Here is a 57,671-nt window from a genome sequence, read left to right on the forward strand (position 1 = left end):
CCTGCACTGGTTCCAGGCAGGGCCCGAGGGGGCGATAGTCTCGGAGTTCTCCACCCGCAGCAGGGACGAGACCGATATCTTCACCGATCAGGAGATAAGACGCTCCACCATAGTGCAGGACTAGCGATTTGAGCTAGAATTTCCCATAGAGCTGCTGGAGGTGGGATGTGAAGAGACAGGTGACCCTGCACGACGTCGCCCGAGACGCTGGCGTATCTATGAAGACAGTGTCGCGTGTCGTTAACGGTGAGGAGCACGTCAGCCCAGGGACGAGGGAGAGGGTGTTGGCGTCGGTGAGGAGGTTGGGCTACCGCCCCAACGAGGTAGCGCGCAGTCTCAAGGGTGGCGGTTCGCGCACGCTCGGTCTGCTGATCGCCGACATCTCTAACCCCTTCTACGCCTCCATCGCAAAGGCCGTCGAGGACGAGTCAAGGCAAGCTGGCTAATCGCTGGTGCTGTGTGCTTCCTCTGAGGACGTGGACAGGGAGCGAGAGTACGTCGAGATGCTGTTCCGGCGCCGGCTCGAGGGTCTGCTGCTTGTGCCGGCACCTAACGGACATGACTACCTTCGTCGGGAGATCCAGGCTGGACTGGCGGTTGTGGCGATCGACCGACCGGTGGATGGGCTAGATGTGGACACCGTGCTGGTGGAGAATCGCAGTGGCACGTATGCTGCCCTGCGACACCTGATACTACACGGCCACAAGAGGATTGGCTTCGTGGGAGCTGAGCGTCAGCTCTACACTGTGCGCGAGAGGCTTGCGGGATATGAGCAGGCCCTTCAGGAGTCGGGTCTGGAGCCCATGGTGGAGCTGGATGCTCCGAACGCGCCCAGGGCGGCGGCGGCCACCCGTAGGCTGCTCGATCTCCCGTTACCTCCTACAGTGCTGTTCTGCGTAAATAATTTAGCTACACTTGGGGCGCTGCAGACGCTGCGAACTCTCGGTCTCAGGGTACCGGAAGACGTCGCCCTGGTTGGCTTCGATGACTTCGAGCTGGCTGAGCTCTTGCATCCTACGCTCACCATGGTACGGCAGCCCACTGAGGAGATGGGCAGGTTAGGGGCTCGTATGTTGCTGGAGAGGCTGAGTGGGGAGTATACTGGGGAGCCTCGTAGAGCTGTACTGCCTACGCAGCTGATGTTGAGGGAGTCCTGTGGCTGTGGTCGGAACATCGATTAGGGTTCGGGGCAGTATGCGCTTCTCTGGCTATGCTAGACACAGGTGGGGTGCATTCGATATCCACCTCAGCACCTATGTTAGGTATGCATCATCTAGTACCTTAGAGTCGATATGAATCTCATGACCATGTCTACCTCCCGGTCCAGTGGATCATCGACCATCGCCTGCCCTAGAGTTTGCTAACTGCTGGTCAGGTCGCACTCAAAAAGGCCTCTCATTGGTGTATTGGAGCAATTGCACTTCCAGGTTATCGAACGATCGAGTTGCACGGTAGGTGTTAGCCCTTGGTCTAGGTAATAAGGAGAATGTACTCAAAGGGGTGATGTGCAACTGGTGCCGGACAAGCTCAACGTCCTGGTGGGCCCGTGGTGCTGGCAAGACCGCCTTGCCACTGTAGTACCAACGTCCTGCCAGCAAGCGGTCGACTGGAGTTGCCTCTCATGCTCCAGATATTGTACCCCATCCAGGAGATGTCTTCTCCCCACAACTGCGCGGTAGGGACCTGACCAAGTGCATATCCCGGCTTGGGGACTAAGGGCTAGCAATAGGCTGGAGGACTACAGGATAGGTTGAACTTCAGGGAATGGGAGGGGACTCTGCTGGGGAGCATAGATGGCTGTTCGTGACGCTGCTGATGAGGGTCGATCGGCTGCCTTACCCGTTGGATGAGTTCACTGGCAGTGTGGATCCTACTTACAAACTGCGGATGCTGGGTAAAAAGAAGGCACTCTGGCAACTATGCACACCAAGGTCGCGGCTTGGTCGTGCGATCACTGCCCCCAAGTTACATCTTTGTCGCAAGGTCCACGCTATATCTTACTTGGGTCATGCTGCGAGGATGGACTTATGGCTGCGCATGCCATTCACCACCTGCCCTGTACCGTATCTGGACTACTGTACCGTCTTCGACTCCCTATGCCTCGCAATTCCCGGGCCCCGTACCGGGAGATTTGGCCTATGTTTGCCCCGTAGAGCTAGCGGCGACCTCGCTGGCCTCCGTCGGCGTGGTCTTTATCTCCTCCCCCTCTTCGAGCAGACGCATGCTGAGTGCTAGCGCGACCAGCGCCCCGAACATCGTTGCCGATGCTATCTTGTAGATACCCACCGTGCCTAGTACATCGAGCAGGGCACCACCCACCACTGAGCCCGTGATGCTTCCGAAGCCCATGGATATAGAGGCGAGCATTGCCTGAGCGGTAGCCGCTAGCTCCCTGCCAGCAAGGCGATGAGCCAGCGTGACGGTGGATACCAGGTAGGCGCCGAAGCACAATCCGTGAATGAGCTGGATGCCCAGTACCCAATGTGGCTCCGGTAAGAATCCGTACACTCCCAAGCGAATGGTGTAAGAGGCCACGGCTATCAGCAGTAGCTTGCGAGGCCCCAGCACCCTCAGGAGCAACCCGCTGCCGGCGATAATCGGGAGCTCACTGAGTGCCGAAAGCGAGGATGCCGTGCCCAGCATAGCAGTCGTTCCTCCTATCTCCCTCACGTATATGCCAAAGAAGGAGTACATCGTGCTCATAGCCGTTGCTATCACATAAGTCAGTAATAGGAACACTACCAAGGCTCGTTTGCTTAGTATCCTCTTGAAGCTGCTCCACATTGCGTGCACGGCGTGTTCCCGTAGCCTAGGCAGTCCCCAGGTAGAGGCCATTGTCAGTAACAGAAAGCTGGTGTAGCAGTATATGAAGAGGTGTGACACCTCTACTCCCATGAGATGACCTAAGCTCCAGGTGGTGATGATGTAAGCTATTGATCCCCAGACCCGCATAGCTCCGTAGGATACTCCACTCCTCTCGCTGATCTGTACAGCGTAGGAGTCTAGGAACGAGGGCACCGGGGACACGCAGGCAGCCAACAATGCTACCGACAACAGCGCCATCAGGAAGTTGCCCGCGTGTGCCAGTAGTAGAGCTCCCACAGCCCCTCCTATGAGGAGCCATCTCAGTAACTGTTTGTGTAGGGCGTACTTATCAGCTAGTGCTCCCCAGATCGGGGCCATGAAGGCGGTGCCCACGGAGCTCATTGCTGTCAGTATTCCTATCTGTATGCCCTCTAGCCCCATTTCCCTGTAATAGAGTGATACGAACGGCGTGAAGGCTCCGATTGCAGCAAACCACCACCAATAGCACAGGCGCATCCATACCTGGGGAGATCGTGGATATCTGCTCACTTTGGACAACACTCTACCCTCGGGGAGAAATTACATACACAGTTTATCAGCAAACCTTAGATATCGCCTGCTTTGATGGGCATCTCCCTTAGCTGGAAGAGCTTGTTGGCCGTGGCCAGTGTTAGCCCTACGGGTCCTTCTCCATGCTCCTCGAGCATAGTGGCGATCACCCCTTTCCTTGTGGGCGACAGCAGCTCCACCCTAGTGTTGCCGATGAGGTACACTGCCTTGCGCGCGCCCATGTACTGGACGTGCGATACGGAACTTTCAACTAGGCCAAGGCATCTATGGTACATCTCCATGATTTCCTCTAGGTCTCGAACTACGATGCTGAGGCAGGCGATCCTGTTGGCGCCATTGGGATGATTGCTTGGTGGCTCAAGTGCTAGCCTCTCTTCATCCGACATATCCCATGAGATAACAAAGGGCCAAGGACGTCTCCATGGCGTACCTCCCGGTATCAACAACCTCCAAGAGAGCCTCCTCCCCTCAGGTCTCTGCCTGCTCATACTAAATGGGCCTTCAAACTCCCTTCTCTCCTGTAGGAACCTTTCTGCCACTTCATCTATATCCTCGGTCGCAATGGCCCATCCCACCAGACCTCCATCCCAGCGATCTAGATACTCTAAGAGCGTCCGTCGACCCAAACCAGCCATCTCAGCTTCCTCGCGATCGTACACCGACAGTAACTCTATGTATTCCAGCCCGAAGCGTATTATGGCGTTCTCGGTGCCCCTGCCCTCGTGCCTACCGCCAGGTCGAACATCGAAGCCCATCTGCCTATAACGGTCCATAGCCTTCTCTAATTCTTTTACGGCAACAACTACGTGGTCCAGTCTGGATATCAGCTTGCTGGACATATCCATCCCCTTCCTGATAACAAGATACGTAACCCAGAGTATATCACCAAAGAGGCGTGTGCTATACTCGCTCTATGGACGAGTTTGCTCTGGACCGCATACTGAGGCGGCTAGGATTGGATCCTCGAGATGCAGATCTATCCCCCTTGGGTGGAGGGTCAGGATCCACCACCTTGCTGGTCAGCGCGGCATCTGGCAGGTACGTTCTTAAGTATGCTCATTCGAGCTCTACCCCAGATATCAAGGCTAGGTTTCGGAGGGAGATCGCTTTCTACCGTAAGCTTGCTCCTCTCTTGCCTCTGCCAACCCCAACGCTGTGTGGTTACCTGCAGGGGGATGAAGGACATGCGCTGCTGCTGGAGGCTTATACACCCTCTCTCCCAGCTGCGGCCTGGCCACCAGGTATGTACGTCTGGGCGGCTGAGATACTGGCCAGACTGCATTCCCAAGAGTATCCTCCGTGGTTGGAGCGCAAACCTGCCCCACGTGGGGATCCGTTGGTGTGGTTGCGTGTCGTTCCGGATGATCCGGTGGTGTTGCGTGGTGTACAGTCTGTATCTTATCTTCTGTCTTTAGTTGATTCTTTATCTCATGGGATATGTCATGGGGACTGCCACACCGGCAACTTCCTCATCGACCATGAGGGGAACCTGCTGCTGGCCGACTGGCAAGAGGTTCACCTGGATTCCCCTGCATGGGATCTGGGATTCCTCATAGGACGTGCGGTGGCCGAGGGAGGAATGGTGCCAGAAGAGGACGTATTAGAAACCTACGCCGAAGCTCGGGACATCCCGCTGCGGGCACTAGAGCAGGCGGTATCTGCCGCCGAAGCGTGGATAATCCTAACGCAGTGGCCCTTCTACCTGAGTTGGGATGAGCTCCGCCAGCGCCTATTCGATAGGCTACGAGAGCTGCTGGGCAGGCTGCTCTAATGTGGCGGACCATCTACCAGGCTGTAACATTGAAAAAACTATAAGAGGTGTCCTATGCGACCTTTGATATGGGGAATAGTCGTACTTCTGCTGGTGCTGTGGATAGGAGGTTTTGCACTCAAGCTCCTGGGAGCTACTATTCACATCTTGCTCGTAGCAGCAATCGTTCTAATACTTTGGAACCTGATGATCAGCAGGGCTTAGTTTCCCTGGCGACCGCACTCACATGGTTTCCTGAGGACCTGGGCAATGGCCGCAGGATCAGGAACAGCGCCATAGCCCCCAGCAATAACACCACAGCGTTGGCCCAGAAAGGTGCGGACATGGATACGTGATCGTAAAGCCATCCACCTAACGGGGGACCTATAGACGCGCCCAGACCTGTAATAGCTGCATACATCCCGTAGGCCCTGCCACGCACATTACCCCCAGTGAGGTCGGAGATGAGCGCATCCTGTGCGGGTACCGCGGCAGCACTGAACACCGCCTCTAGGAGCCATGCCAGGCTGAGCACCCACAGGCTGGGTGCCAGGGGGAAGAAAAAGGCCACTATCCCGCTGCTAGCCAAGCCTAGACATATCACGGGTCGCCTGCCCCAAAGATCCGACAACCTTCCCAGATAGGCAGGCCCCAAAGCATACACAATAGCTGCAGGAGCATAGGCCAAACCTATGAGAAACTCCCCTACGCCAAACCGTTCCTCTAGATACACCAGCAGCAGGGGCGCTATCATCGAGTAGAACGTGGACAACACCAGAGATACCAACAGGACTTGGGAGAGTATCCTAAGAGGCCGTCTACTGAGCGTAGAGGCAGCAGCATCATCGTCATCAGGTCGCATGGAGGGAGCAACACCCCTTGGGAGCCACCTGATGAGCAACAGAAGAGCACATAGAGACACCAAGGAGTAAGCCATCAGCGCCAGCTGCCAACCGGCTTGGATCCCCATATAGGCTATCAGACCATACGAAAGCACCGTGCCCAAGGCCATACCGATGTTAAGAGCCTGGTTGATCGCCCCGAAGAGTGCTCCACGCATACCGCTCTCGGACCAGTCACCAGCGAGAACAGAGAGCGCCACCCAGAAGGACGCACTAGCTATCCCCTGCATTACACGCGCCAACACCAGCATCGTGATGCCGTCCAGGAAGGAGAACATCAAGAAGGAGAGGGTGTACGCCAGAGCCCCGACGATCACGAACTGCTCTCTACCTACCCTGTCAACCCCCAACCCTACCAGCGGCCTAAAGATCAAACCCGCGAGCGAGAAAGCGCTGTACACTATGCCTACCTCAAAAGCTGAGGCGCCAAGAGAGTGAGCATACAGCGGTAGGAAGGAGCCTATAGCTCCAAACGGCAGAGATATCAAGGCTATCGGTAGCAACAGCTTCGGTCTGTAGGGCAGAAGCCGATCCAGTAGGTCGGTGGGACTCATACCTGAAGTATAAACCCAGACGACCTACGTGACTACAACGAGATCAGAACTCATCACTGGGCGGTAGCAACAGGCCAAGTACTAAGTAGGCCACGAAGGTCGCTACCAAGCTAGGACCAGGAATTATTATCGCGAGCACGACGGTGGCCAGTCGCACCCCCATAGGTGGTAGATCGAACGTATGTGCTATACCTCCGCACACCCCGAGGATCCACTTGTCCCTAGTAGCTCTCCTAAGCTTCATAGTCACGCTCCTGTAAGTCATAATAGTGCATGTGCCAACGTACAAACCGTAGCATATTTTGCAAGTATTGAGGTGCACATTTGATAGTTATTATGGCCGGACCACCAGGCACAGGCAAGAGTACGCTCGCTAGAGAGATCGCTGCACATCTCGATGCAGCGGTAGTGCTGGACAAGGATGTGGTACGCGCTGCGCTGTTTCCACAAAGGTACATCGAGTACTCGCAGGAGCAGGACGACTTCTGCATGGAGGTGATCTATAGGACCTCCCATTACCTCCTGCGCAAGCATCCGGGGTTGGTGGTGATCATAGACGGCAGGCCGTTTGCTCACCGCTACCAGCTCGAGGAAGCTAGGCGCTGGGCGGAATCTGCTGGCGTCCCGATAGCGATAATCGAGTGCACGTGCAGCGACGAGACCGCCAAGAAAAGGCTGTCGGCCGACGAGGAGAAGGGCATACATCCGGCGGGCAATAGAAACTTCGAGCTCTATCTCAAAGTAAAGAGGTCTTTTGACCCTATTACAGAACCCAAGCTGGTAGTGGACACGGACGCTTCGCTCGAGGAATGCGTCCAGCGATGCCTAGCCTACATCAGGAGCAAAGCTAGTTCTCCCTAATGCCGTACCGAACGAGCAGTACTAATATAGGTATAAGCCCGATCAACCACACCAAGAGCTGGACCCTGACGTAAGGCCTAAGCAGGATAAGCGCCAAAGTCCAGGCCGCTATGATAAGCAGTAGGACATGCACCTCTCGGATCCCTGTTTTCGGTCGCACATAGCCTCCTTGCAAGCCTTCCAGCAGATAGCTAATAATCTCACAATAGATTATCCCAGTAACCATGACCAGGGTCAAAAGAAGGTTATAGTTGGGTTAGAATAACTGCTGTATTATAGGCGCAGGTATAGATCCTGCTGGTAAGCCTCGAGAGCCCACCAGGGAGTCATGATCGATCATGCAGGAGAACTTCGCTAGAGAGGTGCTCGAATACCTTCAGGACGGCGTTACCGTGCAGGCGAGCACCGGGGAGATAATTTATGCCAACTATAGGGCAGCCCAGATCTTGGGTTTCGCCTCTCCTACCCACCTTACATCGACAGGTCCAGACGATATAGACAAGATGTTCGAGGTGTTCGATGCCGAGACGGGCAAGGCCATAGACCCCACATTGAGCCCTTGGCGCAAGGCGCTGACAGCAGGTGAGCCCTGCAGCTATAAGTTACGATACCGCTCAAGAGCCACACACGAGGAACGATGGGCCACGCTCAGGTGCATACCCCTACGAGGAGATACCGGTAGCGTGGAAAGGGTGATACACATATTCCGTGACATCACAGAGGAGCACAGGCGCGAGGTCAACAGTAAGTTCCTGGTGCAGGCCAGCTTGATGCTTGGGTCTTCCTTAGACTATCGGTCCACCCTGCAGCAGATAGCCACACTCTCGGTACCCGCCGTCGCCGATTGGTGCGCGATAGACATGCTGGACGACGGTGGCGAGCTCCAGCGGTTGGCCATAGCCCATCTGGATGCCGAGAGGGTACAGATGGTGGAACAGCACAGGGAGAGCAGCAAGCGCCGAGGGCAGATGAGCGCCGCATTGCGGCAGATATTGCTGTCAGGCCAGCCGCTGCTGGTGCGAGAGATCGACGATGATCTGCTGAGGCAGCTGCTAGACGACGAGTCACAGGTAGCCTTCATTCGGCGATTGGGGCTGATATCCTGCATGGTGCTGCCGCTCACGGCAAGGGGCAGCACGCAAGGGGTGATCACGCTGGCTAGCTCGGAATCCGGCAGAAGGTATACCGAGGAGGACCTCGAGTTCGCTCAGCAGCTGGCCAACATGGCAGCCATGGCCCTGGACAACGCCCAACTGTATACCACCGCGCGCAGGGAGCTCGAGGAGAGGGCCCGGGTGGAGCAGGAGCTAGCCAGCTCCGCAGAGAGGGAGCGTAGGGCACTGGAGGAATCCGAAGCTCGGCGAGATCTATTGGAGACTGTGCTGCGTCACCTACCAGTCGGCGTGCTGATAGTAGATGCCCAAGCAGACAATGTGGTGGTGGCCAACGAGCGAGCAATAGAGATCTTGGGCCCCCAGAGCAGGGGTGGCAGCATCTACGAAGCTGAGCCCGGGTACGTGCTGAGGGGCGAAGGGGGTCAAGAGCTCCCGATAGATCGGTGGCCGGTGCATCGCTCGTTGCGGGCGGGCGAGGCGATCATCAACGAGGTGCTGGAAGTCGAGAGGACAGATGGCGAGAGGCGGCACCTTCGGGTGAGCTCCGTACCCATCCGCGACCATCGAGGTCAGACGGTAGCCGCCGTGGCGTTGGTGGACGACATCACCCAGCAGCGTCAGCTGGAGCAGCAGCGGTCGGAGCTGCTGCGGCAGATCGAGAGCGCGCTGGAGCTGCGTAACCAGTTCATAGCTACGGCTTCCCATGAGCTCAAGACGCCCATAACCCTCCTCAAGGGATATGCACAGGTGCTCATGGACAGGTCCCGCGAGGGGGTGCTGCGGCGTCCCCTGGAGATCATCAACCGCCAGGTAGACAGGATGTCTGAGCTGATCAACGACCTGCTAGACGTATCGAGGATAGAATCAGGCAAGCTCGAACTCGTCCTGAGGAAGATTGAGCTCACCGACGCGGTTAAGGAGGTGGTCATGGACCAGAGGGAGGCAGCCAGCGACTTCGAGATCGAGCTCCTGGCAGCCGAACCGGTCTGGGTGCTGGGCGATAGGAACCGCCTTCAGCAGGTAGTAGCCAACTTTATCTCCAACGCCGTCAAGTACTCAGGCGATTCCAGACGGGTGGTCGTGGAGGTGAGGCGGGACGGCTCCGAAGTGGAGGTCAGCGTGACTGACTACGGCATAGGTATACCCGAGGACCAGCAGCCGGAGGTGTTCGGGCTGTACTTCCGAGGGAGAAACGTCCCACACCGCAACTACTCAGGCCTGGGGCTAGGGCTATACATCTGTCGCAACATTGTAGAGCGCCACGGGGGCAAGATAGGTATGAGCTCCCGCGAGGGGGAGGGCTCAAGATTCTGGTTCAGGCTACCGATAAGCGGCCCTGAATCCCTGCCCATGGAGATGTAAAATCACTTACAACACTAAACAGCCATGAGGAGAAGAAGTTGAGCATAGCACTGGAAAGACTAGGCTACGGATCAGGCACGAGGCTACTAGTGATACACGCAGACGACATAGGCATGTGTCACGCCACCCTGCCAGCCATACGAGACCTGTTCAGCATTGGGCTGGTAACCTGTGCGGCAACGATGGTGCCCTGCCCATGGTTTCCGGCGGTCGCCCAGTACTGCAGGGAGCACCCGGAGGCGGATATGGGTGTGCACCTCACCCTCAACTGTGAGTGGTCCAATTACAGATGGAGGCCCGTATCCACAGCGGACTCAGCCAGCGGCCTGCTAGATGAGGAGGGGTACATGCCCCAGAGTCCTGTCAGGGTACAAGTGGATGCTCATCTCGACGCAGTGGTGCACGAGATCTCGGCCCAGCTAACTAGAGCGATGGCCGCGGGCATAGATGTAACGCACCTGGACTCGCACATGGGAACGGTGTTCCACCCTCGCTTCGCGCAGGCTTACATCGACCTAGCGTTGGACAACGAGATACCGCCCTTCCTAGCATCGCAGACTCCTGAGTGGATCCGAAGCAACCCAGGGTTCGACGTCGATCTCATGCTGAAGGTGTATGAGGACGCTGTAGCTGCCGGCGTTATCCCGTTTGACAACCTCACGATGCTCCCGCTGGACGACTCAGAGGACAGGGTGGAGCAGGCCAAGCGGGCTATAGCCGATCTGCCGGAGGGTCTGTCCCTGATGATCATCCATCCAGCCATAGAGACACCGGAGCTGGAAACGATCGCGCCAGATTGGCAAGCCAGAGTAGCCGACTACGAGGCGTTCACGAGCGACGAGCTGGCAAGCTTCGTGGAATCCGAGGACGTGCGGCTGATAGGCTACAGAGAGCTTAGGGACGCCCTCCGCAGGCGGAAGGGCGCGGCCAAGGGGTGAAGAGGTGAGCAGCTCCGATGAGCTGGAGAGGATAGAACGAGGGGCCCTTGAGATGCTGTCTCGGGCAGCAGAGATAGCCGTGGCCCGTAGGGATGAGCTCGTGGTGGAGTACAAGGGCAAGAACGTCTCCAATCCCGTTACTCAGGTAGATAGGGAAATCCAGCAGCTGTTCGCCGAGCACATCAGGTCTCACTTCCCGTCCCACGGCATGGTGGGCGAGGAAGGAGAGAGCTTTGGGAAAGACGCTGACTACCAGTGGGTGATAGATCCTATAGATGGCACCATCAACTACCTCAAAGGGCTGCCCATGCACGGGATATCCGTGGGGGTGTTGTACCGAAGAGTACCCGTGGTCGGGGCCATCTGGCTTGGTACCGGGGAGGTGCTCCATGCCAGGCGGGGAGGCGGCGCGTTCAGGCACGACCACCCCCTGCAGCCCCGGGAGGCGCCAGGCTCTGGCCTGCTCGGGGTCAGGCACCCCGGCTTCAAGACCACTCCCCATGTGGCCCGCACAGGCTTGCGCATCATGGACACTCGATCTACAGGCTCTATAGCCTATGACCTGGCGGCGATAGCGCAGGGGTGGATGGATTTTGCCCTGCTACGGACTCCCAGAATCTGGGATATCGCTGGCGGTGTGGTGCTCCTGCACGAGGCAGGCAGAAGAGCGCTGTGGTACGATCGACAGCAGGGCAAGTGGTTACCAATGGAGAAGTTCATCGTGTGGCGCAATCAGGACCTAGCGTCATGGTGCAGACCGGTACTCGTAGGTAGGCCGGATGTAGTGGAAAAAATGGCCGCGTGTACGATCCCGGCCTATCCCCCCGCGCTGCTCACCTCTCTACGGGAAGGCATCAGGGCCGCAAGGCAGGCCTACAGACGTTGCCGGACCGCGCCGTGATCAGGCCGCGCCCGGCAGGGGAAGCCACACACTAAAGGTCGAGCCCTGTCCCTCCTGCGAGGTGACGGACACGCGCCCACCGTGCTGCTCCACGATCATGCGCACGCTGGCCAGCCCCACCCCAGTACCGCCTATCCTCCCCTCCACGTTGCTCGCTCGGTAAAACCGGTCAAATATCCTGGGGAGCTCCCGGCTGGGTATGCCTAGCCCCTGGTCAGTTACGTCAACTACCGCCCAGGTGTGCCCCTCTTCCTCCTCCTTGCGGACGGTCACCACCACGTCCCCACCCTCGGGGCTGTACTTGATGGCGTTGGATAGGAGATTGGATAGCACCCGTTCGATGCGCAGCTGATCCCACTCCCCGACCAGTTGCTCGAGCTCGGTCCTCAGCTCGACGTTGTGCTTGCTGGTCGTGCGGGCGTGCTGCTCCACCAGCTGCCGGGCCAGAGATACCAGGTCAAATGGGTGGACATCGAGCTCCAGAGGCTCACCCATCTGGAGTCGGGCTGTGTCCAGCAGCTCGTTGATCTGGGCGCTCATCCTCGTCGCCACGGAGTCTATCTTGTCGAGCCCCTCGATCAACCTTGGGACGTCCAGACAGTCGCCCCTCTCGAGCTGGCGACGGAGCAGCTGGGCCATACCCTTGACCGATACCAGGGGGTTCTTCAGGTCGTGGGAGACCATCGCGAGGAACTCCGAGCGCATCTGCACCGCCTCCTGTGTCTGTCGCAGGAGTTGGAAGTTGTCCGTGGCCACTGAGGCCAGCTGGGCGATCTGGAGGAGCATGGCCTGGTCGCGTAGCGTGAACTCGCCCTGTCGCTTGTCCGCTAGCACCACCATGCCCATCCTGTTGCCCTCTCTGTCAGTGAGGGCCGCCAGCAGGAGTCCTCGGAGAGGAGGATCGCTGCGCTCACCTTCGAGGAGTTGCGAGTAGCGCTCATCGGCCTGCATATCAGAGGGAGTCAGCCGAGCGGTGCGCGACTCCCCCAGGACATCGACCAAGGACCGCAGCAGCTCAGGGGAGGGAGTCCAACCCGACCACCGTGAGTAGCGCTCCGAGCACGAGGAAGAGGCCAGCGCCTTCTCGAGCTCCCAGTCGGCTGCCAGGTAGGCTAGGCACAGATGCGCGCCTATGATGTTGCGCGCGGTCTCGCTGACAGCCCGCAGGATAGCGTCCAGGGAGGTAGCAGCGTTGATCACCAGCGCGGCCTCAGCCAGCTGCTGTAGCTGCCCAGCCTGCTCCTGGAGGTCATCGTACAGCCGCGCGTTCTCGACCGCCAGCGCCGCTCGCTGCGCCAGGTCCAGGGCCAGCGACAGGTCGTCCTCCGTGTAGATGCGCTCCGACGTGGTGACCAAGAACCACAGCACGCCGTTCACCCGCCCTCGAGTGGCGAGAGGCACACCCATCACGGAGCGCGCCCCCAAGGAGGCGACCATTTCCTGCTGCTCAGGGTTCGGCAGATAGCGATCCAGCAGCTCCTGGGTCACCTCTGGCAGGAGCAGGGGTTGGCTCTTACCCACCACCGTCTGCCACACAGGATTCTCGCCTCCCTCCCACTCCTCCACCACTACCTGGGAGGAGGCCTGGTCCCAGCGGGCGCTCACCACCCTTCGAGAGTGCGAGTCTGCGTCCTGCAGGTCCAGGGCACACCAGTCAGCCAGGAAGGGTACCGGCAGCTGGGCAATGCTCTGCAGCGTGGAGTCATAATCCAGCGAGCTGCCAAGTACTCGTTCAGCCTCAGCTAGAAACCGCAGGGAGTCCTCCGCACGCTTCCGGTCAGTGACGTCCACCGACACGCCGCTGAGGCGCACTGGGTTACCTGAGGGGTCGTAGAACACCCTGCCGCGGATCTCGATCCATCTAAAGCCATCATCGGCCGACGCCAAACGGTACTCAGAGTGGAAGCTACCGCCGTGGCGGGCCGCAGCATCCAGCGCGTCACGCAGCCTGAGCCTGTCGGCCGGATACACCAGGAGAAGGAAGTCCTCAAATCCTCCGTGGAAGCCACCCACCGGCAAGCCGTGCATCTCCTCCATAGTGGAGGAGAGCGACATACGATCTATTCCAGGTTCGTAGTCCCAAGTGCCCATCCGCCCAGCTTCCAGGGCCAAGCGCAGACGTTCCTCGCTGCGCCATAGGGCCTGGGCTATGCGCTCCGCCTCGGCACGGGCGGCTTGCTCCCTTTGGAGCAGCTGCTCGCGCTCCTCATCGGACCGTCGCCGGGCCGTGACGTCTTGGAAAGTTGCTACGCCGCCCACCACATCACCCCGGCTGTTATGGATGGGGGCAGCGCTCACGGTGAGCCAGATGATGCTGCCGTCCGGCCTACGGTACTGGACCTCCTCACCGGACACCGTCTCGCCCCGCAGGACAGCACGCGCCAGCGGCCACTCCTGCGGCCGCAGGGGCGTACCGTCCTCGTGAAATCCATGCCACTCCGAGTACTCCTCGATGGAGTTGGAACGCAGCGGTGGATGACCAAGTATGGCCTCCACCTGGCCATTGCCTTGCACTATCCGCCCAGAGGGAGCCTCGGCGATCAATACGCCCACCGGTAAGCTCTCTAGGATCGCCTCCAGGCGGCGACGTTCCTCGTCTATCTCCTGGAGAAACTCCCTGCGGACCTGATCGACCATGTAGCGCTGCGTTATGTCCCGGAAGGTAACGACTGCCTCCACCACCTTGCCGCCTATCACAATCGGATTGGAGGAGTATTCGGCGGGAAAGCCCGTGCCGTCCTTGCGCCACATGAACTCCTCCAGGCTATGGAAAGGTTGACCAGTGAGCAGCGTGCGGTGCACTGGGCACTCTTGCTCGGGATAATCGGAGCCATCGGGCCTGTGATGGTGCACCTTGCGGTGCATGTGCTGGCCTATGAGCTCCTCGGAGTCGTAACCCAGCATTCTTGCGGCCGCCTCGTTGATGAAAGTGCAACGCCCGTCGGGATCTATGACATATATGCCATCGCTCACCGCCTGCAGGAGCGCCTCCTTCTCGCTACGCTCCTGCTCGGTGGCCAGCAGCAGCTCCTGCAGGCGCAGCTCGGCCATCACGGCCTCTGCCAGATCCTTGAGCGTTTCCACATCCTCCTGCGACCACCTACGGGGGACATGGTCGATAGCACACAGCGATCCCAAGACCTCTCCCCCCTCGGTCCGGAGCGGCACACCGCAGTAAGCAACCACCTGCAGGTCTTGTATAGCAGGGTTGTGCATCACCAAGGGATGCTGTCTAGCATCCTCCACTACAAGTGGTGCATCGGTGATGACCACATGCTTGCAGAACGAATGGGAAAGAGGCGTGGTCCTCTCCGAGGCCACTGGATCCTGCAGGCCCACCTGACCTGCGAAGAACTGCTCTCGATCACCCACCAGGGACACCAGAGCAACTGGCACGTGCAGGAGCTTGGCGGCGATTCTCGAGAGCCTGTCTAGGGACTCTCTGGGCCATAAGTTGCTATCCCTTATCCTACGTATAGCCGCAAGCCTAGCAGGGTCCGATAGGCTATCTGACATCTCAACCCCACATCACATCATTCGACGCATACATAATATTCCTATGGCAGGTACTAGCGCAAGTGCCTCATTATATGTTAAACTAGCAACGGGCACCACCCCCATGTGCATCCTCCTCCTTGTGGCCCCATCGCCTTCCCCTCCACCCCAGGCGATGGGGTCCTACCTCCTCCAGAGGCGAACTGATCTGCCCTCCCAGCTGGGCGCGGACAAAGTCCGCGCCCAGCCTCTTGAAGCGGCCTAGTCCAAGAGCTCAAATAAAAGCTCCTCGATCTCCTCGGGTTTATAGCCAGCAACCCACTTACCCCTGTAGAGCACGACCGGAGGTAGGGGGGCGCCAAGCCTTAGGAACTCCTCCAAAGCACTAGGGTCCCTAGTGACGTCCCGTAACTCGTACGTTACGCCCAGCTGGCCAAGGAACTCCTTGACCGCCCTGCAGGGGCTTCAACGCTCGTGGCTATACAGTATGGGTCGCTCCGACACGCACACCTCCCACAGCATTATATGCCTTCTAGAGGTACAGTGCTCCAGCCTCTAACCCTTCAGTCCGGTCAGCACTATCCCCTGGACGAAGTACCTCTGAGCCACGAGGAATAGCACGATCATGGGGGCAGCGACCATGGTAGAGGCAGCCATCAGGGCTCCCCACTCGGTGCCGTGCTGACTAACGAACTTGTTCAGCCCCAGAGGCAGGGTGAAGAGAGACTCATCGTTCAGGTAGATCAGCGGCCCAGTGAAGTCGTTCCAGCTGGCCATGAAGCTGAATATAGCGACGGTCGTCACCGCGGGCTTCGCCAGCGGCAGCATGATCTTCCACCAGATATGCAAACTGGAGGCTCCATCGATACGCGCCGCTTCCTCCAGCTCAGCCGGGATCGTACGCAGGAACTGTCGCATCAGGAAGATGTTGAAAGCTCCTCCCCCCAACCAAGCAGGCACTATAAGCGGGTAGTAGGTATTTATCAGGTTCAGATTTCGCCATATAATGAACACCGGCACGAGGGTGACCGCACCAGGCAGCATCAGGGTGGAAAGTACAAAGATGAAGAGTGGCTCTCTACCCCAAAAACGTAGGCGGGCAAACCCATAACCACATAGCGAGGAGGTGATCACCGTACCGATCGTCGAGAGTGTGGCAACGAAGAATGAGTTGCGTGCATATGTCAAGAACGGTACGAGCCGGAAGACGTTGTAATAGTTGTCGAGGGTTGGATGTTGGGGTATAGGGTTCTGGCTGAACAACTCCTGATTAGGTTTGAGGGAGGTCAGCACTAACCATGCAAAGGGCGCGGTGACAACTACTGCACCCACCACCAGCAGTATGAGGGACACGTAGCTCATGACACCCCTCTCCTCCACAGCTTTAGACTCCGTGCTGCCAACCCGCCGACGTACCAACACTCCACTCATAGCTCTGCCCTCCAATTACATATGCTCGTAGTACACATATCTAGCAACCACCTTGAAGGTGAGCAGGGTGACGCATAGGATTATTACGAATAGTGTCCAGGCCATGGCCGAAGCATACCCCATACGGAAGTAGTCAAAAGCGTTCAGCCACAGATACAGCACATAGAACATCGTCGAGTCCACCGGTCCCCCACGTGTCATCACGTAAGGTAAGACGAACTCTTGGAAGGCGCCAATAAGGCCTATTATGAGGTTGAAGAACAACACCGGGCTCATCATCGGCACTGTTACGTGCCAGAACTTCGCCAAGGCACCTGCCCCATCGATCGCCGCAGCTTCATATAGGTGCTGTGGTATACCCTGCAAACCTGCTAGGTAGATCACCATTGATCCTCCAACTCCCCACAAGCTCACCAAGATCAGGGCAGGCTTAGACCAGGAAGGACTAGCTAACCAGGGAGGGCCAGGAATACCCACTAACCCCAGTGCCCTGTTGAGCAACCCAAAATTAGGTTCAAGCACCCACAGCCATAGCACTGCAGTGGCCACGGCAGGCGTGACTACAGGCAGATAGTACAGCGTGCGAAAGATCGTCATTCCAGGCACCTTCTGGTTAAGGAGTAGCGCCAGCAAGAACCCTAGTACTAATCCTATTGGGACAGAGAAAGCCACGTAGTAGGCAGTGTTGAATAGAGTCACCAAGAAGCGCTCATCCTCGAAGAATAGCTCACGGTAGTTCTCAAGCCCAATCCATACAGGGGGACGCAAGACGTTGTAGTCTGTGAAACTGTAGTAGAGCGACATGAGCATTGGATAGGCAGTAAGTCCGAAAAAGCCTATGATCCACGGGGATATAAAAAGATAGCCTACCAGGTTATCCATAATCTTGCGACGTGTGATCCTGCGCGGGCGAGCCACTGTACTACGAGCAGCTACTGTAGCCATATGTTTACCCTCTGAATATGCAAATCAACATATGGAGAGGGGTCGATCTATCCCCTCTCCACCTCTTTCCAGCCTCTGTCGAGTACCTTATTGGCCTTCTCCTCGGATTCAGCCAGGGCCTGCTTGACGGTCTTCCTGCCATAGAACACGTCATTAGGCATCGGCCATATTATGTCGAACCACAGCTCTTGACCAACTGGTGTTAGATCGCGGAAGCGCGAGTAAGGCATCAAGTCGACAAAGGTCTTGTTAAACTTGTTGGCCGACAGGTAGCGCTCGTCTCTAGCCAAACTCTCGATCGCAGGCATCTGGCCAGTATCCTTGGCTAGTGCTAGCACCACCTCCTCATCTGTACACTTGAACTTGATGAACTCCCAAGCCGCATCTGCCTTCTCATCGGACACACCCTCTGGAAGGCAGAAAGCGAATCCTCCTGACCACGTGATTGGACCCTTATCCTGCATTTCCTTGGGTCTAGGCACCGGTACTACCCCCATATCTACATTAGGGGCATACTTCTTCCAGTCTCCAGCAACCCAGTTACCATCGCATACCATGACTATTTGCCCACGCCAGTACGGTCCCTGAGCTTCCCCCTGGAAGGACCTACTTAACACGTCTACGGCTTGGGGCCCTCCCAAGTCCTTCTTGTTCTGGGCCAGCCAGCTGAGCCAAGCCTCGCCAATCTCGTTGTTCCAGTTAGCCCTGCGGTTGTTATCTTTCAGCCATTCACCACCCCAGGCCCAATGCCAACCTATGTGCCAGTTACCTCCGTAGCCATCAAAACCTATCCTTTTGAGCCTATTGCCTTGCTTCTGCGTGAGCTCCCTGCCCATCAGCAGTAACTCATCTGTGTCCTTGGGAGGCGCCTTGATACCTTCCTTATCAAGGATTTCCTTGTTGTACCACAAGCCACGATCATCCGTATTCCAAGGCAGGCCGTAGTACTTGCCGTTAAGCTTAGTCTCATCCATACAAGCCTTGAACCATTGGTTCACATCGATGTTGTCGGAGTTGATACGATCGGTAAGGTCTTGAATGGCACCGCTAAGGGCGTAGCCTGGTAGCATAAACCTATCGAGTTTGATGATATCGGGAGGCCTCCTACCAGCTACAGCGACAAGGAACTTCTGATCAATGTCGTTTACTGAGAGCGCCTTGACCTTCATATCGGGATGAAGTCTGTTCCACTTGTCTACGGAGAGCTTCTCGGCGTTGAGAGCGGTGCCTCCCCAGGCGCCCCAGTAAGTAAGCTCAGCGTTTTCCTCTCCAGCCACCCTGACAGGAGTGGGCTCTGGAGTCCTACTAGATGGTCCACCGGCCGCAGGAGTACCTGAGGTGGAGGGACCACAAGCCGTCAGCAAAGGTAATATACCGGTGACGCTAAGTCCCGCGAACGCCCCAAGGCGCAAGATGTCCCTGCGCGTCATACGACAACCTCGCTTACGCATCTCTATCACTAGATCATAGATCTCGTTCTGTTTGTCTGTCTCCCAGCTCATGGTAAACTACTCCTCCTACCATTAGTGCTTGGACTAGATTAAGGATAAATCCATACAATAACCAGTAAATACCACCTCCCATAAATCGGTTTTTGGTTGGTACAGATAATAGATAGATGTGCTAATAGTGTCAATACCGATTCCCCGAATTCAAGCAAGAAATATATGTCAAAATATGACCAACGTTGCAAAGCCTAGCTAGTTGTGATAGAAATAGCTAGTAGGCTGGAGAAAAATGTCATATGTGTTCTTGGGGCTCTTTGTATTTGGGCTCGCGTTCGTGATCCTCAGCTTCCTGCTGGGGTTTGCTGCTGCTGAGCTGCACCTGCCGGGGCTAGGGCATGAGGCGCATCTCCCACCAGATGGACACAATCTGACACATGTCGATTCTAGCTCACCACATGAGACATCGCCTCTCAACGTATCCACACTCATGGCGTTTATAACATGGTTTGGTGGTATAGGTTACATACTCACTAGATGGGGCGAACTAAGCAGCCTAGCAGTGCTCACGATCGCGATACTGGGTGGTATGGTGGGGGCTTCCTCCGTATTCCTCCTGCTGGACAGGGTGATACTCCCAGGGCAGACACCCGTGCTCAGGGCTGGAGACTACAGGCTGGAGGGGATGCTGGCAAGAGTGAGTATCCCGATGTCCGGCAGCCGCATTGGAGAGATCATCTTCACACAGCACGGCACGACGCGCAGCGAGGGCGCTCGCAGCGAAGATGGTTCGCCGATTCCCCGCGGGGAGCAGGTGGTGATCCTTAGGTACGAGCGGGGGATAGCCTACGTCCGCCCATTGGCAAAGTTGCTGGAGGAGCACGATCTAGGTGTTCAAGACCTGAAGGGGATCGGCGCAGGCGGCCTACAAAGTCAATCGGAGGGGAAGGATAAGCCATGACTACCATAGTCATAACTATAGCGATCATCCTGGCGCTCATATTGGTGTTGATCTTGGCACTGATCTCTAGAATGTTCCGCAAAGTTGGCCCCAACCAGGCATTGATCATCTATGGCCTAGGAGGCACTCATATCGTCACTGGTGGGGGCAGGCTAGTGATCCCGATGCTCCAGTCGGCTAAGGAGCTATCGCTCGAGCTGATGAGCTTCGACGTCTCCCCTGAGCGCGACCTGTACACCACTCAGGGCGTCGCGGTCAATGTGGAGGCCGTGGCCCAGATCAAGGTCAAGAACGACCCCACCAGCATCAAGACGGCTGCGGAGCAGTTCCTCACCAAGCCTCCCCAGGAGCGCGAGAGCCTGATCCGCCTGGTGATGGAGGGACATTTGAGGGGCATCATCGGGCAGCTGACGGTCGAGCAGATAGTCAAGGAGCCAGAGATGGTTTCGGATCGGGTGAGGGCCAACGTAGCTGAGGACCTCTCCAAGATGGGCTTGGAGATCGTGAGCTTTACCATCAAAGAGGTGCGCGACGAGAACGAGTACATCGCCAACATGGGCAAGCCCGACATCGCTCGGATCCAAAAGGAAGCCAACATAGCCGCCGCTGAGGCAGCAAGGGACACAGCCATCCGCCAGGCCGAGACAGCGCGCGAAGCGGCTGTCGCACAGGCACTCGCCCAGCAGGAGACGGTGATAGCCCAGACTGCCTCGGAGGCACGTCAGGCCGAGGCTAGACGGGACCTGGAGCTCAAGAAGGCCGAGTACCTTGCGGCCGTCAAGAAGCAGCAGGCCATAGCGGACAAGGCCTACGACATCCAGGCCAATGTGATGCAGCAGCAAGTGGTTGCCGAGCAGGTGCGCGTGCAGCGGATCGAGCGCGAGGAACAGATTAAGGTGCAAGAAGCCGAGATCGCCCGCAGGGAGCGCGAGCTGCAGGCCACCGTCCTCAAGGCCGCGGAGGCCGAGAGACAGCGCATCCAGTTGCTAGCAGAGGCAGAGAAACAGAGACAGATCCTGGAGGCCATGGGGCGTGCCGAGGCTACCCGCAATCAGGGCCAAGCGCAAGCAGACGTGATACGCGCTACCGGAGAGGCCGAAGCAGAGATCATCAAGGCCAAGGGGACCGCCGAGGCGGAGGCTATGCGCCTGAAGGCGGAGGCTTTCCAGGGCTACAACGAGGCCGCCATATTGGATAAGATCATCACAAACCTGCCAGAGATGCTCGCCAAGATGTCGCAGCCGCTGTCGCAGGTGGACCGCATCACCGTCATCTCCACTGGTGACGGTGCCAACGGCTCGGGCGTCAACCAGGTGATGAACGACCTGGCGAGGATGGTCGCGATCGCGCCCACGCTGGTGGAGAGCCTCACGGGAATGAAGATCGCCGAGCTGATGGAGAGAGTGCCTGGGCTACGCGAGCGCGTCACAAGTTCAGTAGAGGCACAGGCGATCAAGCCTCAGCAGGACGGAACCGGCGCGAAGGGACCCTAGATTCCCCTTGACGACCTACGGCTGTCGCCACGGGGGCGTGGAGGGCTAGTGTGCTACCGGCGTTGGAAGGTCGAAAGCCTTGGCGGCCGTAGAGGCTATCACTTCGCCTATCGCGATGGACGAGGTCGCTGCCGGGGATGGCGCGTTGCGCACGTGAAGGGCGTTGCCCGATCTATTGAACACGAAATCGTCCACAAGGCTGCCATCGGGAGCCAGCGCCTGGGCTCGCACACCTGCCGGCCCGGGCAGCATGTCTTCCTCCTTGATCGAGGGGACGTAACGCTTGAGCGCGGCCAAGAAGGCCACCTTGCTGAAGTCGCGATACATCTCCTCCAACCCCATGCGCCAGTACCGCCAAGCCAACAATCCAAAGCCCCGGTAAGTCAAGGCCTCCAGTAGGTCGCGAGCGTTGAAGTCCGTGCGCTTGTAGCCCTCGCGGGCGAACGCCAACACGGCGTTGGGCCCCAGCCACACCTCCCCGTCCATCCTCCGCGTGAAGTGCACCCCCAGGAACGGGAAGCGCGGATCCGGCACGGGGTAGATCAACCCCCGCACCAAGCGCCTCTTCTCAGGACGCAGGACGTAGTAGTCGCCCCTGAAGGGCACGATCTTCGGGTACTTGGGAGCGCCGGTCATCTCCGCGATGCGATCGGCGTACAGCCCCGCGCAGCTCACTATGTACTTCGATTCCACCGACCCTCGGCTCGTCTCTAAGCTGTAGAGCCCACCTTTCTGTTTTATGTCAAACACCTCGTGCCCGGTAAGGATCTCGCCACCACGGGCCTGTACCTCGTCGGCGTAGGCCTGGGCGACGCGCCCAAAGTCCACTATGCCGGTGGTGGGGGACCATATGGCCCGGATGCCCTCGCACTCAGGCTCGATCTCCTTGATGCGTTCCGGACCGATGATCTCCACCCCCGGCACGCCGTTGGCTATGCCCCTCTCGTAGATGTTCTGAAGCCGTGGCAGCTCCTCCTCCGTGGTGGCCACTATGATCTTGCCGCAGAGCTCGTAGGGTATGTCATGCTCCTGGCAGAACTGTATGAGCTTCTGCTTGCCCGAGACGCACAGTTTGGCCTTGAGGGAGCCTGGAGCGTAGTAGATGCCCGAGTGGATGACTCCGCTGTTGTGCCCGGTCTGATGCTGAGCTATCTGCTCCTCCTTGTCGAGCACGGCTAGCCGTAGCGTTGGATGCCTCTTGAGGATCTCCATCGCCGAGGCCAAGCCCACGATGCCAGCACCTATCACTACCAGGTCGTACTTCCTATCGGGCATCCCATCACCTCCAGAACACAGCCAAATTCTCATTAAAATATACCGCCAAAGGGGCAGCTATGGGCCAGGTTAGGGCCCTTATCCCTCAGTATGTTAAAATCTTCCAACTGTTTCGTCAAACCTCGTACGGGAGAGGTATCAGAGATGCTCGTAGGCGCTAGGAGTCGAGTGGCGTTGGGTATGCTGCTGGCGTGCGCGCTGGCCGTCGCCGGCTGCTCCCTATTCGGAGGTAAGGCTATGAGACCCCAGCCCACCCAGCCTAGCGGTAGCCCCACCGCCGTGGCGGCTGCAAGTCCCACGGCCATGCTCCCCTCCATGCCCACGCCGCCCCTGCCATCGACTCCGACGCTCCCGCCCACCCCCACCCCGCAAGCTACCCCGACGCCCGCGGGGCTGACCCTGCGGTACAGCTTCAAGCCAGGAGAGAGCTATAACTATATTGGGAGCACCGTCTTCGAGTTTGAGCCCGCTGGTGACAGCTCCCCCCTGCGCACCGAGGCGGAGTACACCTACACCCTCACGGTCGAGCGCATCGAAGGTGGTACGGCCACCCTATCCCTACGCTACGACGGTCTCTTGACGTCCAACGGAGGGCGGCGCGGAGAGCGGAGGCGGCAGGCTGCCACCCAGGAGGAGTTGAGGGCGCTGGGCATGAGGGTGCAGGTCAACTCACAAGGCCGTATCCTGAGACTGGAGGCCAGCTCAGAGGCCATGTCGCCGTTGGCCTCAACGTTGCAGAGAGGTACCCTTTTCGGTGTGGAGCTGCCGGAGCGCGCTCCACAGCCTGGTGACAGCTGGCAGTCGACATCCCCAGAGGGAACCTCTGAGTACACCTTCGAGGGCACACGAGACATCCAGGGCAGGCGGCTGGCAGTGATCACTGCCAGCTCTCCGGTCACCGCGGAGATCTTCGGGGGAAAAGCTCGAGGAAGGGCCTATACCACCCTGCTGTTTGACCCAGCGCAAGGTAAAATGGTACAGATGCAGATCAAGTCTGCGCTGAGGATCGCGGGCGAGACCGTCCGCGGATCTTCGAGTTACCTGGTCAAAGTGAGAGCGAGAGGATAGAAGCATGTTAAGCTACGGCGACGCCAAGGCGAAGATAGCCAGAGCGGTAGAGACGCTGGAGGGGCGGGAGCTCCTACAGCGGGTCGTGGAGGTCATCCAGGACAGCTTCCCCCACTACAGCTGGACGGGCATATACATGGTGCGGGGGGACCACCTCGTGCTGGAGGCATGGAAGGGACCTCAGGCCACGGAGCACGTCGTCATCCCCATCGGGCAGGGCGTCTGCGGCGCAGCCGCAGCCAGCGGTCAGACAGAGGTCGTGGACGACGTGAGCCAAGACCCACGCTACCTGATGTGCTTTCCCGGCACCAGATCAGAGATCGTAGTGCCCATCAAGAAAGGGCTTCAGGTATTAGGGGAGATCGACATAGACTCCGATGAGCTGGCAGCTTTCACCGATGAGGACCGCAGGTTTCTCGAGGAAGTGGCGGCCATGATCGCTGAGAAGGTGGGATAGAAGTGAGAGCCTTTAGGGTCGATCAGAAGAGGGAGCAGTACGGCCTCATAGCATCACTCTTGGTACTGATAGTAGCCTTGGCAGCGGCGATCGCTACCGGCAACCGCTTCAGCCAGGTCACGGGCGGTGTGGAGGCGATAGCCTTCAGCTGGAGCAGGCTCATGAGCTCACTGGGCAGCGCGCTACCTCTCGGCTACGCCTTCGTCGCCGGTATGGTGGCTGCGGTCAATCCTTGTGGTTTCGCCCTCCTGCCCGCGTACCTCGCGTACTATCTTGGAGATGGTACCGAGCACAAGGGAGTTCAGCTGGGCCGAGCCTTGGGGATCAGCGTGATGGTGACGCTGGGCTTCGTGCTCCTGTTCGGTACCATGGGGGTGGTGCTGGCAGCCGTCACCACGAGCGTCGCTGGCGTTTTCCCCTGGGTGGGGCTCATCGTGGGAGTCGCACTAGTTTTCCTAGGCGGCCGGATGCTTGGCGGGCACATGGTCTACTCCAGCCTGGGAGAGAGGGTAGCCGACCGCATCGGCAGCCGGGCGCGAGGGCGCAACCTCGGGGCCTACTTCCTGTATGGCCTGGCCTATGGAGCCTGCTCCCTCGGGTGCACCCTGCCCATCTTCCTGATAGTGGTAGGCGGGACCCTCAGCGCGGGCGACACCGTGAGGGGGTTGTGGCAGTTTGTGAGCTACGCCCTCGGGATGGGAGCTGTGCTGGCGGCCCTAACGCTAGCTGCGGCCGTCCTCTCCGGCGCCGCCATCCGCAGGGTAAGAACCTTGTCGCGCTGGGTGCAACCCGCCTCGGCGGTGCTCCTGCTGCTAGCTGGCGGGTACATCGTGTACTATTGGCTGACCTTGGGAGGGCTGCTGTAGCTCACACGCCACCCATACGCTGCAAGAGTCCTCCGTCCACGTAATAGGTGGCGCCGGTGACGTAGCTGGCATCATCGGATGCCAGAAAGAGTGCCACGTTCGCTACTTCCTCCGGCATACCAGGCCTGCCCATCGGTATCCTGCGGCGGACGTACTCCATCGTCCCAGGATCGAGCAGCGCAGCCTCCGTCATCGGCGTGACGATCGTGCCGGGAGCGATGTTGTTCACCCTGATCCCGCGGGGTGCTAGCTCTACCGCCAGGGTGCGCATGATGCTGCGCAGCCCCGCCTTAGAGGCACCGTAAGCCGCACCTCCTGGGGTAGCAGTATCTTCGTGCACCGAGCTGATGTTGATTATCACGCCTCCACCCCTCTCAGCCATCAGAGCCGCAGCCCTCTGGCACAGCACCCAGGGACTGACGAGGTTAACGTTCATCACACGCATGAAATCCTCAAGCGGGGTGGACAGAGAGTCGGGATAGCCCGAGCCGGTGCCGGCGTTGTTGACCAGCACGTCTATCCTGTCGACGATCTGTAGGACCCTGTCGAACATCCTGGAGGCGTTCTGGGGCTCGGACAGGTCCGACTGCACGATCTCCGCCCATCTGCCACACGCACGGATCTCCGCCGCGGTGCGCTGAGCCCCATCGACGTCCTGCCAGTAGTGCACCACGACGTCGGCGCCCTCGCGTGCAAAGAGCAATGCTATCGCCCTGCCTATACCGCTGTTCGCTCCGGTAACGAGCGCTATCTTATCTAGAAGTTTCACCTATACATCCCCCCTGTGTTGTTATCTTGCATCTGCTTGCAGATGGCAAGCAATTGCAGCTAAAATGCAAAGTCGTCTACTGTGCAACCATCAGTAGAAGGAGAACAGTTATTGGTGCGAGATAAGTTAGCATATTTTGTGGTCTCTCTGTCGATCTTGTCTATGCTTTTGACCGCATGCGGCTTTGGAAACACCAACACTTCCAATAATGCCAACCCACCCCCCACCATGACCAGCCAGCACACACCCACACCCCCCTTGGTCCCGAGCGACCCCACCGCCACACCGGACCCAAGCCCCACTCCTGCGGCACGACCATCGGGGGAGAAGCCTGGGATGCCCTCCCCGACGGTCGAATCCAGAGAGGGGCAGGATGCCCGTACAGTGACTTACACCGGCAGGGTGCTGGATGAAAACGGCAGGCCGGTGAGATTAGCCTGGGTATACATGGATGAAGCTATGGGGAGGACAGACGAGGCCGGTAAGTTCGCACTACGGGCACCAGCCGGCGCGAGGGAGCTCACTGTGATGGCTCCAGGCTACAGGAAGCTCACGCGCAGGATCACAGCTCGCAACCTGGGAGACATCTCCCTCACGCCGTTCGTCGCCAAGGCCGTGTACGTCTCGGGCATCGGTGACCCCAAGGTCTACAGGAGGTTCATGCAGCTCATCGAGGAGACCGAGCTGAACGCGATCGTCATCAACGTCAAGAACGACGACGGCAAGGTGTGGACGAGCAAAGTCCCCCTCGCCAGGCAGATAGGTGCCAGCTACGAGGACTTCCACCTCAGGGAGTTCGTGCGCGACATGCACCGCCGCGGGATCTACGTCATAGGCAGGTTCACTACCTTCCGAGATCCGACGCTGGCGACTGCGCGCCCGGACATGGCGGTGCGCGATATCCGGGGAGGCGTTTGGGAGGACAACAAAGGCCATCGCTGGGTGGACCCGTTCAACAAGAAGGTCTGGAGATACTTTGGAGATCTGCTCGAAGAGATAGCGACGAGCGGTATAGACGAGATCCAGTTTGACTACGTCCGATTCCCGGTGGACGGCGACTTGAGCAGGGTGAAGTACCTCACCCCCAGCACGCGCTACAACCGTCCCGACACAATAGAGGCCTTCCTCAGGTACGCCTCCGGCAGGATCAGGCCCCACAAAGTGTTCATATCGGCGGACACCTATGGACTCACCGTCTGGAGCGAGAAGGAACAGGGCACCGGACAGGTGCTGGAGCGGCTGGCTCCCTACCTGGACTACTACTCACCCATGATCTACCCAGATCACTTCGCTCCGGGCACGGGCGGCTACAGGATACCTTCCGCCCATCCTTACGAGATCATCTACGAGTCCGTCGTCAGGGCCAAGCGTCGCCTTAGGGGAAACAACGTGAACACGTTAGTGCGACCCTACCTATCGGCCTTTCCGGACACACAGTATGGCCAACCTTTCGGTCTGCCACAATGGCTAGCACAGAAGCGGGCTGCTGAAGATGCCGGCGCCCACGGCTGGATCTACTGGGATGCCGCGCTGCAGTACCCGGATGAGCTCTTCCGCAAGGAGTAAGGGCTTGGTGCCGCGGGGTAGGATAGCCGGCAAGGCAGGGAGTGTTCCCGCCCTGGAGTCCTGCCCCCCACCGCTTGTGGCTTGACACTGAGCGGCACGCCTGCCGACCGCTATCATCGAGGTATGAGCTCGACCGGCGGCCATCTACCGAAACCCCGCTGGTACGTGTTGCCGGCACCTGGAGGGACATACGATAGCCCGCCGGTTTGATGGATTAGTGTGAGTTGGAGGGATATGGTATATGTCGCTGCTATGGCCCTGGGGAGGATTGGTGATTATTGGATTCTGCGTGGGCGCCCTGGGCACTCTTATAGGCGCGGGCGGGGGCTTCCTCTTAGTGCCCATCCTCCTGTTGATGTATCCTCACGAGTCGGCCAAGACCATCACCGCCATCTCCCTAGCCGTGGTGTGGCTGAACGCTACTGCGGGCTCTATAGCCTACGCGCGCATGCGGAGGATAGACTACCACCGGGGAACTATCTTCGCCGTCGCCAGCGCTCCCGGCGCGGTCATAGGGGCACTGGTAACCCGCTACATACCCCGAAGCGTGTTCGACCCACTGTTTGGGCTCGTGCTGCTGGCGCTCTCGACCTACATCTTCGTGCGAGGCAAGGCCCCCGAGGGCAGCTCTCGCCCAGCCAACGTCAACGTCCCCCTGGGAGCCGTGCTCAGCTTTGGAGTAGGATTCCTCTCCAGTCTGCTGGGCATTGGCGGGGGCATCATCCACGTGCCGCTGCTCGTGCAGCTGCTGGATTATCCCACGCACATCGCCACAGCTACTTCCCACTTCATCCTGGCGATCATGAGCTTCGTGGGCACCGTCACCCACATAGTCACTGGCGAGTTCACCATTGGTTGGAGGCGCACGCTTGCGCTCGGGATAGGGGTGCTGGCGGGTGCTCCTGTGGGCGCAAGGCTGTCGCAACGGCTGGGTGGGAAGACCATCCTGAGGGCTTTGGCACTTGGTCTGATGCTGGTTGGGCTAAGGCTACTGCTCCGCATATTCTAGGGGCGAGGACCTTGATCGGCCTCGCCCCCTGCCAGCTGCTTGCGGTAGAGGGTCGGGGGCAGACCGAAGTAAGCCCTGAACCTGCGGCAGAAGTAGTTAGGGTCGGGCCAGCCCACCTCGGAAGCGATCCGCGTGATGCTGAGGTCAGTGCGCAGCAGCAGGTGGGCCGCCTTCTCCAGGCGCAGCCTCGCCAGATAGGTCATCGGAGGTAGTCCCAGCTGTTCCTTGCACAGCCTTACCAGGTACGAGGGCTCGAGCGCTACCTCTCCCGCCAGCTCGCGCAGCGTCCAGTCGCGATCCGTCTCGGTCCGCAACAGCTGCACCACTCGGACCACCGCCGGGTGCTGTCTGAAGCGGCTGGCAAGCACCTCCGCGACGAAGCGCCTCGCCAGCAACCCCAACAGCAGCAGCAGATGCCCTAATCGCTCCACCCGGGATACGGCCGCGTCCTCGGAGAACCTGAGCAGGGCCTCGAAGTGACCCCTGGCGATCTCCGTATCACCCTCCGTTAGCTTGACGTGCACGATCTCCGCCTCGGCGTGAGAGTCTTCCCCGAAGATGCAGCCGGCGACGGGATCCTCCCCTAGCCAGGCCAGCTCCCGGTGTAGCAGCTCGGGGCCGACGCAGCAGTTGTATACCTCTAGGCCGCAGCAATCCAGGAAGGCATGCCAACTCTGGGGCCAGAGGATGAAGGCGTCCCCTCGCGACACCGGCAGGTCGCCTCGGATAGTGCGATGCACCCCCTGCCCACCGAAGATCACTGCTATCTCCAGAAAATCGTGGGAGTGTGGCTGACAAGGCGCTTCCAGCTTATGCAAGTTGACGTCCAGCGGGCAGTACTCACCCTTGAACACCATTTGCCTGGGTAGCCTGGGCCAACTCTCCACCTAAGTCCTCCCTAAGTATCCCTTGAATCAATATTGTGCTACTTTTAGCGTCTTTCAGTCTAGTAGAAACCCCTCGGCTGTGAGAAGATCGTGCTACAGGAAGGAGGTAGTGCAGATGCTGGACATAGTGGAGATCACTCATACCACTACGGCCGACCAGGTCACCGACGAGGCGGTACAGCTCTATCGAAGCCAGGGCTTCATCAGGGTGCGCGGTGCCCTCTCTCCGGAGGAGGTGGAGAGATTTCGAGAGGCGGCGTTGAGGCTCTCCGAGCGCATGCAGAGCCTCCACAAGGGCTCGGTCTTCACACAGCTCGTCAACGCCTGGCGCGAGGACGAGGTGCTTCGTGAGCTCACCCTGCACCCCAAGCTGGCCAGGATAGCTGAGGCGCTCGCGGGCGTGCCCCTACGCCTATGGCACGACCAGGTGCTTATCAAGCAACCTCAGAAGAGCACGGCCACCGAATTCCATCAGGATCAGCCCTACTGGCCGCACGCGCGCTCCGCGCACTCGCTCTCGGCCTGGGTGGCGCTGTGTGATGTGCCGGTCGAGAGGGGGTGCATGACGTTCATTCCCGGATCGCATACCCGCACAGAGCTGGCCGCGCAGAATCTAGAGGACCCGCGCAGCCTCTTCAGCCTGTGTCCCGATCTAGAGTGGGACGCCAGGGTGACGCTGCCTCTGCGCGCAGGGGACTGTACCTTCCACCACAGCAGGTGCGCCCACATGGCCAACCCCAACGTGACAGACGAGCCAAGAGTGGCGCACGTGATCATCTACATGGACGCCGACACCGTCTACACTGGTCAACCCCACGTGGTTACCGACCCGCTCGCGCTGTCGCCGGGACAGACCTTGGAGGGGGAGCTGTTCCCGCGCGTGGGCGAGCGCAGGTAACCGGCCCTTTCCCTCGAGGGGCTGGGGATTAAATCCCCAGCCCTCTTGTTTGCTCAGGCTCCTATCTGCCGACGTTATCTCCTTAGCTCTCAACAATATGTTCGCAAGCACCGAAATAATATAGAATGGGAGTGAGCCTTAGTAGCCTATGTGGCTTCGGTAGAAGGAGCGGTACTTATGAAGAGAGAGCTAAGCCTCGTGGTCAACGGCGAAACGAGGATTATCAGCACGTACCCAGAAAAGCCCCTACTGTTTGTGCTGCGCGAGGAGCTCGGGCTCACGGGTGCGAAGCCCGGATGCGGAGAGGGCGTCTGTGGTTTCTGTACGGTCCTGGTGGATGGGGAGCCCCGGCGCTCGTGCCTCCTGCCAGTGGCATCCGTGGAGGGGCAGGAGGTGACGACGATAGAGGGTTTGGCCAAGGGCGGAGAGCTGCATCCCGTGCAGCGCGCCTTCATCGAGCTCGGAGCCATGCAGTGTGGTTACTGCACTCCAGGCATGATCATGAACGCGGTGGGGCTGCTGCGCCAGCACCCATCGCCTACCAAGTCGGAAATTGAGGCTTACATGGAGGGGAACATCTGCAGGTGCGGCACGTACCCACGTATCCTACAGGCCGTGATGCGCGCCGCGGAGACCTTCAGGGAGGTGAGGGGCTGATGGAGACGCGCAGGTATCCTTCTGGACCTGAGGGACAGAGCAGCAGGGGGGAGATGCCCCGAGATGCCGACACCCGATGCATCGGAGACTGGTTGAGGGTCGATCCCGATGGCGGGGTGACGGTGTTCACCGGCAAAGTGGAAGTCGGCCAGGGCATCCGGACGTCCCTGGCGCAGGCGGTAGCTGAGGAGTTGCGCGTGCCGCTCCAGATGGTAAGGCTGGTGATGGCCGACACGGCCCTGGTGCCCTTTGATGCAGGTACGTTTGGCAGCCGCACAACCCCCACGATGGCGCATACCCTTCGTCTGGTGGCTGCCTCCGCTCGGGAGGTGTTCTTGGACAGGGCCGCTGAGAGGCTGGGCGTGCCGAGATCAGAGCTCATAGCGACCGAGGGCAAGGTTGCCCATCCCTCCAGCGGCAGGAGTCTCAGCTATGCCGAGCTCGCTGGCGGGGAGGAGCTTGCAGAGGAGTATCGGGAAGATGCGCCCCTGACTCCCCCGTCATCCTGGTCGGTGCTGGGCAGGCCGGTGCCGAGGGTGAACATGGAGGCGCTGGTCACGGGCAGCCATCGCTACCCTTCCGACATGGCCCTGCCGGGAATGCTCATCGCCAAGGTAGTGCGGCCGCCGCTCCCTGGCTGCAAGCTGCTGCACGCGGACACGACCGAGGCGGAGGTCATGGAGGGCGTACGGGTAGTGCGCGATGGTGATTTCGTGGCGGTGGCCGCCGAGGACAGCTTCCTTGCAAGCCAAGCAGCCGCAGCCGTGCGGGCGGAGTGGGAGCGCCCCGAGGTGCCGTCCGAGGAGGAGCTGTATGAGTACCTCAAGGCGCACCCTATGGAGCCGGATCCCGATCGCCCGTTCCCCCACCCGCTGCTGCACCGACAGGGATCGATCGAGCTGGGCCTGGGGGAAGCGGAAGTAAGGCACGCAGCGGAGTATAGGGTGGCCTACATTGCGCATGTACCACCCGAGACCAGAGCCGCCACAGCCGTGTGGGAGGGCGAACGCCTGACGGTGTGGACCAGCACCCAGCGCCCGTTTGGAGTGCGCGCTGAGCTTGCCGCCTTCTTTGGGCTGCCGGAGGACCATGTACGCGTGATTGTGCTCGATGCGGGGTCCGGCTACGGTGGCAAGCACACCGGGGAGGCAGCCATCGAGGCCGCACGAGTCGCTCGAGCCCTGGGGGTGCCCGTGAAGGTACACTGGACCCGGCAGGAGGAGTTGACTCACGCCTACTTCCGACCGGCCGGGGTGATCGACGTGCGCAGCGGTGCCACTCGAGATGGCAAGCTGCGCGCCTGGGAGTTCCACAACTACAACTCCGGGCCCGCGGCCATCATGACGCCGTACGACGTGCCCCACCAACACGTGGAGTATCATCCCTGCAGGTCCCCGCTGCGGCAGGGGTCGTACAGGGCACTGGCCGCGACCGCCAACCACTTCGCCAGGGAGTCGCACATGGATGAGCTAGCCCATAAGCTCGAGGTGGATCCTCTGGAGTTCAGGCTGGACAACACCTCCGATGAGCGGCTCCGAGCCGTGCTGCTCGCCGCCGCCGAGGCGTACGGTTGGGTGGGCCGCCGGCGGAGGGGGCATAGAGGTCACGGCCTGGCGTGCGGCACCGAGAAGGGGAGCTACGTGGCCACCTGTGCGGAGGTAGAGGTCGATCCCAATACCCAGGGGGTGACGGTGGTGCGCATCGTCCAAGCTTTCGAGTGCGGAGCCATCCATAACCCCGACCTGCTGCGCAACCAGATCGAGGGGGCCATCGTGCAAGGGCTAGGGGGAGCGCTGTACGAGCACGTGCGGATCGAGGGAGGCAACATCTGCAACGGCCGCTTGTCGCTCTACAGGGTCCCCAGGTTCACGGACCTGCCAAGTATAGAGGTCGTGCTGCTCGACCGCGAGGATCTACCGTCCGTCGGGGCTGGAGAAACGCCGCTGGTGTGCGTGGCCCCGGCGTTGGCCAACGCCATCTTCGATGCCACCGGCCAACGGCTTCGCTCCCTGCCGTTGGTACCTGAGGGACGCATACCCTCGTAGGCTCGCTCAGCGATACTACCTAGTCTTTGGACTGGCACCTTATAGAAGCGCGGCGGCAGGACTGGCCTGCGGCGCCGGACGGGCGGATGGGCCCTGGGCAGATAGCGTCCCTTTGCGAGATGAGCACCTTCCCCGGTCGGGGTTAGTTCAAAAGCTGGTACCATTGCTCGTCAAAGCGCGGATTCGTCAGGGGATATCACAAGCAAATTGGGGCTCCACAACCCCTTGCTTTTCCGGTATGCATGGCTTATAATTAGCTAAGCTAAATAATTGCCACACAAACAATTAGCTTATATGTGCACACGAGGAAGCGATGACGAAATGGAAACCACAGAGGACATAGTGAGGAGAGAAGCAGAGAATCCGCAGCTGGTAGCCGAGGAGCTATTGGACGTACTTCACCTGCTACGGCGCTTCATGACGCACGGGCTGCCGGAGTGTGAGGGCAAGCCCGAGCATCCTGGCAAATACAAACACCATCGAGGTTTCGACCCACAGGACAAGCGGGGGCAGACGCGGCTGATGTTCACCCTGCTCAAGCACGGCAGGATGACGATGCAGGACCTGGCCGAGCACCTAGGTGTCACCCCACCCACCGTGACCGGCATGGTCAAGCGCCTGGTGGAGCAGGACCTCGTACGGCGCGTACACGATGAGACCGACTGGCGCAGCGTATGGGTGGAGCTCACCGACCAAGGTCGAGACACCATTACTGCACACCACAGGGATAGGGTGACCGCCCTGCAGCAGCGGCTGGACAGGCTCGAAGAGGAAGACAGGCGCAGGCTGACCGCAGCTCTGCCCGTGTTTCGCAAGCTGTTCGATCTGCCGGGGAACGCCGAGTGAGCATAGCTGGAGGGATTGGGGATGAGATCCACTAGGAGGCTTTTTAGATTCATTCGCCCTTACTGGCTGTGGGCGCTGCTGGCGCCGTTGTCGATGATCCTGGAGGTGTCGATGGACCTGCTGCAGCCCAGGCTGGTGCAGCGGATCATCGATGAGGGCATACTGCGCTCGGATATGCGCACGGTGACTCATACGGGCCTGCTGATGGTCGTAGTGGCGGTGGTTGGTCTGGTCGGGGGCATGGCCTGCACCGTGTTCGCCTTCCTCACGTCGATGGGCATGGGAGCCGACCTGCGCGCTGAGCTCTTTCGCAAGGTACAATCCTTCTCATTCGGTAACCTGGACAGGCTGGAGAGTGGCAACCTCATCACCCGCCTCACCAACGACGTTACCCAGATCCAGGATGTGGTGATGATGATGCTGCGCATGCTGTGGCGAGCACCGGTGATGCTCGTTGGGGGCATCATCATGGCCATAGTCACCAGCCCCAGGCTGTCGCTCATGTTCCTGATCATCATGCCGGCGCTGCTCGTAGTCATGGGCCTATTGCTCAAGATGGGCTACAACCTATTCAGCAGGGTGCAGTCGATGCTCGATAGGATCAACACCGTGCTGCAGGAGAACCTAGCAGGTATCAGGCTGGTGCGGGCGTTCGCGCGGCGGGACTTCGAGATCGACCGCTTCCGACAGGTGAACGAGGGTTTTGCTCAGGCCAACATCTCCGCCATCCGTCTCATCGCCTTTGGCATGCCCTTCATGATGCTGATGCTCAACGGTGGCGTCGTGGCCGTCGTGTGGTTCGGCGGTAGATGGGCCATACAAGGGTCACTCGAGGTCGGTCAGCTGGTGGCTTTCGTATCCTACCTCATACAGAGCCTGATGTCCTTGATGATGGTGAGCATGCTGATCGTCAGGCTCTCCAGGGCAGAGGCCTCAGCCGTCCGCATACAAGAAGTGCTGGACGAGCAGCCGGACCTCCAGACTCCCCTCACCCCAGTACGCGGGGTGGAGCTGGAGGGCAAGGTGGAGTTCCAGCACGTTACCTTCAGCTATGACCACTGCGAGGGGGACCCCGTGCTGCACGAAGTGTCGTTCGTAGCCGAGCCTGGGCAGATGATCGGCATCATAGGTCCCACGGGCTCGGGCAAATCCACGCTCGTGAGCCTGATACCACGCTTCTACGATGCCACGAGCGGCAGAGTGCTCATCGACGGCATCGACGTGAGAGAGATGGACGAGGAGCTGCTGCGTCGATCGGTGGGAGTGGCCCTCCAGGAGGCAGTGCTCTTCAGCGGCACCATCAGGGACAACATCCGCTTCGGGCGCCCTGAGGCCACCGACGAGGAGGTCGAGTGGGCCGCACGCCTAGCTCAGGCCCACGACTTCATCATGAGCTTCCCCGAAGGTTACGACTCCGTCGTGGGCCAGCGGGGCGTCAACCTCTCCGGAGGGCAGAAGCAGAGGATAGCCATTGCCAGGGCGCTGTTGGTGCGCCCCAAGATCCTGGTGCTGGACGATAGCACCAGCGCCGTGGATGCGGAAACCGAGTCGAAGATCCAGCAGGCCTTGCGCGAGCTGCAGCAGACCCGATTCGTGGTCGCCCAACGCATAAGCTCGGTGATGCCCGCCGACAAGATCCTGGTGCTAGAGGACGGCCGAATCATCGCCCAGGGCACTCACGATGAGCTGATGCAGACCAGCCCGGCATACCGGGAGATCTATGAATCACAGATGGAACACGGAGCGGTAGTACATGACGCAGCCTAGAAACCAGACTCAAGCTACACCCCCCCTACCCATGGGACCGAGAGGAGGTCCCCGCATGCCGGGAGATGTGCAGCGAGCCAAGAACGTCCGCGGCACCCTCCTGCGCCTCTGGGGTTACCTCAGCCGTCAGCGCTGGGGACTAACGCTGACCTGTATCGCGGTAGTGGCCTCTACCATCCTAGATCTGCTGGGTACATGGCTCCTGGGGAGGGCCATAGATGCCTACATCCTACGCAGGGATGTGCCTGGCTTGGCTCGTCTCAGCCTCCTGTTGCTGGGCGCGTACGTCCTCAGCTCGTTGTTCACCTGGGTGCAAGCGTTCATCATGGCTGGAGTGGCCCAGCGTACCGTCAAGACCATCAGGCAGGAGCTGTTCGAGAAGATGCAGGTACTGCCCCTGCGGTTCTTCGATCAGAGGTCACACGGCGAGCTGATGAGCCGCCTTACCAACGACGTGGAGAACATCAACCTGGTCCTTACAGAGAGCCTCACACAGGTGATATCTAGCACTCTGACCGGCATAGGGGTGGTGGTCGTGATGCTGGCCATCAACCCCCTGCTGGGCGCAGTTACCCTAGCCATCATGACGGCGTTGAGCTTGGGGATCAACCGCACCATCGCCTCCAGAGTAAGGGAGGGCTTCAGGCGGCAGCAGGCCACGCTTGGCCGCCTCAACGGCATCATCCAGGAGACGATCTCCGGCCAGAAGGTTGTGAAGGCCTATCACAGGGAGGCCGATAAGATCGCCGAGTTCTCCGTGGCCAACAACGACTACAGACATGCCGCTACTTGGGCTCAGATCTTCGCCGGCTTCATGGGCCCCCTCATGAACTTCGTGGGCAACACGAGCCTCGCGGTCATCGCGGGCTTCGGGGGCTGGCTGGCACTGGGCGGTGCGGCCACACCAGGCACCATAGCCAGCTTCCTCAACTATGCCCGACAGTTCCAGAGACCGCTCAACAGCTTGGCTAACCTCTACAACCAGATCCAGGCAGCGATAGCCGGTGCCGAGAGGGTCTTTGAGGTGCTTGACGAGGACCCTGAGATGGATTCGCCCAACGCGACACCTATAGGTCGTATCCGGGGGGAGGTGGTGTTCGAGGACGTCTGCTTCTCCTACGACGGGCAAACGCCCGTGCTCAAGCACATCAGCCTACGAGCTGAGCCAGGGCAGACTATTGCGCTAGTGGGGCCCACGGGAGCAGGTAAGACAACCATAGTCAACCTGCTTGCAAGGTTCTACGAGGTGGACAGCGGGCGCATCACCCTCGACGGCAGGGATATCAGGGAGATCCGCAAGGACGATCTGCGGCGTCAGATGGGAGTAGTGCTGCAGGACACCTACCTGTTTGCGGGCACGGTGATGGACAACATCCGCTACGGGAGGTTGGATGCTACGGACGAGGAGGTTATAGCCGCCGCGAAGATCGCCGAGGCCGATCAGTTCATCCATCGACTGCCCGACGGCTATCACACAATGCTAGCAGAAAGAGGCAGCAACCTCAGTCACGGCCAGAGACAGCTGCTGGCCATCGCTCGGGCGGTGCTAGCCAATCCGTCCATCTTGATCCTGGACGAGGCCACCAGCAGCGTAGATACCCGCACGGAGCGCCACATCCAGCGCGCCATGCTCAAGCTCATGGAAGGCAGGACAAGCTTCGTGATCGCCCATCGCCTATCGACGATCCGCGATGCCGACCAGATACTGGTCATCAACCACGGCGAGATCGTGGAGCGCGGCACTCACGAAGAACTGATGGCACAAGAAGGCTTCTACTACAAGCTCTACTCTCGTCAGTTCACCTTGGGCATACCTGCGGGCGCTCAACAGGAAGAATCGCTCGCATCTTAGTTGTAGATCATACTTGCTCAGGAGGTATCTGTCTTGAACGAGGAAAAGATGAGGATATTAGCTATTCCCGGGAGCCTAAGACGCGGCTCCTTCAACCGACTGCTGCTACTGGAGCTAGTGGAGATGCTGGAAGACGCCGCGGACGTGGAGCTGTTTGATCTCCACCACATACCGATGTACAACCAAGACACGGACATCGACGGTGGCCCGGAGGCAGTGCGCGACCTCAAACGCAGGGTGCGAGAGGCCGATGCCGTGATCTTCGCCACGCCAGAGTACAACGGCTCCATACCCGGCGTGCTCAAGAACACCATAGATTGGCTCTCGCGACCGGCAGGGCAGAGCGTGCTGCGCGACAAGCCTGTGGCCGTCCTGGGGGTGAGCACCGGTAGGGGGGCAACACAGAGGGCGCAAGAGCACATGAGGTTCGTGCTCAACCGCATAGGTGCTAAGCTGTTCGATACGGTAGAGCTGTGCGTGGGGCAAGCTGGTGATCGCTTTGGGCCCGATGGCAGGATTCACGACGGGGCGTTACGAGAGCAATTGCATGATTTCGCGGACGAGATGATCGCCTGGCTGGAGACCCACGATCTGGCGAAGGCCGTATGAGCACTATAAAAACAAATCTAGCAGGAGGGGTAACATGAGCAACTGGCAAGATGGTTACGTACAGGGCAACGGCATAAGGCTCCACTACTACAGGACAGGCCAAGGGGACAAGCCACCTGTGCTGTTGGCACACGGCTTCTCCGACGATGGCCTGTGTTGGACGCGCGTGGCCAAGGTCTTAGAGGCAGATTACGACGTGATAATGGTCGATGCCCGAGGTCATGGTCTATCCGACGCTCCAGAAGGGGGCTACGACTCCCTAACGCAGGCCGGAGACCTGCGCGCGGTCATAGAGGGCTTGGAGCTTTACAAGCCAGCAGTGATCGGACATTCAATGGGTGCAGCTAACACTTTGGCTCTAGCCGGCAGCTACCCTGAGGTACCGGGAGCGATAGTGCTGGAGGATCCTCCAGCCTGGTGGGTACCAGATAGCCCTCGAGGTTTCAACCCCGAGTGGCAGTCCCGCATGCGCGAATGGATCACCCACCTCAAGAGCAAGACTCGTGACCAGCTGATCGAGGAGTGTAGGCAGCAGAATCCATCCTGGTCAGAGGATGAGCTAGGACCTTGGGCAGACTCCAAGCTGCGCCTCAGCGAGAAGGTCCTCAACAGATCCGATCCACCCCAGATCGATTGGGAGCAGACCACCAAGGCCATCAGGTGCCCGGCGCTGCTCATCACCGGAGACAACGATAGAGGCGCCATAGTAAGACCTGAGCAGGCGGAAGCATTACGGGCTCTAGTACCTCAGCTGGAGATCGTGCACATCCCAGGGACCGGGCACAACATCCGGCGTGAGGGTTTTGATACGTTCATGAGTGCCGTGAGCGATTTCTTGCAGAGGTGGGCACGTTCTCGTTAGCCCCAATCGTTGCTGTTAGAGCGAGCTTAGAAGAGCTAGGCGCGATACGTGTCGTACATTTATGGAGGTAAAAGCATCTTGGAAGCTGATACAACAGCTCATACCAAGGAAGTACGTCCAGATAAGGCCCCTACTGCAGTTAGACCAAGGGTATTGGAGGAGAGGGGGCCGATGTGGAGGCAGATGCTGGGGTTCCTGCTGCCCTTGATCCTGGGCAACGCTCTGCAGTCGGTGGGGCAGCTGGCAGGCAGCATCGTGCTGGGCAGGTGGGTAGGGGTGCAGGCTCTGGCGGCCGTGGCCAACTTCTTCCCCGTCTTCTTCCTGATGAACTCTTTTGTCATCGGGGTGGGCTCTGGGGCCTCCATCCTGATAGGCCAGGCCTGGGGTGCCAGGAACTACGAGCGCATGCGTGCCGTCATGGGCACCACCCTGGCGTTCGTGTGCCTGTTGGGGATAGCACTGGCAGTGGCCAGCAACCTGCTGGTGTGGGACCTCATGCGCCTGCTGGGCACTCCAGAGGACATCATCGCCGACAGCGTGCACTACGCCCGCATCATCTTCAGCTGTCTACCGCTGCTGTTTGTGTACTTTGCGTACACCACCTTCATGCGGGGCACGGGGGACTCCCGCACTCCCACAGCCTTTCTGGGGGTGAGCACGGGGATCAACCTGTTGTTGCTGCCTGTGTTGGTGTTTGGATGGGGACCTGCTCCCCAGCTGGGGATGTTTGGGGCGGCCTGGGCCACGGTGTTGGGCTCGACGGTCTCGCTGGGGGTGATGATAGTGTACTTGCGTTGGAGGAGGCATCCTTTGGAGTTCGATCGGCAGGTGGCCAGGCATCTGTGGATCGATCCCAAGCTGTTGGGATTGTTGTTGAAGCTCGGCATCCCCTCCAGCGTCAACCTCATCCTGGTGTCGTTGTCGGAGCTGGCGGTGATCTCCTTGGTCAACCGTTTTGGGTCCTCGGCCACGGCTGCCTATGGAGCGGTCAACCAGGTGGTCAGCTACGTGCAGTTTCCAGCCGTCAGCTTGGGGATCACGGTATCGATCTTTGGGGCTCAGGCGATAGGAGCAGGCAAGCTGGAGAGGCTGCGCAGGGTGCTGCGCAGTGGTGTGGGGCTCAACTACGCCATAGGGGGGCTGCTGGTGTTGGGAGTGTACCTATTTGCTGGGCAGATCCTGGGGCTGTTCTTGACTGATGAAGGGACACTGGAGATAGCGCGGGAGCTGTTGTACATCACGTTGTGGGGGTACTTGATCTTTGGGCATGCCCAGGTGTTTGCAGCCCTGATGAGGGCCAGTGGGGTGGTGCTGTGGCCCACGACGTTTGGGATAGTGGCCATCTGGTGTGTGGAGGTGCCCGTGGCGTACGTGCTCTCTACGTACACGGGATTGGGACTGAGGGGGATATGGCTGGGCTATCCAGCTGCCTTCCTGGCCAACCTGTGCATGCAGTACCTCTACTACCGCTACGTCTGGCGACACAAGCAGATCACTAGATTGATATAGGGAAGGGTTATGGCCAGGGTGGGCACGACAACCACAGATATCAACCTAAATAACACCTTGACCATTCTCATCCTCGGTGCCATGACCGCTATAGGCCCGCTATCCATAGACATGTATCTGCCCGCGCTGCCACGGCTGGCCCAAGACCTATCGACCGGGGCATCCCAGGCACAACTAACTCTCAGCGCCTGCCTCTTGGGATTGGGCCTAGGGCAGGTGATCGCTGGCCCGTTGAGCGACTCTCTAGGGAGGAAGCTGCCCCTAGTGGTTGGGCTGTTAGGGTACTCACTGGTCTCCCTGCTGTGCGCGTTGGCGCCTTCGGTGACGGCGCTCACCATTCTCCGAGCCGTGCAGGGCGCTACTGGAGCCGCCGGCGTGGTGATCGCTAACGCGATCGTGCGCGACCTGCACTCCGGGGCGGCCGCCGCTCGCTTCTTCTCCACCCTCATGCTTGTAACGGGACTAGCCCCAATTCTAGCCCCTATCCTGGGTGCTCAGATCCTACGGTTCGGCTCGTGGAGGGGAGTGTTCTTGGTGCTCACGATCGTAGGGGTGTTGCTAGCGCTGGCGGTGGGATTCGGCCTGAAAGAGACGCTGCCGCAGAGTTATAGGAAGCCGTTGGGGCTTGGAGACGTGTTTTCCACCTTCCTATGGCTACTCCGAGATCCATCATTCACAGGCTACGCGCTTGCCAATGGCTTGTGCACCGCCGGCATGTTTGCCTACATATCGGGCTATCCGTTCGTGATTCAGGGCATCTACGAGCTGTCGCCCCAAGCATTCAGCCTGATGTTCGGCTTGAATGCCGTGGGACTGATCGCTCTCAGCCAGGTCAATGGCCGGCTGGTGGAGAGATACTCCCCCAAGCGCCTGTTGCACACTGCCATGGTCGTGAGCTTGTTGGCAGTAATGGCGCTGTTGCTCTCGGTATGGCTCGACCTTGGGCTGCTGGGGGTGGTGGTACCGGTATTGATCTTCATATCTTCCCTTGGTGTGATCAACCCCAACACGGCTGCGCTGGCGCTGTCGGGTCATCCCGAAGCTGCCGGCAGCGCTTCGGCACTGCTGGGGCTGGCCAGGTTCCTCCTTGGTAGCCTGACCTCCCCGCTCGTAGGCGTGGCCGGCCCCAGCACAGCAGTGCCGTTTGCGCTCGTGATAGCCGCCTGCGTCCTGTTGGGATCCATCACCGTCGCGATGACTTCAGGTCGGCAGGTGCTAGCTTCAGGACAAAACATGTAGGAGGAAAGAGCATGGCACACGCAGCAGAGCAGATACTTCTATGGGATGGGCCCGCCCCGGGATCCGAGGGTTGGAGCCATGAGCGGATCGAGGAGCCTCCGGAACCGCCTTTCGACTTCCTGATGGTGCGCAACGTGGTGCGCCCCGTGATGTATTCCTTCCTGCCGGAGAGACCCACGGGCGCAGCTGTATTGGTCTGTCCGGGAGGAGCCTTCCACTTCCTCAACATCAACTATGAAGGTACCGATGTCGCCCGCTGGTTCAACCAGCGGGGAATCGCGGCGTTCGTCCTCGAGTACCGGGTGATTCCTACGCCTGCAGACAGGCAGGAGTTTATGGCTCAGATGCAGGCTAACACCTCCGACCGCGCCAAGATGGCCGAGATCATGTCATGGGTGACGAAGCTGGAAGAGGAGGACGCTCGCAGGGCGATAGCCATCGTGAGGGAGTGCGCGCCCCGGTGGGGGCTGGACCCCTCTAGAGTGGGGCTCATGGGCTTCTCAGCCGGCGGGAGGATCACCTCAGGTGTAGCCCTTCGCCACGACGAGGCTACCAGGCCATCTTTCGCCGGCTTCATCTACGGCGTCCACTGGGAAGAGATCACAGTTCCTGAGGATGCACCCCCGCTCTTCACGTTGGTTGCGCAGGATGACGAGATATCCGTGGACTCCTGCCTTAGGTTATTCGGGGCTTGGCGAGATGCTGGCAAGAGCGCCGAGCTGCACGTGTTCTCGCGAGGAGGTCACGGCTTCGGTATGAGGCGGCAGGGACTGCCCTGCGACGACTGGATCGAGCTCTTCTACCGATGGCTACAAGCCGAGCAGATCACATCATAGAAGGAGTATAAGGCATGGAATCCCAACTGTGGCGACGAGAAGACGGCGTTATGTACCGAGACCTCAACAAGAACGGCAAGCTGGACCCTTACGAGGACCCCAGGCTGCCGATAGAGGTGCGGGTGGAGGATCTCCTAGGGCGAATGACCCCCGAGGAGAAGGCCGGCATGATGTTCCATACCGGCATGGGGATGAACCCAGACGGATCCCTGCAGGAGGGCGAGGGCACCTTCGGCAGGACTTCCACCACGGAGCTGGTCACCCGGAAGATGCTGAGCCACTTCAACGTCTGGGCGGTCGCCGACCCGAGACCCATGGCCGAGTGGTACAACCGCCTACAAGCCCTGGCCGAGGGCACGAGGCTGGGCATCCCGGTGACCATATCTTCCGACCCCAGGCACTCCTACTCCAACAACCCAGCCGCCAGCCTCTTTGCTGGTAAGTTCTCCAAGTGGCCCGAGCCCATAGGACTTGCGGCCATCGGGGACGAAGAGCTGGTGCGCAGGTTCGGAGACATAGCCCGCCAGGAGTACTTGGCGGTGGGCATACGCGTGGCCCTGCACCCCATGGCCGACCTGGCGACTGAGCCCAGATGGGCCAGGATAGCCGGCACGTTTGGCGAGGATGCCCACCTGGCAGCGCGGCTCGTGGCTGCATACATCAGGGGCTTTCAGGGAGATGAGCTCGGAACTGAGAGCGTGGCCTGCATGACGAAGCACTTCCCAGGCGGGGGACCCCAAAAAGATGGCGAGGACCCCCACTTCCCGTACGGTAGGGAACAGATATATCCAGGCAACAACTTCGAGTACCACCTCATACCGTTTGAAGCCGCGTTCGAAGCCGGCACAGCACAGATCATGCCCTACTACGGCATGCCTGTGGGTCTGCCCTTCGAAGAAGTCGGCTTCGGCTTCAATCGCGACGTCATCACGGGATTGCTGCGCCAGCGATACGGCTTCCAGGGCGTGGTGTGCACCGACTGGGGCCTGCTCACCGATGGCAAGATCGGCGATCGCGTATTTCCAGCTAGGGCCTGGGGGGTGGAACACCTGAGCCTTGAGGAGCGGGTCCTCAAGGCCCTGGAGGCCGGCGTCGACCAGTTCGGGGGAGAATCCTGTCCAGAAGTGCTGGTGGAGCTAGTGCGCTCCGGTAGGCTGTCCGAGGAAAGGCTGGACGTCTCGGTGCGTAGGCTACTACGAGACAAGTTCAGGCTAGGGCTGTTCGACAACCCATTTTTAGATCCCGACGAGGCCGAAAGGATAGTAGGGCAGGAGGCCTTCGCGCGGGCTGGCGAGGCGGCCCAGAGGCGGTCGATCGTGCTGCTGGTCAACGGTGAGACGAGCTCGGGAAGGACGTTGCCTCTGAGCGAGGGCGTGCGCCTGTACGTCGAGGGAGTGGACCCCGCGGTGGCCTCTAGATACGCCCAGGTCGTGGACTCTCCCACCGAAGCTGATTACGCGTTCATCAGGCTGCAGGCACCGTACGAGCACCGTGACAGCCTCCCCTTGGAGGCCTTCTTCCATGCAGGCGACCTCTCGTTCCCAGAGCCCGAGCTCCGACGCATCCTCGACCTGCTCCGCCAAGTGCCCACGGTGGTGCAGATCTTCCTTGACAGACCAGCGGTGATCCCCGAGATAGCTCGAGAATGCGCTGCCCTGCTGGCGGACTTCGGCGCAAGCGACGAGGTCGTGCTGGATGTTGCCTTCGGTCGACACAGGCCCACCGGCAAACTGCCCTTCGAGATGCCATCCTCCATGGAAGCCGTCAGAAAGCAGCTGCCGGACGTCCCTTGTGACTCTGAAAACCCACTCTTCCCATGTGGTCACGGCCTGAGCTTCTAAGCGTGTCTACCTATCCTTGGTCTCCTGCCACTACGTGATCTGGGCAGGAGACCAAGGGAACGCCAGCTGCTATAAGTATGGGATACCATCCAAGCAATCGAGGAACTGTGCATGCTCCCCAGCAGTCTCCTTAGCAGGGCTGCGTTACATCCGGAGGCAAATGAGTATGGACATAAAAGATCTCGTACATCTAGGTATACCTCTGTGGGACATCGCCCTACGTACGATAGCTATCTACATAGCCATGCTTGTGGGACTGCGCGCAGCTGGCAAGAGGGAGGTCGGCCAGTTCACTCTCCCCGACCTGGTGCTCGTGCTGCTGGTGGCAAACGCCGTCCAGCCCGCCATGACAGGGCCGGACACGTCCCTGGTGGGAGGCCTGCTGATCATAGTCGTGCTGCTGGCAACCAATTGGATGGTGGTCAAGACGGTGCCTCGCAGCCAGAGGCTACGAAAGCTGTTCAGCCCCTCACCCACGGTCATAGCCCAGGATGGCCGCTGGCTGACGGACGCCCTGCGCAGGGAGGGCATGGATGTGGAGGAGGCAGAGGTGGCGCTGCGGGAGCACGGACTACTGGACGTCAGCCAGGTCAAGCTGATGGTGCTGGAGCCCAACGGCGTGATCAGCGTCGTGCCGGCAGACAGCCGCGTCTACCGTAGCCGGCGTAGACGCTAAGTCAACCCAAAGACGCCCAGCAAAGTGACCGCCAAGTAGCTGCAGGATAGTGCTATTACCAACAAAGTGGTGGCCCAAGCCAGCAGGTTGTACACCGGGCCGTTAGTGTGCTCGCCCATGACGTCAGGGTTGTTCACCAGGCGCAGGATGGAGATCAACACCACCGGCAGCAGCAGGCCGTTGATGACCTGCGTCCACACCAGCAGCTGGATGACGTTGAGTCCCGGCACAAGCGCCACGAGCACCCCAACCACCAATAGGGCGGTGAAGAGCCCATGGAACACTGGAGCATCACGAAAGGACTGATTGACGCCCCTCTCAAAGCCGAACGCCTCGCATACCGTGTAGGCAGTGCTCAGAGGCAGTACCGCAGCCGCCAGGACTGATGCACCTAGCAGTCCCACCGCGAACACGACTCCAGCCAGCCTCCCGGCTACTGGCTCCAGGGCTCGCGCGGCATCCTGGGCGGTCTGCACTTCCAGGCCCATCTTATGTAGAGTAGCACCCGTGGCCACGATGATGAATCCAGCCACGACGTTCGAGAACAGCGCCCCAGAATAGGCGTCGAGCTTCACGAGGGATAGACCAAAGGTTGCACCGCGCTCGGCTGTGGTGGACTGCGCATAGATCTGCATGTACGGCGTGATCGTCGTGCCTATGAGCGCTATCATCAGCAGGAGGTAGTCGCTGTCCAGTTGCAGGCTGGGAGTCACCAGACTCCTACCCACATCAGCCCAGTCAGGATGGGCCAATAGGGCTGCTACTGGGTAGGTGAAGAAGATCAAAGTCATTGCCAAGAAGATGCGCTCCACACGCCGATACGAACCACGTGTGATCAACCACCACACCAGCAGGGCCATCACCGGCACGGCGTAGTAGCGGGATATACCCAACAGCTCGGCCGCTGCCCCTATGCCGGCGAACTCCGACACCACGAGGCCACCATTAGCAGCTACCAGCACGAGCATGACGAAGGCAGTGGTGCGCAGGCCCAAGTTCTCCCTCACGAGGTCCGCAAAGCCCTTGCCAGTGACCACCCCCATACGTGCAGCCATCTCTTGGATGATCGCCAGCGACACCGTGATCAGCGCCAGCACCCACAGCAGGGAGTACCCGTAGGAAGCCCCCACAGAGGCGTACGTAGCTATACCGCCTGCGTCGTTGCCCGCGCTGGCAGCTATGAGTCCTGGACCCAGCACCCCAAAGATCGTTGCCGGCCCAGCTATGCGCCGGGCGAGGTACCTGCGCGTGCGTGCGGTTACCCTCGTGGTAGAAACAGCGCGCCTGCCGCTCATCCGAAGACCTGCGATAGCCTGTGATGCCATCCCTCGGGGATCAAGACATCCATGGCGTCATCGAACAGCACCACGCCCAACAGGTGCCCATCCTCGTCCACCACAGGCAGCGATGGGAGGTTGTACTCTGCCATCTTCTTGGCCACTGCAGGCGCAGGGTCATCTGGATGGGCTGGAGCAACCTCCTTCTGAGCTATATCCACGAGCTGGATCGACGGTTGGGATATCACCAGGTCGCGCAGGGCCACCACACCCAGCAACCGCCCGTCATCATCCACTAGATAGATATGGTAGAGAGGATCCGGGATGTGCTCCATGCGTCTTAGCTCCTCCAACGCCCTACCCACGTCCAGAGAGGCCGGCAGGGTCACGAAATCGTTCGTCATCAACCCCGCCGCGGTGTCCTCCTTATAGGCCATCAGCTCACGCACATCCTCCGACTCCTCAGGATCCATCAGATCCAGCAGCTCATCTGCCCGATCCCGAGGAAGGTCGGCCAGCAGGTCGGCGGCGTCCTCCGGATCCATCTCCTCTAGGATGTCCGCGGCGCGATCGCTGTCGAGCGCCTGCATGACGTCCGCCGCGTCCGCCGGGTCCATCTCCTGCACGGCATCGGCCGCGATCTCGTCGTTGAGCGCCTCCAGCACCTCGTTGGCCTGCTCGCGCGACAGGTGCTCTAGGATATGGGCTATGTCCACCGGATGCAGCTTGGAGAGCTTTTCATGGGAGATCCGCAGGCGCACCATCGGCACATCGGTGGCGAAAGACTCCACGTCCTCCCAGTCGATCACGCGAGTGCCTCGTAGGTTCCTGGTGAGTGCGGCCGGCCCCAGGCGGCGCAACAGCGCCTGGGGGCTGACGTCCACCCCCACTAGCCTATAGTCGCCCTCGAAGTAACCCAGCTCGAGATCGTTGGCCCGGATCACCTTGCGGCCGTCGATATCTATGAGCTGCTTATCCAGGATGTCTCTCCCCAGCAACACCTCGCCGTCTCGGCGCTCGAAGGGCCGCAGGTTAACCTTGAAGGTGTTCAGCCTCACCCCCTGATCGGAGATCTCGGCTATCTGCGAGCGCTCGATGAAGAACTCGCGCGAGCCCGCGCGCGCCACCACGCCGCTCACGGGCGGGTGGGGATGGGCACCGAACTTGACTACCAGGTCCTTCACGCGCGCGATGCGCGCCCCCTGGGCGTCCAGTATGGGCTTGCCCAGCAGCTGCGAGAGATATATACCGGTGTAGACTTCGTGGCCCGCCACAGCCATCAGCAAGACTCCGACTAAGGTGGTAGAGGTTAATTCTAGCCTATATTATCCCAGTTTGCTCAAACCCTCTACCAGGAAGAAGTTGGCATCCGAGGCCCCTCGCCGCTTTGCCTTGGCAGCCTCGTACTCGGGAGAGCCCCACCACCTGCGAGCAGCCTCCATGTCATCGAACTCTATGATCACCACGCGGTCAGCTCCCAGCTCTCCCTCCAGCACCTCGTGGGCTCCGCCCCTTGCCAGGAACCTGCCGCCGTACCGCTCTACCGACGGGCCCGAGAGAGGCACGTACTCCTGCATGTACCTCTCGCGATCGTGGATGCGCACGATGCCGATCACGTAAGCTGCCATATAGCCTTGCCCTCCTAGAATGGTTTATCATGCAAACGTTGCAACCAGATAATACACCACAAGGAGTTTGGTATGCGCAAGATCATTGCCCAGGACCCCTTCATCCGCAACGATCAAGGCATCCCCTGGGACCAACGAGGGTTGTGGCCCGCCAGCTGGGTGGCAGCTAGACACCTACCGAATCCACCCTACGTCGTGGCCTATCGCCTAGCGTTCGCCCTCCCTCAGCAGGTCACCACGACGGTCCACGTGAGCGCCGACGAACGCTACGAGCTCTTCCTCAACGGCGAGCGCGTAGGCAGAGGCAGCGAGCGCGGCGACGCCGACCACTGGTTCTATGAGACCTACGAGCTGGAGCTGCCAAAGGGAACCAATACCCTTGTTGCGCGGGTGTGGTCGTTGGGACCACTAGCCCCCTACGCCCAGATGTCGGTAAGGCACGGCTTCCTCCTTGCAGCCGAGCCCCCGCTGACTGACCTCCTGAGCACAGGGCTCGCCCCCTGGGAGGCCAAGCGTCTTGAGGGCTATTCCTGGGTCAATCCATCACCCGCTTGGGGCACCGGCGGCAACATAGTGCTGGACGCGACACAGTTCCCATGGAGTTTCGAGCTGGGCGAGGGAGAGGGTTGGGAGCCGGTAGAGACCGTCGAACGAGCGGTGGGCAGGCTGATGGCGCTGGAGGCGCCTCCTCAGCACCTGCTGAGACCAGCCACACTACCCGCGATGATGGAGGTCCCCATCAGTGTAGGCAGTGTGCGGCACGTATCAGCTCCCTCGTCCGAGGAGGTGTCCAGCTTGCCCATACGAGCCGAGCAGGCGCTGGACGAGCCCGAGTGGCAGGCAATGATCGAGGGGAGGGGAAGCGTCACCGTGCCGCCGCATACCACCAGGAGGGTCATAATAGACCTAGGGGAATACTACTGCGCCTATCCCGAGATAGTCACGAGCGGGGGGGAGGGCGGCGCCGTGCGCCTGCATTGGGCCGAGTCGCTGTATGAGGACAGCCGAGGCCGCTTCAAAGGGAACCGCGACGCTATCGAGGGCAAGTATTTCCTAGGGGTAGGAGATGTGTTTCTGCCCGACGGTAGGAGCTCTCGCAGGTTCGAGACGCTGTGGTGGCAGGCAGGGAGGTACCTCGAGCTGCTAGTGCGCACGGCGGATGCTGCGCTTACCCTGGAGAGTCTAAGGCTCCGAGAGACCAGGTATCCTCTTGAGATGGAGAGCTCCATAGCCACGGACAACGCGGACCTGGATGCCACCATACCCCTGATGGTGCGGGCGATGCAGATGTGCTCCCATGAGACCTACATGGACTGTCCGTACTACGAGCAACTGATGTACGCGGGGGATACCCGCCTTGAAGCGCTCGTAACCTACGTGATGACCAGGGACGATCGCCTGCCCCGCAAGGCCCTGCGCATGTTCGACGCCTCCAGGTTGCCGTCCGGGCTTACCCAGGCGCGCTATCCTAGCCGCGTGCGCCAGATCATCGCACCGTTCGCGTTGTGGTGGGTTGCCATGGTGTGCGACTACGCTTACTGGCGACCGGACACAGGGTACGTGCGAGAGCTGATGCCAGGGGTACGAGCCACTATGGAGGCATTCGAGCGATGGAGAGGCAGCGACGGGCTCCTTGAGTCTCCAGAGGGCTGGAACGTGACCGACTGGGTGCCCGAGTGGCCAGCTGGTATCCCCCCAGAGGGCGAGTGGGGTAGAAGCGGGCTCCTCAACTGGCACCTGACGCTGATCACCCGCATGGTAGCGGACCTGGAGGGCTCGTTGGGCAATAGACGTATGGCCGAGCAGTTCTACTCCAGAGCTCGCGAGATCGCCGATGCAGCGCTGCGGGCCTTCTGGGTACCCTCTCGGGGGCTCATAGCCGATGACACAGCGCACAGCAGGTTCTCCGAGCACACGCAATGCCTAGCGATCCTGAGCGGACTGCTGCCCCCCGATGTAGAGGAGCAGGTGGGGCGCAACCTCCTGCAGGCGCGTGACATCTCACGTACCACCATCTACTTCTCCCACTACCTGTTCGAGGCCTATCGCAAGCTCGGTCGGATCGACGCCCTGCTAGACAGGCTGTCGCTGTGGCGAGAACTGGTTGCTCGAGGCTTGAGAACCACTATCGAGGCCCCGGAGCCCACGCGCTCGGACTGTCATGCCTGGGGGGCACACCCTCTCTTCCATCTCTTCGCGACGGTGCTGGGAATCAGGCCAGCAGGACTGGGCTTCTCCAAAGTGGAGATCGCCCCTCAGCCGGCGGCCCTGAAAAACATCGAGGGCAGCTTGGTCCACCCCAGAGGGGAAGTATGGGTCGCCCTCCGCGTCGAGGGGGGTATGATACGGGCTCGCATACGCCTTCCCGAGGGCGTGCCCGGAGAATTCGTCTGGGGAGGCAGGCGACTATCCCTAAGACCAGGGGAAGAGAACGACCTTGTGATGCCCTCCCCTTAGAGCGGACTCGGGGTCCATACCCTTATTCCTGTGATCCTATCCTCGATCAGGGCTCCATCAGGCTGGAGAAGCACCAACCCAGCTATCCACAGATCTCCCACGCAGCCTGAGAGATGGATCGCTAGGGGGATGATCAGCCAGCTCCCCCAGCTGGCAGATGCCACCAATACGGCTCCAAGGAGGGATATGGTAACCATGGGTGCGAGCGCCACGATCAGGTACTGGCGCTTGGTGAACCTGTAGCCATGGGCAGTCGCATATAGGTAGGGGATGCCACCGGAGAGTACTCCGGCACCGTACCTGGGCCTCGCACCTAGCAGGCGCATCACGAATCCATGGATCAGTTCGTGCAAGACCAGCAGCACAGCGGTGACGGCCAGTACAGCTAATAGCTTCCACATATCCTCGATCCCTAGGGAGAGCTCTATCTGCTCCCAAGCTACCAAGTAGATGACACCGAAGCACAGCATGCCCAGGGCCAGTAACCCTAGTGAGAGCAGCGTCCAGAGTAGTTGGGTGCGTGTACCGGGCTGCCAATCCTTGTAACCCAAGCGCGGGCCCATAGGTTACCTCCGAGCGGATGATACCCTATTTTACGACCAAGTTCCGCCCAGACTACAAGGAATATCTTGCTCGCAGTTCGACAAGATGGTTAAAAGTCCTGGCCGTGCCTAGGCACGGCCAGATCTGGGTGTAGCTCCATATGTTGGAGCACGACGGGACAGGAAGCTAGCATCCGCCAACCGGCGGAGGGTACTGACACCTTAGGAGGGTTTGCTGGCCTCCTCCTTGGCCGCCTCGACGCCCTCCTTGACGGCGTCCTTCACCTCAGTCACTTTGTCCTGGACCTTCTCCTTGACGCTGCTGGCGAGGGCAGGCCTAGACCTGTCTTCCTCCTCGGGCATCTCCGTAATGCCCGATACGGTATCCTTGAACTCGCGGATGCTTCTGCCTAGGCTAGCACCTATCTCAGGTAGCTTGCCCACCCCAAAGATAAGCATCGCCACCACAAGGATGATGAGTAGTTCCGGTATCCCAAGATCAAACACAACGATTCCTCCTAGCTATTCCACTTTGGCTTCCTCTTTGGGGGCGGTCTCCGTCCGCTCCTCAGAGGGAGCATCTGCCTGATTTACCGCCGGCCCCGACGAAACCTGGCTACGTGCGGCTATCTCTGCCCTATCGTCGGAGCGACCGGTGAGAGCGTCCTTGAACTCGCGGATGCCCTTGCCCAACCCAGCACCTACCTCGGGTAGCTTACCTACACCAAAGATCATCACTACGACCAGCAAGATGATGATCAGCTCAGGAACTCCCAGGTCAAACATCGATCCTTTCCTCCCAAGAAAGCCTCTGCGTTATTATACTCCTGGTAATAATACGCACAAGGCATACTGGTGGTTCCATGTGGCAACTACGAGTTCGGAGGAGCCTAGAGATTAATTCTCAGCTGCTCCCCCAGCACCAGTATCGGGCAAAGCAGACGGGATCGTGATCTGGGACTCACCCGAGCGATCTGGGTTGCTGCTACCCTCCTGCCCTGCTTGGACGCTCTTCCCGTACCTATACCAAGCGGTGTTGACCATACTCACCGATAGGGTCTCTGTACCCGTGTGAAACCAATCGTGCATCTCGGGTGTCCTGCTTGCATCCACCCGTACGTACGCGTAGCGGATCTTGGTACCCTTAGGTACCACGAAGTGAGCAGCATAGGTGCGTCCCGCGACGCAGGGATCGGAGATGCTGCCACCGGCTCCCGCAGGCATCCCGCACAGGTACCTCAGGTGCACGCGCGAAGAGCCCACAGCCCGCCAGCGCACGTAGAAGCTCTGCCCCTGGGGTACTCGGCCGTAGAGCGTCAGCCGGAAGGTCTTGGTGACCGTGCTGGCCTGGGGTTGCGCTTTACTACTGGCAAGCACCGACGCGGGCAGCAGCACGATCGCCAGACACAGCGAGAGGATCAATCTTATTGAAGCTGACATGTATTCACCCTCCAGTTATTTCCTATCCCTTATATACAGTAAAGAATGCAACAGTTACCATAGCCGGATGGTACTAGTGCCTAGGGGACTTGCGTGGGGGGGAGGGAGAGACGATCACCCGGGAATAACCCGCTAACGATTACTTGCACGTGCCCTCAGGGCGAGCCCGGAGAGCCCCAAGATCAGCCCAAGGATCGGCAGCGCGATCGTCAGTCCAGCACCTCTTTGGGCCATGCCACCACCACCGGTTTGACCCAAGCCGTTGGGCATGGTGCCTTCCTTGCCCGTGGAGGGTGCTTGGGTACTACCCTCCTGTGCGCCACTTGGTAGCTCCTCGCAAGCTACGCCGTCGTGGTCCGCATCCAGCTGCTCGGGATCGTAGTTTGCGCTGTACCCGTGACTGTCGAAGTCTGCTGGGCCTCCTGTTGGGTGGCGAAGTCGCTGCAGTCGTGGTCCACCTGCGGACTAGCAAGAGCCACGGGCGAGAGCACCCACAGCATCACGACGATCAGGGCCGATATCCTGCGAAGCATAGCGCGCCCCCTTCACTTCAGGTCGGCACCTGGCGATCGCCTCTCCCCCTTCTACGAAGATATTACACTTATATATGCAAAATATCTATATATACAAAACACACGAAACCAGATATTGAGAAATATGAAGCCCTCCCAGAGGGCCTGGGAGGGCGGGTTGGGGTGGTGGTATGTTAGGTGGTTGTCATGGAAGGGGTTGGGGCGTTGCGGGCCCTGCGCACATCCCATTGAGCGGCATAGAAGGAACCTATGACCAGTATGGCGGCCAACGCTTGGGCGATCACCGTCTCCCAGTTGTTGAACAGAGAGAACCACACACCCATCCAGTCAGGAATATGCAGCGGGAAGGTGTGCGTCGGTAGCCAGCCGGCGAGCTGCATCTCGTTGACCTGCTCCCCGACCATTATCTCCAGCACCACGCCCAGCATTATGCCGGTAAACACCAGCATCCTCTTGTACGGTAGCCTCTGATGAGCCACGAAGGTGAAGTAGCCCGTCACGGCCACGAGCACGAGGGCTATAGCTGTACCGAGGAGCACGCGGGCGCTGCCCACCTGGAGGCGAATGTTCTGCAGGAAGAGATCGACCTCGAACCCCTCGCGGTACACCGAGGTGAAGCCCAGCAGGATCAACCCCCTATAGGCCAGCGAGCGGGCGGTATCCGCCTTCGAGCTCTCCATGGTGGAGATGAGCTGCTTCTTGCGACGATTATGCATGGATATCCAGCCCGTCCAGTAGATCCTGTGGAAGAACCAGTTCATGATGATCAACAGCACGATGATCGCCAGCAGTCCCGTAGCCGCCTGGATGTTGAGCTCAGAGGTGGTACCGCTGATCAGGTTGAGGATGCCCACCAGCACGAACCAGGTGATCAGGGTAGCGCCGATCGCTAACCCGGCGCCGCCCGCTATCGGTCTCCAGTAGGTTCGCTTGGTGCGTACCAAACCTGCCACTATCGCCGAGAGCACTAGGATGCACTCCAGCCCCTCACGGTAGACCAACACCGCCGTGTCCAACATAGCGGTCATGGGAGATATGCCTTTGGCCGTGGGATCGGGAGTACCCCCCACCTCCACCGCCTGCCAGATCAGCACGCCAAGCAGCAGAGCCCCACAGGCACATACCAACAACGTCCTCACCAGAGACTTAGACATAAATCAACCTCCCAATATGGGTTGGCATAACAACAACCATTCCTTCGGCTAACTGTATCACCCAAACTATGTTAAGGTCAAGCATTAGCTTAGGCTAATTTTGGCAGGCTTTGACCTATTTGATGGCCGCATCCACCTCATCGATCATCTCAGAGAAAGATTCCAGGCCGCCGCCCGAGGCGTACCAGTAGTTGGGATCCAGATATACTATGTGACCCTCCTTGTAGGCTTTGGTTCGCTTCACCAGATCGTTCTCTACCACCTGCTTGGCGGTCTGCTTGCCCTCCACTACTGCGTCTCTGTCGACCACGAACAAGTAGTCAGGATTCTTCTCGGCCACGTACTCAAAAGATACGTTCTGCCCATGGGGGTTATCTCCCTTGAGGTTGGGATCAGCCGGCTTGAAGCCCAGGGTGTCGTGGATTATGCCACCGAATCGGGATCCCGGGCCAAAGGCGCTGATCTTCCCACCGGTGGTCAACACGATCAGGGCAGTCCTATCGGCCGCCTTGGTAAGCACCTCTTGCTTGACAGCGTCTATACGCGCCTTTAAGCTGTCAAGCTCGGTGCTTATCTGATCCTCCTTATCAAATATCCTGCCAAGTAGCTGCATGTTGCGCTCAAAGGAGGCTAGGTAGTCATGGGTGTCCACTGCCATGAAGACCGTGGGGGCTAGCTCGTTCAGCTTGTCGTACAGGTCGGACTGACGACCGGATATGAAGATCACGTCGGGTTTGATCTCGCTTATCCGCTCGAAGTCCGGCTCGAACAGGCTGCCTACGTTCTGGTAGTCATCACTCTGGTACTTCTGTAGGTAAGGTGGCAAGTTAGACTTCGGTACGCCGGTTACCTTGATGCCCAGCTTATCCAGCGAATCGAGCACTCCGAAATCAAATGTCACCACCTTCTCTGGATCCCGCTTTACCCGGACCTCACCCAGTTGGTGCTTGATGGTTATAACTGCCCCAGCCGTCGGGGTAACTCCACCATTGCCTAAGGATTCACCTTCCGCGCCTCTACCACAAGCAACTGTAACCACGAACAACAAAGCCACAAGACATATAGTTAGCCTGCGCATACAGATATCTCCTTTCTCCACAGCGAAGCTTTTGCATCCATCGCCAGCAAGGGGCGCCCTATCTTGCAGGCGTATGTGCGCTTAGCTAGTTCACTCACACAGACATATCCTCTTGTCACCTATAGAGTGCACGCGCACGTCCAAGTCATAGATCTCGCTCAGCAACCTTGCGTTCATCAGGCTTTGGGGCTCTCCAGAGCAGACCACTCGCCCATCCTTCATAGCTACCATGTGATCCGCATAGCAGGATGCCGTGTTGATATCGTGTAGGACAACCACCACGGTCTTCCCCAGCTCGTCAACCATATTGCGCAGCGTTCTCATCATGGACACCGCATGCCTCATATCTAAGTTGTTGAGCGGCTCGTCCAGGCAGATGACATCCGTATCCTGCGCAAGCACCATCGCCACATAGGCCAGCTGCCTCTGTCCGCCGCTCAGCTCCGCGAGGTATCTGTTGGACAGCCGCTCGATACCCAGGTAGCTCATAGCTTCCCTCACACGCCTGCGATCATCCGGCATGAGCCGACCTCGGGAATAGGGGAACCTTCCCAAGGACACTAGTTCCTCAACAGTTAGCCGAGCTGTGATGTAGTTGGCCTGCTTGAGAATCGATATCTTGCGGGCGATCTCCTCAGCACGATAGGTACCTATCTCCCTGCCATCGATCAACACGTGCCCCCGATCTTTAGGGATGATGCGAGTCATGATACCTAGAAGGGTACTCTTGCCCGCCCCATTCGGGCCCACCAGGGCAGTTAACTTCCCCACAGGAGGTCTCAGCGACACATCCTCCAGGACCCTCTTGCTTCCGTAACGCTTGCAGACTCCCCTTACCTCTACCATGATCCTCCCTCTCTGAGCAGCAGGTATAGAAAGTACAGCCCCCCGATCGCGTTCACCAATACCGATAGGGTGACCGAGAAATGCAGCAGTCTCTCCAACATCAGCTGTCCTCCAGATATAACTGCTATCCCGAAAAGGGTTGCGGTGGGCAGCAGATACCTATGCTTGTGGGAGCGTAGGCCTCCGTAAGCCATATGGGCTACTATCAGCCCCAAAAAGGTGATGGGCCCCACGAGGGCGGTGGACACAGCCACCAGCAGCGATACCACCATGAGAAGCCTCCTCACCACACGGTAGTAGTCCACACCCAGACTGATAGCGTAATCCCGACCCAGCAGTATCACATCCAACAGAGGAACCTGTAGCCAGGTGTAGAAGCCTGCAACAACCATGATCGTGCCAGCTACCCAGAGCAGGTCTGGATGCATGTTGTTGAAGCTAGCGAACATTCGGTCTTGTACCACGAGGAATTCGTTGGGGTCTATCAGGAACTGCATGAAGGCCGTGACGCTCTGGAACAGGGTGCCCAATATCATCCCAACCAGCAGGATAAAGTAGATACCCTGCCCCTCCCGACGGAACAGAGCGCTATACAGCAAGATGGCAAAGCCTGCCATGCTGCAAGCAGCTAGGAGAAACTGCAAGCCATCTACCATCTTCCCCAAAGCTGCAGCCCCAAACACGAACACCACAGCAGTCTGAAGCAACATGTAGACCGCGTCCATCCCGATGATGCTGGGGGTAAGTATGCGGTTACCGGTAATGGTCTGAAACACCACCGTGGAGATGGCCACCGCACTGCCCACCAGCACCATAGCCAGGGCCTTCTCCAGCCTGGACACGAGCACGTACTCGATGTCCCCCCTCAAGCCGACGCAGATATATAACCCCAGCAAGGCGAAGGCAGCCACCAGCAACGCACCGATCCTGATCCTGCTAGACATCCTTGCCACCGCTCCTAAACAGCAGGTACAGAAACACCACACTACCTACCGAGCCCACCGTTAACCCTATGGGGATCTCGTAGGGGTAGATAACTACCCGCCCTAGCAGATCACAGGCAAGTACGAAGAGGGCCCCCGACAGAGCTATGACCGGCAACACGCTGCGCACGTTGTCTCCGTAGTACAGGGTCACCAGGTTAGGGACTATCAATCCCAGAAACGGTAGAGAGCCCACGGTTAAGACCTCTATGGCCGATATCACGGCGACTATCATCAAACCCGAGTACAGCACGCGATGGTAGCTTAGCCCTAGGTTCACAGCCATATCCTCGCCCATGCCGGCGATGGTGAAGCGGTGGGCGAAGACGTAGGCGACAAGCATTAGGGGCACGCTCAGGTACAGCATCTCGTAGCGCCCCTTCATCATCATGGAGAAATCCCCGTACATCCACGCAGACACCGACTGGACCAAATCGTACCGATAGGCCAGCAAGGTGGTAACGCTCCCCACCACATTGCCGAGCATCAGGCCGATCAGCGGTACGAGGGTTGCCTCTTTGCACCTAACCCTGTCCAGCAACAGCACGAACAACAGATTTCCCGTGAACGCGAAAGCCACGGCCACAGCTACCTTGTAGATAGGAGCCGCAGACGCGAACAAGAGCATCGCAACCAGGATGCCCAGACGCGCCCAATCCATAGTGCCGGCG

General features: G+C 59.5%; 54 protein-coding genes and 3 pseudogenes (1 of these 57 running past the window's edge). 30 read left to right on the plus strand and 27 right to left on the minus strand.

Annotated elements, in window-relative coordinates; translation table 11 throughout:
* The 3 genes and pseudogenes from N2245_RS07525 to N2245_RS07535 form a co-directional block, all read left to right on the plus strand.
* A pseudogene (locus N2245_RS07525) lies at positions 1-124 on the plus strand (D-lyxose/D-mannose family sugar isomerase); the annotation flags it as partial.
* A 43-nt stretch (positions 125-167) separates the two neighbouring features.
* Positions 168-446, plus strand: coding sequence for a LacI family DNA-binding transcriptional regulator (locus N2245_RS07530; protein ID WP_494536120.1), 279 nt, complete (start codon positions 168-170; stop codon positions 444-446).
* Between the two features lie 6 nt (positions 447-452).
* Positions 453-1,181: a substrate-binding domain-containing protein gene (locus N2245_RS07535; protein ID WP_494536121.1), complete on the plus strand. Its 729-nt coding sequence runs from the start codon at positions 453-455 to the stop codon at positions 1,179-1,181.
* Between the two features lie 955 nt (positions 1,182-2,136).
* On the opposite strand, the gene N2245_RS07540 is transcribed toward N2245_RS07535, so the two are convergent.
* Both N2245_RS07540 and N2245_RS07545 read right to left on the minus strand, forming a co-directional pair.
* Positions 2,137-3,354 (minus strand): MFS transporter, encoded by a 1,218-nt coding sequence (locus N2245_RS07540; protein ID WP_494536122.1) that lies wholly within the window; start codon positions 3,352-3,354, stop codon positions 2,137-2,139.
* Positions 3,355-3,410: 56 nt separating this feature from the next.
* Entirely contained in the window at positions 3,411-4,214 is an 804-nt protein-coding gene (locus N2245_RS07545; RefSeq protein ID WP_494536123.1) for a VOC family protein, read from the minus strand.
* A gap of 56 nt (positions 4,215-4,270) precedes the next feature.
* Here N2245_RS07545 and N2245_RS07550 point away from each other — a divergent pair, with 56 nt between their 5' ends.
* Together N2245_RS07550 and N2245_RS07555 are read left to right on the plus strand one after the other, a co-directional pair.
* Positions 4,271-5,146 (plus strand): aminoglycoside phosphotransferase family protein, encoded by an 876-nt coding sequence (locus N2245_RS07550; protein ID WP_494536124.1) that lies wholly within the window; start codon positions 4,271-4,273, stop codon positions 5,144-5,146.
* A 54-nt stretch (positions 5,147-5,200) separates the two neighbouring features.
* A complete protein-coding gene (locus N2245_RS07555; RefSeq protein WP_494536125.1) occupies positions 5,201-5,350 on the plus strand; it encodes a lmo0937 family membrane protein in 150 nt (49 codons plus the stop codon).
* Here the strand turns inward: N2245_RS07555 and N2245_RS07560 are convergent.
* Together N2245_RS07560 and N2245_RS07565 are read right to left on the minus strand one after the other, a co-directional pair.
* The gene (locus tag N2245_RS07560; RefSeq protein ID WP_494536126.1) at positions 5,337-6,581 is read right to left on the minus strand and encodes an MFS transporter; all 1,245 of its coding nucleotides are present in this window, start codon (positions 6,579-6,581) and stop codon (positions 5,337-5,339) included. The two genes, N2245_RS07555 and N2245_RS07560, sit on opposite strands and share 14 nt — an antisense overlap.
* Before the next feature lie 43 nt (positions 6,582-6,624).
* Positions 6,625-6,825 (minus strand): PspC domain-containing protein, encoded by a 201-nt coding sequence (locus N2245_RS07565; RefSeq protein WP_012876305.1) that lies wholly within the window; start codon positions 6,823-6,825, stop codon positions 6,625-6,627.
* An 80-nt stretch (positions 6,826-6,905) separates the two neighbouring features.
* On the opposite strand from N2245_RS07565, the gene N2245_RS07570 reads away from it, so the two are divergent.
* Positions 6,906-7,442: a P-loop nucleotide/nucleoside kinase family protein gene (locus tag N2245_RS07570; protein WP_494536127.1), complete on the plus strand. Its 537-nt coding sequence runs from the start codon at positions 6,906-6,908 to the stop codon at positions 7,440-7,442.
* Here N2245_RS07570 and N2245_RS07575 read toward each other — a convergent pair.
* Positions 7,429-7,602, minus strand: a complete 174-nt coding sequence (locus N2245_RS07575) for a hypothetical protein (RefSeq protein ID WP_494536128.1) — start codon at positions 7,600-7,602, stop codon at positions 7,429-7,431. The two genes, N2245_RS07570 and N2245_RS07575, sit on opposite strands and share 14 nt — an antisense overlap.
* A 178-nt stretch (positions 7,603-7,780) precedes the next feature.
* Here N2245_RS07575 and N2245_RS07580 point away from each other — a divergent pair, with 178 nt between their 5' ends.
* Genes N2245_RS07580 through N2245_RS07590 form a run of 3 tightly spaced genes read left to right on the plus strand, consistent with a single transcriptional unit; the run spans position 7,781 to position 11,758 of the window.
* Positions 7,781-9,919 carry an ATP-binding protein gene (locus tag N2245_RS07580; RefSeq protein WP_494536129.1) on the plus strand — a complete coding sequence of 713 codons (2,139 nt, stop codon included), beginning with the start codon at positions 7,781-7,783 and terminating at the stop codon, positions 9,917-9,919.
* Between the two features lie 38 nt (positions 9,920-9,957).
* Positions 9,958-10,857, plus strand: a complete 900-nt coding sequence (locus N2245_RS07585; protein ID WP_494536130.1) for a polysaccharide deacetylase family protein — start codon at positions 9,958-9,960, stop codon at positions 10,855-10,857.
* Between the two features lie 4 nt (positions 10,858-10,861).
* Positions 10,862-11,758 (plus strand): inositol monophosphatase family protein, encoded by an 897-nt coding sequence (locus tag N2245_RS07590; RefSeq protein WP_494536131.1) that lies wholly within the window; start codon positions 10,862-10,864, stop codon positions 11,756-11,758.
* Here the strand turns inward: N2245_RS07590 and N2245_RS07595 are convergent, their stop codons facing one another.
* The 5 genes and pseudogenes from N2245_RS07595 to N2245_RS07615 form a co-directional block, all read right to left on the minus strand.
* Complete coding sequence (locus N2245_RS07595; protein ID WP_494536132.1) at positions 11,759-15,274, minus strand: GAF domain-containing protein; 3,516 nt, start codon at positions 15,272-15,274, stop codon at positions 11,759-11,761. It abuts the gene before it with no gap.
* A gap of 240 nt (positions 15,275-15,514) precedes the next feature.
* Positions 15,515-15,700, minus strand: a pseudogene (locus N2245_RS07600) (glutaredoxin family protein); the annotation flags it as partial.
* A gap of 108 nt (positions 15,701-15,808) precedes the next feature.
* A complete protein-coding gene (locus N2245_RS07605) occupies positions 15,809-16,684 on the minus strand; it encodes a carbohydrate ABC transporter permease (protein ID WP_494536133.1) in 876 nt (291 codons plus the stop codon).
* Positions 16,685-16,699: 15 nt separating this feature from the next.
* Positions 16,700-17,629 carry a carbohydrate ABC transporter permease gene (locus tag N2245_RS07610; protein ID WP_494536134.1) on the minus strand — a complete coding sequence of 310 codons (930 nt, stop codon included), beginning with the start codon at positions 17,627-17,629 and terminating at the stop codon, positions 16,700-16,702.
* 47 nt (positions 17,630-17,676) lie between these two features.
* Entirely contained in the window at positions 17,677-19,131 is a 1,455-nt protein-coding gene (locus N2245_RS07615; protein ID WP_494536135.1) for an ABC transporter substrate-binding protein, read from the minus strand.
* Positions 19,132-19,366: 235 nt separating this feature from the next.
* Here N2245_RS07615 and N2245_RS07620 point away from each other — a divergent pair, with 235 nt between their 5' ends.
* Both N2245_RS07620 and N2245_RS07625 read left to right on the plus strand, forming a co-directional pair.
* Entirely contained in the window at positions 19,367-20,035 is a 669-nt protein-coding gene (locus N2245_RS07620) for an NfeD family membrane protein (RefSeq protein WP_494536136.1), read from the plus strand.
* Positions 20,032-21,528, plus strand: a complete 1,497-nt coding sequence (locus N2245_RS07625) for a flotillin family protein (RefSeq protein ID WP_494536137.1) — start codon at positions 20,032-20,034, stop codon at positions 21,526-21,528. Before N2245_RS07620 ends, N2245_RS07625 begins: the two co-directional genes overlap by 4 nt.
* Before the next feature lie 45 nt (positions 21,529-21,573).
* Here the strand turns inward: N2245_RS07625 and lhgO are convergent, their stop codons facing one another.
* Positions 21,574-22,803 (minus strand): L-2-hydroxyglutarate oxidase, encoded by a 1,230-nt coding sequence (lhgO, locus tag N2245_RS07630; RefSeq protein ID WP_494536138.1) that lies wholly within the window; start codon positions 22,801-22,803, stop codon positions 21,574-21,576.
* Positions 22,804-22,947: 144 nt separating this feature from the next.
* On the opposite strand from lhgO, the gene N2245_RS07635 reads away from it, so the two are divergent.
* Genes N2245_RS07635 through N2245_RS07645 form a run of 3 tightly spaced genes read left to right on the plus strand, consistent with a single transcriptional unit; the run spans position 22,948 to position 25,194 of the window.
* A complete protein-coding gene (locus tag N2245_RS07635; protein ID WP_494536139.1) occupies positions 22,948-23,871 on the plus strand; it encodes a hypothetical protein in 924 nt (307 codons plus the stop codon).
* Between the two features lie 4 nt (positions 23,872-23,875).
* Positions 23,876-24,328 carry a GAF domain-containing protein gene (locus N2245_RS07640; RefSeq protein WP_494536140.1) on the plus strand — a complete coding sequence of 151 codons (453 nt, stop codon included), beginning with the start codon at positions 23,876-23,878 and terminating at the stop codon, positions 24,326-24,328.
* A 2-nt stretch (positions 24,329-24,330) separates the two neighbouring features.
* Positions 24,331-25,194 carry a cytochrome c biogenesis CcdA family protein gene (locus N2245_RS07645; protein ID WP_494536141.1) on the plus strand — a complete coding sequence of 288 codons (864 nt, stop codon included), beginning with the start codon at positions 24,331-24,333 and terminating at the stop codon, positions 25,192-25,194.
* Between the two features lies 1 nt (position 25,195).
* On the opposite strand, the gene N2245_RS07650 is transcribed toward N2245_RS07645, so the two are convergent.
* Positions 25,196-25,963 carry an SDR family NAD(P)-dependent oxidoreductase gene (locus tag N2245_RS07650; protein ID WP_494536142.1) on the minus strand — a complete coding sequence of 256 codons (768 nt, stop codon included), beginning with the start codon at positions 25,961-25,963 and terminating at the stop codon, positions 25,196-25,198.
* A gap of 114 nt (positions 25,964-26,077) precedes the next feature.
* Here N2245_RS07650 and N2245_RS07655 point away from each other — a divergent pair, with 114 nt between their 5' ends.
* Together N2245_RS07655 and N2245_RS07660 are read left to right on the plus strand one after the other, a co-directional pair.
* Complete coding sequence (locus N2245_RS07655) at positions 26,078-27,529, plus strand: putative glycoside hydrolase (RefSeq protein WP_494536143.1); 1,452 nt, start codon at positions 26,078-26,080, stop codon at positions 27,527-27,529.
* Between the two features lie 241 nt (positions 27,530-27,770).
* Complete coding sequence (locus N2245_RS07660; protein ID WP_494536144.1) at positions 27,771-28,538, plus strand: sulfite exporter TauE/SafE family protein; 768 nt, start codon at positions 27,771-27,773, stop codon at positions 28,536-28,538.
* Here the strand turns inward: N2245_RS07660 and N2245_RS07665 are convergent.
* Positions 28,535-29,425 (minus strand): helix-turn-helix transcriptional regulator, encoded by an 891-nt coding sequence (locus tag N2245_RS07665; RefSeq protein WP_494536145.1) that lies wholly within the window; start codon positions 29,423-29,425, stop codon positions 28,535-28,537. The two genes, N2245_RS07660 and N2245_RS07665, sit on opposite strands and share 4 nt — an antisense overlap.
* A gap of 22 nt (positions 29,426-29,447) precedes the next feature.
* On the opposite strand from N2245_RS07665, the gene N2245_RS07670 reads away from it, so the two are divergent.
* The 13 genes from N2245_RS07670 to N2245_RS07730 all read left to right on the plus strand — a co-directional run bounded on the left by N2245_RS07670 (position 29,448) and on the right by N2245_RS07730 (position 45,062).
* Positions 29,448-30,323, plus strand: a complete 876-nt coding sequence (locus tag N2245_RS07670; RefSeq protein ID WP_494536146.1) for a phytanoyl-CoA dioxygenase family protein — start codon at positions 29,448-29,450, stop codon at positions 30,321-30,323.
* A gap of 177 nt (positions 30,324-30,500) precedes the next feature.
* A complete protein-coding gene (locus N2245_RS07675; protein WP_494536147.1) occupies positions 30,501-30,980 on the plus strand; it encodes a (2Fe-2S)-binding protein in 480 nt (159 codons plus the stop codon).
* Positions 30,981-31,033: 53 nt separating this feature from the next.
* Entirely contained in the window at positions 31,034-33,025 is a 1,992-nt protein-coding gene (locus N2245_RS07680; protein WP_494536219.1) for a xanthine dehydrogenase family protein molybdopterin-binding subunit, read from the plus strand.
* Positions 33,026-33,346: 321 nt separating this feature from the next.
* Positions 33,347-33,871 carry a MarR family winged helix-turn-helix transcriptional regulator gene (locus tag N2245_RS07685; protein ID WP_494536148.1) on the plus strand — a complete coding sequence of 175 codons (525 nt, stop codon included), beginning with the start codon at positions 33,347-33,349 and terminating at the stop codon, positions 33,869-33,871.
* A 21-nt stretch (positions 33,872-33,892) separates the two neighbouring features.
* Positions 33,893-35,638, plus strand: a complete 1,746-nt coding sequence (locus tag N2245_RS07690; RefSeq protein WP_494536149.1) for an ABC transporter ATP-binding protein — start codon at positions 33,893-33,895, stop codon at positions 35,636-35,638.
* Positions 35,625-37,490 (plus strand): ABC transporter ATP-binding protein, encoded by a 1,866-nt coding sequence (locus N2245_RS07695; RefSeq protein ID WP_494536150.1) that lies wholly within the window; start codon positions 35,625-35,627, stop codon positions 37,488-37,490. The genes N2245_RS07690 and N2245_RS07695 overlap by 14 nt, the downstream gene beginning before the upstream one ends.
* Before the next feature lie 33 nt (positions 37,491-37,523).
* Entirely contained in the window at positions 37,524-38,099 is a 576-nt protein-coding gene (locus N2245_RS07700; protein WP_494536151.1) for an NADPH-dependent FMN reductase, read from the plus strand.
* A 34-nt stretch (positions 38,100-38,133) separates the two neighbouring features.
* Positions 38,134-38,961, plus strand: coding sequence for an alpha/beta fold hydrolase (locus tag N2245_RS07705; RefSeq protein WP_494536152.1), 828 nt, complete (start codon positions 38,134-38,136; stop codon positions 38,959-38,961).
* A gap of 171 nt (positions 38,962-39,132) precedes the next feature.
* Positions 39,133-40,470 (plus strand): MATE family efflux transporter, encoded by a 1,338-nt coding sequence (locus tag N2245_RS07710; RefSeq protein WP_494536220.1) that lies wholly within the window; start codon positions 39,133-39,135, stop codon positions 40,468-40,470.
* A 9-nt stretch (positions 40,471-40,479) separates the two neighbouring features.
* The gene (locus tag N2245_RS07715) at positions 40,480-41,709 is read left to right on the plus strand and encodes a Bcr/CflA family multidrug efflux MFS transporter (RefSeq protein WP_494536153.1); all 1,230 of its coding nucleotides are present in this window, start codon (positions 40,480-40,482) and stop codon (positions 41,707-41,709) included.
* An 11-nt stretch (positions 41,710-41,720) separates the two neighbouring features.
* Positions 41,721-42,545 (plus strand): alpha/beta hydrolase, encoded by an 825-nt coding sequence (locus N2245_RS07720; RefSeq protein WP_494536154.1) that lies wholly within the window; start codon positions 41,721-41,723, stop codon positions 42,543-42,545.
* A gap of 14 nt (positions 42,546-42,559) precedes the next feature.
* Complete coding sequence (locus tag N2245_RS07725; RefSeq protein WP_494536155.1) at positions 42,560-44,386, plus strand: glycoside hydrolase family 3 protein; 1,827 nt, start codon at positions 42,560-42,562, stop codon at positions 44,384-44,386.
* Positions 44,387-44,552: 166 nt separating this feature from the next.
* The gene (locus N2245_RS07730; RefSeq protein ID WP_494536156.1) at positions 44,553-45,062 is read left to right on the plus strand and encodes a DUF421 domain-containing protein; all 510 of its coding nucleotides are present in this window, start codon (positions 44,553-44,555) and stop codon (positions 45,060-45,062) included.
* Here the strand turns inward: N2245_RS07730 and N2245_RS07735 are convergent.
* The 3 genes from N2245_RS07735 to N2245_RS07745 are packed head-to-tail and all read right to left on the minus strand — an operon-like array spanning position 45,059 to position 47,967.
* Positions 45,059-46,357, minus strand: coding sequence for an Nramp family divalent metal transporter (locus N2245_RS07735; RefSeq protein ID WP_494536157.1), 1,299 nt, complete (start codon positions 46,355-46,357; stop codon positions 45,059-45,061). The genes N2245_RS07730 and N2245_RS07735 overlap by 4 nt on opposite strands.
* Positions 46,354-47,619, minus strand: coding sequence for a magnesium transporter MgtE N-terminal domain-containing protein (locus tag N2245_RS07740; RefSeq protein WP_494536158.1), 1,266 nt, complete (start codon positions 47,617-47,619; stop codon positions 46,354-46,356). Before N2245_RS07740 ends, N2245_RS07735 begins: the two co-directional genes overlap by 4 nt.
* A 45-nt stretch (positions 47,620-47,664) precedes the next feature.
* Positions 47,665-47,967 carry a DUF1330 domain-containing protein gene (locus N2245_RS07745; protein ID WP_494536159.1) on the minus strand — a complete coding sequence of 101 codons (303 nt, stop codon included), beginning with the start codon at positions 47,965-47,967 and terminating at the stop codon, positions 47,665-47,667.
* Positions 47,968-48,039: 72 nt separating this feature from the next.
* Here N2245_RS07745 and N2245_RS07750 point away from each other — a divergent pair, with 72 nt between their 5' ends.
* Entirely contained in the window at positions 48,040-50,424 is a 2,385-nt protein-coding gene (locus N2245_RS07750) for an alpha-L-rhamnosidase-related protein (protein ID WP_494536160.1), read from the plus strand.
* On the opposite strand, the gene N2245_RS07755 is transcribed toward N2245_RS07750, so the two are convergent.
* The 11 genes and pseudogenes from N2245_RS07755 to N2245_RS07805 all read right to left on the minus strand — a co-directional run.
* On the minus strand, positions 50,421-50,987 hold the full coding sequence (locus N2245_RS07755; RefSeq protein ID WP_494536161.1) for a DUF3267 domain-containing protein: 567 nt from the start codon (positions 50,985-50,987) through the stop codon (positions 50,421-50,423). The two genes, N2245_RS07750 and N2245_RS07755, sit on opposite strands and share 4 nt — an antisense overlap.
* Before the next feature lie 201 nt (positions 50,988-51,188).
* Entirely contained in the window at positions 51,189-51,473 is a 285-nt protein-coding gene (locus N2245_RS07760; RefSeq protein ID WP_494536162.1) for a twin-arginine translocase TatA/TatE family subunit, read from the minus strand.
* A gap of 15 nt (positions 51,474-51,488) precedes the next feature.
* Positions 51,489-51,752, minus strand: coding sequence for a twin-arginine translocase TatA/TatE family subunit (locus N2245_RS07765; RefSeq protein WP_494536163.1), 264 nt, complete (start codon positions 51,750-51,752; stop codon positions 51,489-51,491).
* Positions 51,753-51,863: 111 nt separating this feature from the next.
* A complete protein-coding gene (locus tag N2245_RS07770; RefSeq protein ID WP_494536164.1) occupies positions 51,864-52,406 on the minus strand; it encodes a hypothetical protein in 543 nt (180 codons plus the stop codon).
* A gap of 132 nt (positions 52,407-52,538) precedes the next feature.
* Positions 52,539-52,676 (minus strand): hypothetical protein, encoded by a 138-nt coding sequence (locus N2245_RS07775; RefSeq protein WP_494536165.1) that lies wholly within the window; start codon positions 52,674-52,676, stop codon positions 52,539-52,541.
* Positions 52,677-52,772: 96 nt separating this feature from the next.
* Positions 52,773-52,853, minus strand: a pseudogene (locus N2245_RS07780) (hypothetical protein); the annotation flags it as partial.
* A gap of 259 nt (positions 52,854-53,112) precedes the next feature.
* The gene (locus N2245_RS07785) at positions 53,113-54,093 is read right to left on the minus strand and encodes an FTR1 family iron permease (protein WP_494536166.1); all 981 of its coding nucleotides are present in this window, start codon (positions 54,091-54,093) and stop codon (positions 53,113-53,115) included.
* A gap of 115 nt (positions 54,094-54,208) precedes the next feature.
* A complete protein-coding gene (locus N2245_RS07790; protein WP_494536167.1) occupies positions 54,209-55,171 on the minus strand; it encodes a siderophore ABC transporter substrate-binding protein in 963 nt (320 codons plus the stop codon).
* Between the two features lie 90 nt (positions 55,172-55,261).
* Positions 55,262-56,017 carry an iron ABC transporter ATP-binding protein gene (locus N2245_RS07795; protein ID WP_494536168.1) on the minus strand — a complete coding sequence of 252 codons (756 nt, stop codon included), beginning with the start codon at positions 56,015-56,017 and terminating at the stop codon, positions 55,262-55,264.
* Positions 56,011-56,961 (minus strand): iron chelate uptake ABC transporter family permease subunit, encoded by a 951-nt coding sequence (locus N2245_RS07800; RefSeq protein ID WP_494536169.1) that lies wholly within the window; start codon positions 56,959-56,961, stop codon positions 56,011-56,013. The genes N2245_RS07795 and N2245_RS07800 overlap by 7 nt, the downstream gene beginning before the upstream one ends.
* Positions 56,954-57,671: the 3' portion of an ABC transporter permease gene (locus N2245_RS07805; RefSeq protein WP_494536170.1), read on the minus strand. It continues 278 nt past the right edge of the window; only the last 718 of its 996 coding nucleotides appear in the window; its start codon lies beyond the right edge, outside the window; its stop codon occupies positions 56,954-56,956. The genes N2245_RS07800 and N2245_RS07805 overlap by 8 nt, the downstream gene beginning before the upstream one ends.

The organism is Thermobaculum sp. T2p (genome assembly GCF_059335935.1).

Coding starts and splice junctions, on each gene's coding strand:
- N2245_RS07640 (WP_494536140.1), top strand. CDS start 23,876: ATGTTAAGCTACGGCGACGCCAAGGCGAAGATAGCCAGAGCGGTAGAG.
- lhgO (WP_494536138.1), bottom strand. CDS start 22,803: ATGCCCGATAGGAAGTACGACCTGGTAGTGATAGGTGCTGGCATCGTG.
- N2245_RS07680 (WP_494536219.1), top strand. CDS start 31,034: ATGCCCCGAGATGCCGACACCCGATGCATCGGAGACTGGTTGAGGGTC.
- N2245_RS07725 (WP_494536155.1), top strand. CDS start 42,560: ATGGAATCCCAACTGTGGCGACGAGAAGACGGCGTTATGTACCGAGAC.
- N2245_RS07765 (WP_494536163.1), bottom strand. CDS start 51,752: ATGTTTGACCTGGGAGTTCCTGAGCTGATCATCATCTTGCTGGTCGTA.
- N2245_RS07705 (WP_494536152.1), top strand. CDS start 38,134: ATGAGCAACTGGCAAGATGGTTACGTACAGGGCAACGGCATAAGGCTC.
- N2245_RS07635 (WP_494536139.1), top strand. CDS start 22,948: ATGCTCGTAGGCGCTAGGAGTCGAGTGGCGTTGGGTATGCTGCTGGCG.
- N2245_RS07750 (WP_494536160.1), top strand. CDS start 48,040: ATGCGCAAGATCATTGCCCAGGACCCCTTCATCCGCAACGATCAAGGC.
- N2245_RS07775 (WP_494536165.1), bottom strand. CDS start 52,676: ATGCCCAACGGCTTGGGTCAAACCGGTGGTGGTGGCATGGCCCAAAGA.
- N2245_RS07560 (WP_494536126.1), bottom strand. CDS start 6,581: ATGAGTCCCACCGACCTACTGGATCGGCTTCTGCCCTACAGACCGAAG.
- N2245_RS07605 (WP_494536133.1), bottom strand. CDS start 16,684: ATGAGTGGAGTGTTGGTACGTCGGCGGGTTGGCAGCACGGAGTCTAAA.
- N2245_RS07745 (WP_494536159.1), bottom strand. CDS start 47,967: ATGGCAGCTTACGTGATCGGCATCGTGCGCATCCACGATCGCGAGAGG.
- N2245_RS07740 (WP_494536158.1), bottom strand. CDS start 47,619: ATGGCTGTGGCGGGCCACGAAGTCTACACCGGTATATATCTCTCGCAG.
- N2245_RS07620 (WP_494536136.1), top strand. CDS start 19,367: ATGTCATATGTGTTCTTGGGGCTCTTTGTATTTGGGCTCGCGTTCGTG.
- N2245_RS07800 (WP_494536169.1), bottom strand. CDS start 56,961: ATGTCTAGCAGGATCAGGATCGGTGCGTTGCTGGTGGCTGCCTTCGCC.
- N2245_RS07685 (WP_494536148.1), top strand. CDS start 33,347: ATGGAAACCACAGAGGACATAGTGAGGAGAGAAGCAGAGAATCCGCAG.
- N2245_RS07565 (WP_012876305.1), bottom strand. CDS start 6,825: ATGAAGCTTAGGAGAGCTACTAGGGACAAGTGGATCCTCGGGGTGTGC.
- N2245_RS07610 (WP_494536134.1), bottom strand. CDS start 17,629: ATGGCTACAGTAGCTGCTCGTAGTACAGTGGCTCGCCCGCGCAGGATC.
- N2245_RS07625 (WP_494536137.1), top strand. CDS start 20,032: ATGACTACCATAGTCATAACTATAGCGATCATCCTGGCGCTCATATTG.
- N2245_RS07690 (WP_494536149.1), top strand. CDS start 33,893: ATGAGATCCACTAGGAGGCTTTTTAGATTCATTCGCCCTTACTGGCTG.
- N2245_RS07755 (WP_494536161.1), bottom strand. CDS start 50,987: ATGGGCCCGCGCTTGGGTTACAAGGATTGGCAGCCCGGTACACGCACC.
- N2245_RS07695 (WP_494536150.1), top strand. CDS start 35,625: ATGACGCAGCCTAGAAACCAGACTCAAGCTACACCCCCCCTACCCATG.
- N2245_RS07545 (WP_494536123.1), bottom strand. CDS start 4,214: ATGTCCAGCAAGCTGATATCCAGACTGGACCACGTAGTTGTTGCCGTA.
- N2245_RS07785 (WP_494536166.1), bottom strand. CDS start 54,093: ATGTCTAAGTCTCTGGTGAGGACGTTGTTGGTATGTGCCTGTGGGGCT.
- N2245_RS07730 (WP_494536156.1), top strand. CDS start 44,553: ATGGACATAAAAGATCTCGTACATCTAGGTATACCTCTGTGGGACATC.
- N2245_RS07710 (WP_494536220.1), top strand. CDS start 39,133: ATGTGGAGGCAGATGCTGGGGTTCCTGCTGCCCTTGATCCTGGGCAAC.
- N2245_RS07790 (WP_494536167.1), bottom strand. CDS start 55,171: ATGCGCAGGCTAACTATATGTCTTGTGGCTTTGTTGTTCGTGGTTACA.
- N2245_RS07595 (WP_494536132.1), bottom strand. CDS start 15,274: ATGTCAGATAGCCTATCGGACCCTGCTAGGCTTGCGGCTATACGTAGG.
- N2245_RS07735 (WP_494536157.1), bottom strand. CDS start 46,357: ATGAGCGGCAGGCGCGCTGTTTCTACCACGAGGGTAACCGCACGCACG.
- N2245_RS07675 (WP_494536147.1), top strand. CDS start 30,501: ATGAAGAGAGAGCTAAGCCTCGTGGTCAACGGCGAAACGAGGATTATC.
- N2245_RS07555 (WP_494536125.1), top strand. CDS start 5,201: ATGCGACCTTTGATATGGGGAATAGTCGTACTTCTGCTGGTGCTGTGG.
- N2245_RS07660 (WP_494536144.1), top strand. CDS start 27,771: ATGTCGCTGCTATGGCCCTGGGGAGGATTGGTGATTATTGGATTCTGC.
- N2245_RS07720 (WP_494536154.1), top strand. CDS start 41,721: ATGGCACACGCAGCAGAGCAGATACTTCTATGGGATGGGCCCGCCCCG.
- N2245_RS07615 (WP_494536135.1), bottom strand. CDS start 19,131: ATGAGCTGGGAGACAGACAAACAGAACGAGATCTATGATCTAGTGATA.
- N2245_RS07770 (WP_494536164.1), bottom strand. CDS start 52,406: ATGTCAGCTTCAATAAGATTGATCCTCTCGCTGTGTCTGGCGATCGTG.
- N2245_RS07715 (WP_494536153.1), top strand. CDS start 40,480: ATGGCCAGGGTGGGCACGACAACCACAGATATCAACCTAAATAACACC.
- N2245_RS07795 (WP_494536168.1), bottom strand. CDS start 56,017: ATGGTAGAGGTAAGGGGAGTCTGCAAGCGTTACGGAAGCAAGAGGGTC.
- N2245_RS07580 (WP_494536129.1), top strand. CDS start 7,781: ATGCAGGAGAACTTCGCTAGAGAGGTGCTCGAATACCTTCAGGACGGC.